Raw genomic sequence first — 56837 nt, forward strand, 5'->3', positions numbered from 1 at the left:
TTCCGCCGCGTTGAGATTGGCAATGGCCTGCTGAAGCTTAACGGTAAACCGCTGCTGATCCGCGGAGTTAACCGGCACGAGCATCACCCGGAAAACGGCCAGGTGATGGACGAAGCGATCATGCGCCGCGATATCGAAATCATGAAGCAGCACAACTTCAACGCCGTGCGCTGCTCGCACTACCCGAACCATCCGCTGTGGTATCGGCTTTGCGACCGCTACGGGCTGTACGTCGTTGACGAAGCCAATATCGAAACGCACGGCATGGTGCCGATGAGCCGCCTTGCAGACGATCCGCGCTGGCTGCCCGCCATGAGCGAACGCGTGACCCGCATGGTGCAGCGCGATCGTAATCATCCCTCGGTTATCATCTGGTCTCTGGGCAATGAGTCGGGCCACGGCGCGAATCACGATGCGCTGTACCGCTGGCTGAAAACCACCGATCCTACGCGTCCGGTGCAGTATGAAGGCGGCGGCGCGAACACGGCGGCGACCGATATTGTCTGTCCGATGTACGCCCGGGTCGATCGGGATCAGCCCTTCCCGGCAGTGCCTAAATGGTCAATCAAGAAATGGATCGGCATGCCGGACGAAACGCGCCCGCTGATCCTCTGTGAATACGCCCACGCGATGGGAAATAGCTTTGGCGGGTTTGCGAAATACTGGGAAGCGTTTCGCAGCCATCCTCGCCTGCAGGGTGGGTTTGTCTGGGACTGGGTCGATCAGGCCCTGACGAAACGGGACGAAAAGGGCAACTTGTTCTGGGCCTACGGCGGAGACTTCGGCGATAAGCCGAACGATCGGCAGTTCTGTCTTAACGGGCTGGTGTTCCCCGATCGCTCGCCGCACCCGGCGCTGTTCGAGGCGCAGCGCGCCCAGCAGTTCTTTACCTTTACGCAGGTCAGCACTTCTCCGCTGGTGATTGAGGTGCAAAGCGGCTACCTGTTCCGCCACACCGATAACGAAGTGCTGAACTGGACGGTTGCCCGGGACGGGGACGTGCTGGCCGCGGGCGAGGTGACGCTCTCGATGGCGCCTGAAGGCACCCAGCGTCTGGAAATTGACCTGCCGGCGCTGAACGCCGGGCCGGGTGAGATCTGGCTGAACGTTGAAGTACGCCAGCCGCGGGCAACGCCGTGGTCTCCGGCTGACCATCGCTGCGCGTGGGAGCAGTGGCCGCTTCCGGCTCCCCTCTTTATTGCTCCGCCAGTCCCGGCGGGCGAGCCGCCGGTGTTAACGCAAAGCGATCGCATTCTGGAGATCGCCCATCGTCAACAGCGCTGGCAGTTCGATCGCGCAACCGGAAACCTGTCCCAATGGTGGCGAAACGGCGTTGAAACGCTGCTTTCACCTCTGACGGACAACGTCAGCCGCGCGCCGCTGGACAACGATATTGGCGTGAGTGAAGCGACGCAGATCGATCCGAACGCCTGGGTTGAACGCTGGAAAGCGGCGGGCATGTATGAACTCACCTCGCGCGTTCTGCACTGTGAGGCACGGCAGCACGCAGGCGACGTGGTGGTCACAACCCAGCACGTGCTTGAGTATCGCGGCAAAGCCCTGTTCATGAGCCGTAAAGTCTGGCGGGTGGACGATCGTGGCGTTCTGCATGGCGATATTCAGATTGACGTTGCGTCTGATATCCCTGAACCCGCGCGCGTTGGCCTGAGCGTTCATCTTGCCGAAACGCCGGAAAACGTTCACTGGCTGGGGCTGGGGCCGCATGAAAACTACCCGGACAGAAAGCTGGCGGCGCAGCAGGGGCGCTGGACATTACCTCTCGAGGCCATGCACACGCCGTATATCTTCCCGACGGAAAATGGTTTGCGCTGCGATACCCGGGAACTTGTGGTGGGAACGCATCAGCTGAACGGCCGGTTCCATTTCTCGGTGAGCCGCTACGGCCAGCAGCAGCTGCGTGAGACAACCCATCATCATCTGCTGCGCGAAGAGCCGGGATGCTGGCTCAATCTCGATGCGTTCCATATGGGCGTGGGCGGCGACGACTCCTGGAGCCCCAGCGTCTCTCCGGAATTCCTCCTGCAGACACGCCAGCTTCGCTATACCTTCAGCTGGCAGCAGAACCCTTGACTGACCATAAAGATGCGGCCACAGAGCGTGGCCGCAGTCTTACGCCAGAATGCCGCTCAGGCCATGCAGGCTCATGTAAATCCCTACTACGGTAATCAGCGCAGCGGAGATCCACGGCGCTTTACGGGAGAATTCGCTAAACCCGGGCCAGCGTTTGGTCGCGTGCTTGAGGCTTAAGGCGGCAATCGCGCCGGAAGCGACCAGCGTTAACGCCAGACCAATACTGAAGCTGAACACCAGCGTCGCGCCGAGGGCGAAATGCTTCAGCTGCAGGCAGAGCAGCAGTACGGTGATGGACGCCGGGCAGGGGATAAGCCCGCCGGTCAGGCCAAACATCACGATCTGTCCGGTGGTGACGTTTTGACCGCTGAAGCGCCGGTTAATATCCTGCGCGTGAGCGCGCTGGTGGGCATCCTGCCACTCTTCTTCAACCAGCGAGTGTTCGTGGTGGTGGTGGTGATGATCATGATGGTGGTCATGGTCATGGTCATGGTCATTGTGGTGGTGATCATGGTCGTGATGATGATGATCGTGCGGCTGGCTCTCTTTCCAGGTTCGCCACGCCATCCACAGGGCGATCGCAACGATCAGCACTCCGGAGATCAGCTGGAACCAGGGTTCGGACGTGTGTGCATCCCAGCCCCGACCAAACCATAATCCCGCCATCGCAACGAGCCAGACCACCGCCGTATGGGAGAGCGTGGCTGCCAGGCCGAGCAGCACCGCCTGTTTCAGCGTGCCGCGGATGGCCACGATAAAGGCGGCCATCATTGTTTTTGAATGGCCCGGTTCCAGGCCATGTAGCGCACCGAGCAGGATAGCGCTGGGAACAAACAGCCAGGCGTTGCCCTGCTGAAGGAGTGAAGCAAAATCGGTCATGGGAAATTCCGGAGTGGAAAGCGTGTGGAGATACTACTCCCCCCCAGTAGTTCAATACTACCCCCCAGTAGAAAAATACTCAGGGGGAGTAGAGCGTGATATGCTTTAAAAGCCAAAAAATAAGGGATACAGAGATGTCACATACCGTTCGAGACAAGAAGATGTTACTGACTCGCCTGAAGAAAATTCAGGGGCAGAGCACCGCGCTGGAGAAAATGCTCAACAGCGATCACGAATGCGCCGAGGTGTTACAGCAGCTGGCGGCGATCCGCGGGGCGGTCAATGGCATGATGATGCAAGTGATCGAAGGGCATTTAACCGATCATGTGGTGAAAGAGCCTGAAGAAGCGCAGCGTGAAGCCGATCTTGGCGTGGTGTTGCGGGTGATGAAATCCTATCTCAAGTAGCGTGCGTGCCGAGGTTATTTTCTGCCCAGAGAATAAATTCCGTTTTTGGCAGCGCTTTGCTGTAGTACCACCCCTGCCCGTACTGCACGCCGTGGCGGTGTAGCCAGGCGAGCTGCCCTGCGGTTTCGACGCCCTCCGCCACCATCGCCAGCTTCAGCGACTTCGCTATTTCAATGATGTGCGGCGTCACGTTTTTATACTCCAGCGCATCCACGAACGATTTATCAATTTTTAGCGTGTCGACGTCCAGATCCTGCAGATAGCTCAGGCTGGAATAGCCCGTGCCAAAATCATCAATATAGACAGGGTGGCCTGAACGGCGAAATGCGGCGATAGCCGGTGCGCTAATTTTGGGATCGGCAAAGCCGCGCTCGGTGAGCTCCAGGGCGATTTGCCGGGGGTGGATCTGCCACTTGTTCAGGAGCTGGCTCAGCAGAGGCGGCAGGATGCCGGAGGTTAAATCGGCAGGGGCGAGGTTAATGGAGATATGCTGATCCGGATAGCGTTGCAGCCAGTGGCCCATATCTTCAAACACCTTTTCGATGACTAACTGTGTCAGCTTCGAGATGAGCCCCGTTTGCTCGGCAAGGGGGACAAAAATATCCGGCGAGAGGCAGCTTCCGTCCGGCTGAGGCCAGCGCGTCAGCGCCTCAGCGCCCACAATTTTTCCGCTACAGAGCGCCACGATGGGCTGATAGTGCACCACAAAATCCCGGCTGTTAATGGCGTCAAGCAGGCGATTGCGCGGCGACTGGATACGCCGCAGGATCCGCAGGACAAACAGTGCGGCGAGCAGGCTTATCAACATGCCGAACGGTAACCAGAAAAGAAGCTGCCGGTGCCAGGTTTCAGCCAGCGGTTTGAGCGTTGCCCATGCGACGACGGTAAATCCAAGCTCAGGTACAGACTTCATGACGTACATTGAACCGTTGTACTGCACGCTTTTCACACCCCGCTCCTGAACCATGTCGCGGATGTGAGAGTCGAGCTTGCTGCTGCTGGCAAATATGCGGTGCGTTGCGCTTCCTACCAGGGCGGCATCAATCGCTATCTCGCCGAAAGGGATCACGTCCACCAGCGAGGCAGGATCGATCATGACAAGGTAGTGGCCTTTTCCCAGCACCGTCATGTAGCGGTTAAACCCAAGATCGTTTTGCGTGGTCAGCCACGCGCTGTAACCGTCTTCGGTAATGCGCATTGGAGGAGGGAAAGGGGACGCATGGCTGGTTTGCTCCAGGGAGGAGCAGAGCGGTCGAAGGTTGTCGATATAAATCACTTCCTGGACATATCGCCACGAGAAAGCGACCCGGCGCATTTCCCGCAATTGCAAGGGGCTACACGGCACTCCCTCAAAGGCCTGCAGGTGATCGAGCGCTTCTTTTGCCTGATCCACAACCCTGTCGGTGCGAACCAGCACGCGGGAGGCATAATTATCCAGCGCATCGGCGAATTTATCTTCCGCCTGGCGATGGGCCAGCCAGATGCTCAGGCAAATGGGGACCAGCACAGAAAAGATAAGTACGCCAGTCACCAGACTGACCAGATGTCGGGTTTTCATGCTGTCGTGTCCTTCCTCGTATGCCCGTTCCTGGGCATTGAGTTCCCTGCCTGAAAAGAAAGATTTTACCGCGAAATGATATAGTTATAGCACGTGGTTGGCATGGTTTTCATTTTATCTCAGGCATACGAGAAATTATCGTCAGAAGAGAGGGGTTGTTTTTTCAATCTTGCCTGGATATTATTTTGTTATGTTATAACAAAACATAAAGGATTTACGATGAAACCCGATATCCACCCAGCCTATCGCACCGTGGTATTCCACGACACCAGCGCTAATGAGTACTTCAAAGTCGGCTCAACCATTAAAACCGACCGCGAAATTGAACTCGACGGTGAAACGTATCCGTACATCACCATCGAGGTTTCTTCAAAATCGCACCCGTTTTATACCGGTAAGCAGAAAACGTTCTCCACGGACGGCAGCGCAGCGCGCTTCCGTAAGCGTTTTGGCGGTTTTCTCAATGCGAAGCGGGGCTAACCATGCAGGTACTTAACTCATTACGCAGTGCAAAGCAGCGTCACCCGGATTGCCAGATAGTCAAACGCAAGGGACGCTTATACGTGATTTGCAAATCTAATCCGCGCTTTAAGGCGGTTCAGGGACGTAAAAAAAGACGCTAAACGCGCGTTTCTCGCCAGCTTTCCAGGGATCTTTTCTGTTTGCCATCGGCAGTAAAATTGTCGGTGGCAAGCCAGCTTTCAAAGGCGCTCGCCAGCGCCGGCCACTCTTTGTCGAGAATCGAAAACCAGTCGGTATCCCGGTTACGGCCTTTTATCACCAGCGCCTGGCGAAAGCGTCCTTCAAACTGAAAGCCCAGACGCAGCGCCGCTTTGCGGGAAGGCTCGTTCAGGCTATTGCACTTCCATTCATAACGCCGGTACCCCAGGGTATCGAATACGTATCGCATCAGCAGATACTGCGCTTCTGTCGACCCTGGCGTGCGGCTTAACAGAGGAGAGAAGTGAACGTGCCCCACTTCCACGACCCCGTTTTTAGGATCGATCCGCATCAGGGATAGCGTCCCGACAGGAGACTGGGTCCGGTTATCCATAACGGTAAAGTGGATGGGATCGGATAACTCACTTACGCTCGCCACCCAGTCGGCAAACTCCTCTGCGGTGGCATCGGGTTCACGCAGCAGCCACGTCCAGCTGCGGGTATCTCCGGCCAGGGAGTAGGCGGAGAACAACGCGTGGGCATGCTCCACGCGCAGCGGCTCAAGCCGACAATAGTGACCCTGAAGGACCACCCGGGACGGGTGCTGACGAGGCTGCCAGTCGATAAGGGCTTCGCCTACAGGCTGTCCAAACGCATTGAATGTATTCATCTTTATTTCCGTGACGTTGAAAAGATTTCCAGATTAGTGAATTGCTGGTTCCTTAAAAAGAACCACCAGGCTATGTTTTTCTGGTACCACAAGGAGGGAAGATGAATATACCGGGTGATGAGCTTTACACTTTGCTACATGCTGCGCTGAATAAGCGTGGGCAGGAGACGCTCCAGCGCGCGCTCTATCTTGCTTTGCGGGGGGCCATACTGGGCGGAAGGCTTCGGTCCGGCAGCCAGCTGCCCGGCTCGCGAACGCTGGCGCAGCAGATCTCGGTTTCCCGAAACACCGTCAATGCGGCGCTGGACCAGCTCACGCTCGAAGGCTATTTGCTGCGTAACCGTCAGGGTACGCGGGTGGGGCAATTCGCTCATCGTACGATTGCCCGGGCATTGCCGGATCCTGACGTCAGGCTGACAAAACGGGTCGCCCTGCTGCCCGCGCCCGTGCCGCGCGACACCCCGGTGATGGCATTTACGCCGGGAACGCCTGCCATTAACTATTTCCCCTTGCCGCTGTGGCGGCGATTGTACGATCGCGTCCTGCGCGAGGACGGGAGTGCCCTGTTAGGCTATGGCGACCCGGCCGGCGAGCCGTCGCTGCGGGCCGCGATTGCCCGGCATCTCGCCCTGTCCCGCGGTATCGACTGCGACGCCAGCCAGATTGTGATAACCGAGGGAGCGCTGGAGGGCGTCAACCTCTGCACGATGCTGTTAAGCGAGCCTGGCGATGTCGCCTGGGTAGAAAACCCCGGCTATAGCGGGGCAAAGAGTGCGTTTGTTAAAACTGGCCTGGCAATGACGGGAATACCGGTAGATGACGAGGGAATGTGCTGGGAAGGGCTGGATGCGCCTGCGCCCTCAATGATTTTTACCTCACCTTCGCATCAGTTCCCTTACGGGAGCGTGCTCAGCGCGCGGCGGCGGCTGGCGCTGCTGGAGCTGGCCCGACAGCATAACGCGTGGATCATTGAAGACGATTACGACAGCGAGTTCCGCTATGCCGGTGAGCCCGTACCGGCGATGCTGGGAATGGTCAACAATGCGCCCGTTGTGTATCTGGGGACGTTCAGTAAAACGCTGTTTCCCTCGCTCAGAATGGGGTTCATGGTGCTACCGCCAGCGCTGGCGAAAGCGGCTCGCCCGGCCATCGGCTCGCTGTTGCGCGGAGGGCATCGTGCGGAGCAGCGTACCCTGGCGCTGTTTATTGAAGAAGGTTATTACGCCCGTCATCTTGCCGCCATGCGTCGGCTCTACCGTAAACGCTACCGCCAGCTGCGTGAGGTGCTGGGCGCAGAGCTTTATTCTCCGCACCGCATTCTGGCAGGCGAAGGGGGAATGCATCTGACGCTGGCGATAGACGATATTGACGACCGAAGGCTGGTGGAGCAGGCGAGGGCGTTTCAGCTGGCACCCGCTGCGCTGAGCGGGTACTACCTGGAGGCGAAGCAGGGGCAAACCGGTCTGGTTTTAGGTTACGGCAATACCTCTGCTTCTCAGTTTGCGCCGGGGATCCGACGTCTGCAGGCGTTAATTACGCAGCAGCAGGGCGGGAAAGGGTAAAAACATCATAGAATGAGAGCTGACCTTTGGTGGAGACCATTTTCTGCAGCTTCTCTTTTTGCCCGGCTTCAACCGCCGGTGAGTGCATGATGTTTTCGATCAGCTCCTCTGGCACGTAACGCGTGTTGTACCATTCGCCGTTATAGCAGACCCGGAAATCGAGCACGTCGATATCTTCGTAACGGTAGCGCGGATTCACGTCGAAAAAGAAAAAGGCGTTAAAGACGACAAACAGTACAACCAGCAGCCAGACGGAGTCCACCAGCGTTTCGGACTTCAGCATCACAATAAGCGTCGCCAGCCAGGCGGCATACATGGCGACAAACAGTCCAGGATGTTTGCGAATAAAGCTAATGCTAAAGCGCGGGCGATTGTCGCGCTTTTCGCGGAGGTTAAGATCGTCGATGGTGGCGGTAAGCAGGCGCTGTATCTCGGTCATTTTTTGCCTTCATAAGAGTTGACAATACAGGGGGTCTGCCAATTTTAGGGGAGCCATCAGGCTGAAAAAAGTAACAGTCTGGCGCTAAAAGACTATAACAGTTGACTCCCCGCAACCTCACAGCGTTTTGATGATTTTTGCCGGATTGCCGCCAACGACGACGTTAGCCGGGACGTCTTTCGTCACGACGGCGCCGGAGGCCACGACCACATTATCACCAATGGTGACGCCAGGGTTAATGACAGCCCTGCCGCCAATCCAGACGTTATTGCCAATATTGACGGGTTTTCCAAACTCCACGCCGCTGTTTCGTTCTTCCGCGTCCAGGGGATGGGTAGCCGTATAAATATGAACACCCGGTGCGAGCATACAGTTATCGCCAATATGAACAGGGCAGACATCCAGCATCACGCAGTCGAAGTTAGCGTAAAAGTTTTTGCCCAGATAAATGTTATATCCGTAGTCGCAGCGGAAGCTCGGCTCAATATAAGCGCCTGCGCTTTGTCCCAGAAGTTCCGCCAGAATGTTCTGGCGTTCTGTTTTTTCATCAGGCGCGGTGTGGTTATAGCGGTAAACCAGATGGCGGGCGTGCAGTCGGTCAGCCCGTAACGCCTCATCGCCGGGGCGGTAATGTTCACCGGCAATCATTTTCTGTTTTTCTAAGCTCATTGGAAACCTCTCTGGATGTTATTACCGAAGGGTAATCGGAACAGGCCAGAAGGGGAACGTTCCCGAAAAGCCGATGTGACTGACGTCACAACATTGCTGTTGATGAACACGTTTTACACGGAGACCTGGCTTACGCACAGGGAGCATAACGGGACAGGTAAATACTCAGAACGAGGCGTAGAACTCTACAGACACCCTTCAAAGATTAACGGACAAATTTCCACACAGAAGTAGGGATTTTGTCATACAGTTTATTCATTGTCAGTTCAGCAAGACGATGGTCAGCGGCTGAATAAAATACCGCCAGCTCATTATCAGAAAGCTCGTATTTATTCTTTTCAATGACGCGCTCAAGCGTGTCAATTGACTGACAACGTCGTAAGCGCATCAAATAATCGATTTTTGTGAGTGGTTTATCAGACATAAATTCACCTTAGTAATTGTAATAATTTTAACAGGAAAGACTCACCGGGTTAGCTCTGCTCACGTTGACGAAACAGCGGAATAGCCGATTTCCCGATTTACGCCATTTTTGCAAATCCTGAGCGTTAATGCCGTAACTGCTGAACAACATAAAGGTGTCGTCCAGGTATTCATCAATTTGCTCAATGAGCTTATTATCTTCATTGTACTTAATTTTATAATTAAGTGCGAAGGTTGCGATATGCTCTATCAGCTCATTCAACTGTAAATTGATGGCAGACGTTGGGTCATTTACCCAGCCATGGTTACTTTCATCAAGATTGGCAAGGCAGTCATGGTACAAGGATTCGCAGAGAAATTTCAACTGCGCGATATCATGCCTTTTTGGCGAGTACTCGTCCATAGCGCATCCCCTTCTGAGTGATTTCTTACTCACCGAACATCATTGTCGGGATGGATACAACTGACTTAGCTACATGAGTGCTGTGTTCCTGATAACCTAACTATAAGCCACTCCTTCCTGGATTTCACCGCGCTATTACGAAAAATTACAAATAAAAACCGCAGGCTGGGAGCGTGTACGCAAATGGTCACCCTGGACTCAACGTTTTTATCCAAATTAACGACGGGGTTTTATCGCTTCCTTACGTTTCATCGGCTTAGCAAAAATGATGAGAAAAGTTCAGATTCAGACTTATCTTTGTAAGAACTTCTTATTAGGAATATTCCTAATAGCTTAAGCGGGGAAATGAAATTAAAAAAATCCTGAATTCACCGATTAAGGTATCAGTTAATTATGATATGTCTATTTGAGATGGCAGAAAATAAATAGAGCCACAATAAGCGTAATTTATGATTTTTTCTGAAAATGAAAAAGGCCGCTAATGCGGCCTTTTTATCATGTGGAACCGGTATCAGTGAGGTTCTACCGAATGACTGTGTTCAACATCTTCATTCTTGCGGCTAAAGCGGCGGCGAACCACCACGAAGAACACCGGTACGAAGAAGATAGCCAGTACGGTCGCGGTAACCATACCGCCCATTACGCCTGTACCTACCGCGTTCTGCGCGCCGGAGCCTGCACCGGAGCTGATAACCAGCGGCAGTACGCCGAGGATGAACGCCAGCGACGTCATCAGGATTGGGCGCAGACGCATACGAACCGCTTCAAGCGTCGCCTCAATAAGACCTTTGCCTTCTTTCTCCATCAGATCTTTGGCGAATTCAACGATAAGTATCGCGTTCTTCGCCGACAAGCCAATGGTTGTCAGCAGGCCTACCTGGAAGTAAACGTCGTTGGTCAGTCCGCGGAACGTTGCCGCAAGCAGCGCACCGATAACACCGAGTGGAACCACCAGCATAACGGAGAACGGAATCGACCAGCTCTCGTACAGTGCCGCCAGACACAGGAAGACCACAATCAGTGAAATGGCGTACAGGGCAGGGGCCTGGTTACCGGACAGACGTTCCTGATAGGACATACCGGTCCAGTCATAGCCGATACCCGCAGGCAGTTTGCTTGCCAGTTCTTCCATCAGGTTCATGGCTTCACCGGTGCTTCGGCCCGGAGCAGCCTGACCCAGGATCTCCATCGATGGCAGACCGTTATAGCGTTCCAGACGCGGCGAACCGTATTCCCAGCGTGAGGTTGAGAACGCCGAGAACGGTACCATCTGACCATTGCTGCCGCGCACGAACCAACTGTTGATATCGTTAGGCAACATACGGTACTGCGCCTCTGACATCACGTACACTTTCTTCACACGACCGCGGTCGATGAAGTCGTTAACGTAGCTACCGCCCCAGGCTGCGCCCAGCGTGGTATTGATGTCACTGATGGATACGCCCAGCGCCTGGGCTTTCTCCTGGTCGATATCGATCTTGTACTGCGGCGTATCTTCCAGGCCGTTTGGACGCACGCCGACCAGCAGGTCAGGGTGTTTAGCGACTTCACCAAACAGCTGGTTACGCGCCTGCGTCAGTTTTTCGTGGCCCAGACCGCCCTGGTCAATCAGCTGGAAGTCGAAACCGGTCGCCGTACCCAGTTCAACAATCGCTGGCAGGTTAAAGGCGAAGACCATCGCATCTTTAATCTGCGAGAAGGTGCCCATTGCACGACCGGTGATGGCTTCAACCTTGTTCTTTTCGCCCGGACGTTCAGACCAGTCTTTCAGAGAAACGAAGGCAATACCGGTGTTCTGACCACGACCCGCAAAGCCAAAGCCGTTAACCGCAAACACGGACTCAACGTTGTCTTTCTCTTTGGTGAGATAGTAGTCCGTCACTTCATCCAGCACTTTCTGGGTACGCTCTTGCGAGGCACCCGCCGGAAGCTGTGCCATCGTCAGGAACACGCCCTGGTCTTCATCTGGCAGGAACGAGCTTGGCAGACGAACGAACAGGAAGGCCATGCCCACCACGATGATGATATAGAGCAGCAGGTAACGACCGGTGCTGCGCAGGATGTTGCCCACGCTGTCGGTGTAGTGATGCGTGCTCTTATCGAACATGCGGTTAAACCAGCCGAAGAAGCCTTTATGCTCGCCGTGACCGCCTTTCTGAATTGGCTTCAGCATGGTGGCACACAGGGCAGGCGTCAGGATCAACGCGACCAGCACCGACAGCGCCATCGCGGAAACGATGGTAATGGAGAACTGACGGTAAATCGCACCGGTAGAGCCTCCGAAGAAGGCCATCGGGATAAATACCGCAGACAGCACCATCGCGATACCGACCAGCGCGCCCTGGATCTGGCCCATTGATTTACGGGTCGCTTCCTTCGGCGGCAAACCTTCTTCCGCCATCACGCGCTCGACGTTCTCGACCACGACGATAGCGTCATCCACCAGCAGGCCGATGGCGAGCACCATCCCGAACATCGTCAGGGTGTTTATCGAGTAGCCGAATATCGACAGGATCGCAAAGGTCCCGAGCAATACCACCGGCACGGCAATCGTTGGGATAAGCGTCGCGCGGAAGTTTTGCAGGAACAGGTACATCACCAGGAATACCAGGATGATCGCCTCAACCAGCGTCTTAACCACTTCATGAATCGAGATTTTGACGAACGGCGTGGTGTCGTACGGGTAAACGATTTTCAGACCTGACGGGAAGAACGGTTCCATCTTCTTCAGCTCTGCGCGGATCGCCGTGGCGGTGTCCAGGGCGTTAGCGCCTGTCGCCAGTTTGATACCCAGACCGGAAGCCGGTTTACCGTTGAACTTCGCGATGATGTCGTAGTTCTCACCGCCCAGCTCAACTTTCGCCACGTCGCGCAGGCGAACCTGCGAACCGTCCTGATTCACCTTCAGCAGAATTTTGCTGAATTCATCGGCAGAGGTCAGACGGGTCTGCGCGATGATCGAGGCGTTAAGCTGCTGGCCTTTCACCGGCGGCGTACCGCCTAACTGACCGGCCGCTACCTGGGCGTTCTGCGCTTTAATCGCGCTGATCACGTCAACCGGCGTCAGCTGGAAGTTGTTCAGCTTGTTCGGATCCATCCAGATACGCATCGCGTACTGGGAACCGAACAGCTGCACGTCACCCACACCGGAAGTACGGCTGATGGCGTCCTTCATGTTGGCGCCCACGTAGTCGGAAATATCCTCCTGCGTCATGGTGCCGTTGGTGTTGATAACGCCGACAACCATCAGGAAGCTACTGGACGATTTCTCGACACTCACACCCTGCTGTTGTACTTCCTGCGGCAGCAAAGGCATTGCCAGCTGCAGTTTGTTCTGCACCTGAACCTGCGCAATGTCAGCATCCGTACCTGACTGGAAGGTCAGGGTGATCTGCACCGTACCGGTGGAGTCACTGTTTGAGGACATGTACATCAGGTTATCGATACCGTTCATGTTCTGTTCGATAACCTGGGTGACGGTGTCCTGCACCGTTTTCGCATCAGCCCCCGGGTAGGTTGCGGAAATTGTCACCGCCGGTGGCGCAATCGTTGGATATTGCGCAACAGGCAGCTTCAGGATCGCAAGTCCCCCGGCCAGCATGATGATTATGGCGATCACCCACGCAAATATGGGGCGATCGATAAAGAAATTAGGCATGTCTTAACGGCTCCTGTTTAAGTTAAGACTTGGTTTGTTCTGACTGGCCAGCGGCCGAAGCTTGTTGTTTATCGTCAGATTTCACTTCCTGTGCTTTAACCTGCGCGCCAGGACGAACTTTTTGCAAACCAGTAACAATCACGCGATCGCCATCTTTCAGACCTTCCGTCACCAGCCATTTATCGCCAATCGCCTGAGTGGCGGTGATATTGCGCGTTTCGACTTTGTCATCAGCCCCAACAACCAGCGCGCTCGCATCGCCGCGTGGCGTACGAGTCACTCCCTGCTGTGGAACCAGAAGTGCGGTTGGATTCGTTCCTTCTTCCAGACGCGCGCGAACGAACATACCTGGCAGCAGATTTTTGTCAGGGTTCGGGAAAATCGCACGTAAGGTGATGGAACCGGTAGTCTGGTCGACCGTCACGTCAGAGAATTCCAGGGTTCCTTCCTGCGGGAACTTGATACCGTCATTGGTAATCAGTTCCACTTTGGCTTTGCCGTTTTCCTGTTTCAGGGTGCCGTTAGCCAGCTCTTGTTTCAGGCGCAGGAAATCGTTGCTGGACTGCGTCACGTCAACGTAGATCGGATCAAGCTGCTGCACGGTTGCCAGCGCATTGGTCTGACCGTTCTGCACCAGCGCCCCTTCCGTGACGGAAGATTTACCAATACGACCGCTGATAGGGGAGGTCACTTTGGTATAGGCCAGGTTAATGCGCGCGGTTTCGACGGCCGCTTTGGCTGCCACCACGGCCGCGTTAGCCTGCTGTGCATCGGCCAGAGCGGTATCGTAATCCTGTTGGCTGATGTACTTGGTGCCGAGCAGCTTTTGGTAGCGGTTCAACGTCAGCTGAGCAATTTTGGCCGCGGCTTGTGCTTTCGCCAGGTCGCCTTTCGCACTTTCATAAGAGGCCTGATAGGTTGCTGGATCAATCTGATACAGAGACTCACCGGCTTTCACATCACCACCTTCGGTGAAGTTACGCTTCAGGATAATGCCGCTGACCTGAGGACGCACTTCCGCAATGCGGTAAGCATTGGTACGGCCTGGTAATTCGGTGGTGATTTGTAGAGGTTCAGATTTGAGCGTCACGACGCCTACTTCTGGCGCCTGCTGAGCTCCTTGTTGAGCTGGTTTGTCGTCACATCCTGTTAGCGCTAAGCTGCCTGAGAGCATCAGAACGACCGCCAGAGGCGTTAACCCTCTGTTTTTGTTCATATGTAAACCTCGAGTGTCCGATTTCAAATTGATCAAGGGTCCTGAGTCTAAAAACCCATTGCTGCGTTTATATTATCGTCATGCTATGGTACATACATTCACAAATGTATGTAAATCTGACTCCTGTAAATTCACCCACCTATGGCACGAAAAACTAAACAACAAGCGCTGGAAACCCGACAACACATTCTGGATGTGGCAATACGTTTGTTCTCGCAGCAGGGTGTTTCATCCACCTCGCTGGCGCAGATTGCTCAGGCTGCCGGTGTGACGCGAGGAGCGATTTACTGGCATTTTAAAGATAAGTCAGATCTGTTCAGTGAAATCTGGGAGCTTTCAGAGTCCAGCATTAGCGATCTCGAGAGTGAGTATCGGGCAAAATTCCCTGACGATCCACTCTCAGTATTGAGAGAAATATTAGTATATATCCTTGAAGCAACGGTAGTTGAAGAACGTCGCAGATTAATGATGGAGATTATTTTTCATAAATGCGAGTTCGTGGGCGAGATGGCGGTGGTGCAGCAGGCGCAACGCAGCCTTAGCCTGGAGAGCTATGATCGTATTGAACAGAATCTGAACCTGTGTATGCAGGCAAAACTATTACCGGCCAATCTCTTGACCCGACGGGCGGCAATCCTGATGCGCAGCTACATTTCCGGTCTGATGGAAAACTGGCTTTTCTCGCCGCAATCCTTTGACCTCAAAGAGGAAGCCCGCAGCTACGTGGCGATTTTACTGGAAATGCTACAGCTCTGCCCCACGCTGCGCAGCGACGCGCCTTCGCTAACGGCCTGATCCCTTTCCAGGATTTATCTCAGAGGATAACGTTCGCGCTATTCTGCTTTCAGCGAGCGTGATATTCTTCACGCCGGACTATTTTCGGTCATCTTCTGACATCATTCACAACTATGCTGCCCATCAATCGCTCGCAACATCCTGTTTTTGCATTGCTCTTTGCGATGCTGTTTTTCTTCGCCACGGCGCCGCTGACCTGGGCCCGCGCCGATAACAGCAACGATATTCCCTCGCGCAGCGATGTTCAGTCGCAGCTCGACACGTTGAATAAACAAAAAGATCTCTCCCCTCAGGAGAAACTCGTCCAGCAGGACCTGACGGAAACGCTGGAAACGCTGGATAAAATTGAACGCATCAAAGCGGAAAACGTCCAGCTTCGCCAGAAGGTGGCGCAGGCGCCTGAAAACATGCGTAAGGCCACCGACGCGCTGAATGCCCTCAGCGATGTGGATAACGACGACGAGACGCGCAAGACGCTCTCGACGCTCTCCTTACGCCAGCTGGAGTCCCGCGTCGCGCAGCTGCTCGACGACCTGCAAACCGCGCAGTCGGATCTCGCAACCTATAACAGCCAGCTTGTCTCGCTGCAGACCCAGCCCGAGCGCGTGCAAAACGCGATGTACGCCGCGTCTCAGCAGCTGCAGCAGATCCGCAACCGTCTGAACGGCACGACGGTGGGTGAAGGCACGCTGCGCCCGACGCAGCAAACCCTGCTGCTGGTTCAGCAGACCTTGCTCAACGCACAGATTGAACAGCAGCGTAAAAGCCTGGAAGGGAATACGGTGCTGCAGGACACGCTTCAGAAACAGCGTGATTACGTCACCGCGAATATTAACCGCCTGGAACACCAGCTTCAGCTGTTGCAGGAGGCGGTAAACAGCAAACGCCTGACCCTGACGGAAAAAACCGCCCAGGAGGCCGTATCGCCTGACGAAACCGCCCGCATTCAGGCGAATCCGCTGGTGAAACAGGAGCTCGAGGCCAACCACCAGCTTAGCCAGCGCCTGATACTGGCGACGGAAAACGGCAACTCGCTGGTTCAGCAAAATATCAAAGTGAAGAACTGGCTGGATCGCGCGCTGCAGGCTGAGCGCAACATCAAAGAGCAGATTGCGGTCCTGAAGGGCAGCCTCCTGCTGTCGCGTATTCTCTACCAGCAGCAGCAGACGCTCCCGTCCGCCGATGAGCTGGAGGACATGACCAACCGCATTGCGGATTTACGTCTGGAACAGTTTGACGTCAACCAGCAGCGCGATGCCCTTTTCCAGAGCGATACCTTTGTCGCCAAAATTGAAGAGGGGCATTCCAGCGACGTGAACCCGGAAGTGCACGACGCGCTGCTCCAGGTCGTCGATATGCGTCGCGAGCTGCTGGACCAGCTCAACAAACAGCTGGGCAACCAGCTGATGATGGCCATTAACCTGCAAATCAACCAGCAGCAGCTGGTGAGCGTCTCGAAAAGTCTGCAGGAGATCCTGACCCAGCAGATTTTCTGGGTGAACAGCAACAAACCGATGGACTGGGACTGGGTCAAATCCTTCCCGGAGACGCTGAAAACGCAGATTAAGAGCATGAAGATCACCGTAAACTGGGAGAAAGCCTGGCCTGCGGTGACGATTGCCCTGCTGGCGGGATTACCGCTGCTGCTGATTGCCGGCCTGATCCGCTGGCGTCTGGGCTGGCTGAAAAAATATCAGGCGAAGCTGGCCTCCGAAGTGGGGCAGCTGCGCAACGATAGCCAGCTCCATACGCCAAAAGCGATTCTCATCGATCTCATCCGCGCCCTGCCGGTGTGTCTGATTATTCTGGCGGTGGGCCTGATTCTGCTCACGATGCAGCTCAACGTCAGCGATCTGCTGTGGGCGTTCAGTAAAAAACTGGCGCTGTTCTGGCTGGTCTTTGGCGTGTGCTGGAAGGTGCTGGAAAAAGACGGCGTGGCGGTGCGTCATTTCAACATGCCTGCGCAGCTGACCAGCCACTGGCGTCGTCAGATTGTGCGCATTAGCCTGGCGCTCCTGCCGCTGCACTTCTGGTCGGTTGTCTCTGAGCTTTCCCCGCTGCACCTGATGGATGACGTGCTGGGCCAGCTGGTTATCCTGCTGAACCTGCTGCTGATTGCGATCCTGATGTGGCCGATGTGCCGCGACAGCTGGCGTGATAAAGAATCCCACAATATTCGCCTGGCCACCGTGACGGTGCTGGCGATCATTCCGCTGGCGCTAATGGTGCTGACGGCAACGGGCTACTTCTATACCACGCTGCGCCTGTCCGGGCGCTGGATTGAAACGGTCTATCTGGTGATCGTCTGGAACCTGCTCTATCAGACCGTGCTGCGCGGCCTGAGCGTGGCGGCTCGCCGCATCGCCTATCGCCGTGCCATCGCGCGTCGTCAGCATCAGGTGAAAGAGGGGGCCGAAGGCGCGGAGCCGCAGGAAGAGCCGACCATCGCCCTGGAGCAGGTTAACCAGCAGACGCTGCGCATCACCATGCTGGTGATGATCGCCCTGTTTGCGGTGATGTTCTGGGCTATCTGGTCCGATCTTATTACCGTTTTCGCCTATCTCGACAGTATTACCCTCTGGCAATACAACGGTACCGAAGCGGGCGCGGCGGTCATGAAAAGCGTGACCATGGGCAGCCTGCTGTTTGCGCTGGTGTCGTCGGTGGTGGCCTGGGCGCTGATTCGCAACCTGCCAGGCCTGCTTGAAGTGCTGCTCCTGTCACGTCTGAATCTTCGCCAGGGGGCGTCCTACGCCATTACCACGATCCTCAACTACGTGATCATTATTGTTGGGGCGATGACGGTCTTTGGCTCGCTTGGCGTCTCGTGGGATAAACTGCAGTGGCTGGCGGCCGCCCTCTCGGTCGGTCTTGGTTTTGGCCTGCAGGAGATCTTCGGTAACTTCGTGTCCGGCCTGATCATCCTGTTCGAACGTCCGGTACGAATCGGCGATACCGTCACCATCGGCACCTTCTCCGGTACGGTCAGCAAGATCCGCATTCGTGCCACCACCATCACCGACTTCGATCGCAAAGAGGTGATCATCCCGAACAAAGCGTTCGTGACCGAGCGTCTGATCAACTGGTCGCTCTCCGATACGGTGACGCGCGTGGTGATCCGCCTGGGCGTAGCCTATGGATCGGATCTGGAGAAGGTGAAAGAGGTGCTGCTCAAGGCGGCGTCAGAACATCCGAAAGTGATGCACGATCCGGCGCCGGCGGTCTTCTTCACCACCTTTGGGCCGAGCACGCTGGATCACGAGCTGCGTTTATACGTGCGCGAGCTGCGTGACCGCAGCTACACGGTGGATGAACTCAACCGTTCTATCGATCGTCTGTGTCGTGAAAACGATATTAATATCGCCTTCAACCAGCTTGAGGTTCACCTGCGTAACGAGAAAGGTGATGAGCATACGGAAGTGAAGCGCGACATCAAGGGTGACGATCCGACTCCGGCGTAATCTATTATTTTCCCTCTGCCCTCAGGGGCGAGGGAACGATTTTCCCCCTCTCCCTCAGGGAGAGGGCCGGGGTGAGGGTAATTTTCCCTCAAAATCCCGCCGCACAATCTCCAGTGCCTTAAGCACCGTTTCGGCGGGGATCTCATGATTCTCCAGCAGCATAATCAAATCGACGGCCAGCTTGACCTCATCGGGTGCATTTTCCAGTGACATGGGTGTGGCTCCTGTTAACGGGTCAAACGTTCTATGACGCGCTCAATCTCATCCCGCGCCTGTCGGCAGCGGACGATACGTCCTTCCAGCGCGCTAATCTCGCGCATCAATAGCTGCTGCTCTTCCAGCGTCTCGCTGTTGTTCAGCCGCGTCTCGCGCTCGCGCTTCATCTCAAACAGCCGGCGCTCAAACTCCTGGTTCTCCAGCCGCTTGCGCTGCCATTTACAGAGCCCCGGCGAGGCGCTGTCCCAGGCGCGCAGCGGCCAGGCGGCGATTTCGCGATGCAGAGCGGTGATCTGCTCTGTCAGATGCTCTGCGAGCCACGCCACCTGTTCCTGCTGTTCACTCTCAACCGCATGGCGAAGCTCGTCGAGGTTGGTCTGCGCTTCCGCCAGGTAATCCTGAATGACGGTGCTGCGGGTACGAAAAAGCTGCCGATCAAAGCGCGGTTTCAGCGTGGCGTGGCCCATCAGCGGTGTAGCCTGCTCCCGCAGAGCACTAAGCTGATTTTGCAGCCTCTCAAGAAGCAGTGCTGTTTTCAAGGCGCTCTCCAGTGGTAAAGTAGCCGTTCAGTTTGATAACGATTCGCATTATGAAGCGTACTATTTTAATCATCATTGGCTGGCTCGCGGTAGTGCTTGGCACGCTGGGCGTGTTTTTACCCTTGCTGCCGACCACCCCGTTTATCCTGCTCGCGGCCTGGTGCTTCGCTCGCTCGTCGCCGCGTTTTCACCACTGGCTGCTCTATCGCTCGTGGTTTGGCGGCTATCTGCGGCACTGGCAAAAACACCGGGCCATGCCGCCCGGCGCGAAGCCGCGCGCGATCGCGGTGATCCTCATTACCTTCGCTATTTCATTATGGCTGGTGAAAATGATGTGGGTACGTATTCTGCTGCTGGCGATCCTCTCCTGCCTGCTTATCTTCATGTGGCGGATCCCCGTGGTTGATGAAAAGCAACAAAAGCACTGAAGCCTCATCATGGCTGTTGCAATTATCACGCGCAGCCAGTAAATTCGACCGTTTTCGAGCACAGGTGCGCCTGGTCAAAGGTTAAACAATTGTTGCCTTGGCCGACTCGTTGCGCGCTGTGAGTAACACTGTTTCATTTAGGCAAAACCGATGACCGCAACTGCACAGCAGCTTGAATATCTGAAAAACAGCATCAAAAGCATCCAGGACTATCCAAAGCCTGGCATTCTTTTCCGTGATGTCACCAGCTTGCTGGAAGACCCGAAAGCGTACGCGCTCAGCATTGAACTGCTGGTCGAGCGTTATAAAAACGCCGGGATCACCAAAGTAGTAGGTACCGAAGCCCGTGGCTTCCTGTTTGGCGCACCGGTTGCGCTGGCAATGGGCGTGGGTTTTGTGCCGGTGCGTAAGCCGCGCAAACTGCCGCGTGAAACCATTGCTGAGAACTATGAGCTGGAGTACGGCACCGATCAGCTGGAGATCCACGTTGATGCGATCAAGCCTGGCGACAAAGTGCTGGTGGTGGACGATCTGCTGGCAACCGGCGGTACCATTGAAGCGACCGTGAAATTGATCCGTCGTCTGGGTGGTGAAGTGACCGACGCGGCATTCATCATCAACCTGTTCGATCTCGGCGGTGAACAGCGCCTGGAAAAACAGGGCATCACCAGCTACAGCCTGGTGCCTTTCCCGGGTCATTAATCCCGGTTTTCACAACCTCGCTCAATGGGTGAGGTTGTGATAGCATTCCCCTCCATAAATTCACCTTCCAGCGTTGCAGAGCCTGCCCATGAGTTATCAGGTGTTAGCCCGTAAATGGCGACCACAAACCTTTGCTGACGTTGTCGGTCAGGAACATGTGCTGACGGCCCTGGCGAACGGCTTGTCGCTAGGTCGCATCCATCACGCCTATCTTTTCTCCGGCACCCGCGGCGTCGGTAAGACCTCTATTGCCCGTTTGCTGGCAAAAGGTCTCAACTGCGAAACCGGGATCACCGCCACGCCGTGCGGCGTATGTGATAACTGCCGGGAGATCGAGCAGGGGCGTTTTGTCGATCTGATCGAGATCGACGCCGCCTCGCGTACCAAAGTGGAAGATACCCGCGATCTGCTCGATAACGTGCAGTACGCCCCGGCGCGTGGCCGCTTCAAGGTCTACCTGATCGATGAAGTGCACATGCTGTCGCGCCACAGTTTCAACGCCCTGCTGAAAACGCTGGAAGAGCCGCCCGCGCACGTGAAGTTCCTGCTGGCGACCACCGATCCGCAAAAGCTGCCGGTCACGATCCTGTCGCGCTGCCTGCAGTTCCATCTGAAGGCGCTGGACGTTGAGCAGATCCGCGCGCAGCTTGAGCACATTCTTGATGAAGAGAAAATTGTCCACGAACCGCGCGCCCTGCAGCTGCTGGCCCGCGCGGCGGACGGCAGCCTGCGTGATGCGCTCAGCCTGACCGACCAGGCGATTGCCAGCGGTGACGGCAAGCTCTCCACCGAGGCGGTCAGCACCATGCTCGGCACGCTGGATGACGATCAGGCGCTGTCGCTTATCGAGGCGATGATTGCCGCCAACGGCGAACGCGTGATGTCGCAGGTGAACGCGGCCGCTGCCCGGGGTATCGAATGGGAAGGACTGCTGGTTGAGATGCTCAGCCTGCTGCACCGCGTGGCGATGCTGCAGCTTTCACCGTCCGCCATCGGAGCGGATATGGCCGCCATTGAACAGCGGATGCGTGAACTTGCCCGCACCGTGCCGCCTGCCGACGTGCAGCTGTACTACCAGACGCTGCTGATTGGCCGCAAAGAGCTACCGTTCGCGCCGGATCCACGAATGGGCGTTGAAATGACGCTGCTGCGCGCGCTGGCGTTCCACCCGCGCATGCCATTGCCGGAGCCGGAAGCGCCGCGGCAGTCTTTCGCGCCGGTCGCCCCTACGGCGGTGATGTCGCCGCAGCAGGTGCCACCGCAGCCGACACCGCCGCCGCAGCAAAACGTGCCGCTGTCGGATGCCACCAGTTCGGTGCTTGCCGCACGCAGCCAGCTGCAGCGTGCGCAGGGAGTAACCAAACCAAAAAAGAGTGAACCGGCAGCGCCAGGAAGAGCGCGGCCGGTGAACAACGCCGCGCTTGAACGACTGGCCTCGGTAACGGAGCGCGTACAGTCGCGTCCGGCACCGTCCGCGCTTGAGCAGAAAGCCCCGGTGAAAGAAGAGGCTTACCGCTGGAAGGCAACCACCATCACCGAAGAGGTGAAGGAAGAGGTCGCCACGCCGAAAGCGCTGAAAAAGGCGCTGGAGCATGAGAAAACGCCGGAGCTTTCCGCGAAGCTTGCTGAAGAGTCCATTGCGCGCGACGCCTGGGCCGCCGAGGTCAGCAAACTCCAGCTGCCGAAGCTGGTCGAGCAGGTCGCGCTGAATGCCTGGAAAGAGCAGGACGGCAATCAGGTGCGTTTGCACCTGCGTCCGGGCCAGCGGCACCTCAATTCCCCTGGCGCGCAAAAGGCGCTGGCCGAGGCGCTCACTGCATTACAGGGTGCGCCGGTTGAATTGACTATCATTGAAGATGATAATCCGGCAGTGAAAACGCCGCTCGAGTGGCGTCAGGCCATTTATGAAGAAAAGCTCGCGCAGGCGCGCGAGGCGATTATTGCGGATAACAACATTCAGACCCTGCGCCGGTTCTTCGACGCCGATCTGGATGAAGAGAGTATTCGCCCCATTTGATCGTGAGTCTGACTTACGGTTGTAATCCTTAAACGTGAAAGAAGAGAGAAGCCTATGTTTGGTGGAAAAGGCGGTCTGGGTGGCCTGATGAAGCAGGCTCAGCAGATGCAGGAAAAAATGCAGAAGATGCAGGAAGAGATCGCTCAGCTGGAAGTCACGGGTGAGTCCGGTGCCGGTCTGGTCAAAGTGACCATCAACGGTGCGCACAACTGCCGTCGCGTGGAAATCGACCCGAGCCTGCTCGAAGACGACAAAGAGATGCTGGAAGATCTGGTTGCAGCCGCGTTTAACGATGCCGCTCGCCGTATCGACGAAACTCAGAAAGAGAAAATGGCCTCTGTTTCCAGCGGTATGCAGCTGCCGCCTGGCTTCAAGATGCCATTCTGATGCAAACCAGTCCGCTGCTCACGCAGTTAATGGAAGCACTGCGCTGCCTGCCGGGCGTTGGCCCGAAGTCGGCGCAGCGCATGGCGTTTACGCTATTGCAGCGCGACCGCAGCGGCGGGATGCGCTTGGCGCAGGCTTTAACCCGCGCCATGTCAGAAATTGGTCACTGTGCGGATTGCCGCACCTTTACCGAGCAGGACGTGTGTAACATCTGTACGAACCCGCGTCGTCAGGAAAACGGTCAGATTTGCGTGGTGGAGAGTCCGGCGGACATCTACGCCATCGAACAAACCGGGCAGTTTTCCGGCCGCTACTTCGTGCTGATGGGGCATCTCTCCCCGCTGGACGGTATTGGCCCGGATGATATCGGTCTTGACCGCCTTGAACAGCGTCTTGAGTCCGAAACCATCAAAGAGGTGATCCTCGCCACCAACCCAACGGTGGAAGGGGAGGCAACCGCCAACTACATCGCCGAACTGTGCTCGCAGTACGGCGTTGACGCCAGCCGCATCGCCCACGGCGTGCCGGTGGGCGGCGAGCTGGAAATGGTCGACGGCACCACGCTGTCGCACTCTCTGGCAGGGCGTCACAAGATTATTTTCTGACCAAACGGAGGCTGCGCGCGCGGCCTCCGCTTGAAAATTTCCCCCCTTATCCCCATCTCTCACTCAACGTTTTAAAACCCCATTAAATGGCATTGTTGAGGTCGACATAGATGAAAGGACAAGAAACCCGTGGTTTCCAGTCAGAAGTAAAACAGCTTCTGCACCTGATGATCCATTCCCTGTATTCCAACAAAGAAATTTTCCTGCGTGAGCTGATTTCCAACGCCTCGGACGCGGCGGACAAGCTGCGCTTCCGCGCGCTGTCCAACCCGGACCTGTATGAAGGCGACGGCGAGCTGCGCGTGCGCGTCTCGTTCAATAAAGAGAACCGCACCCTGACCATCGCCGATAACGGCATCGGGATGAACCGCGACGAGGTGATCGACCACCTCGGCACCATCGCCAAATCCGGCACCAAAGCGTTCCTTGAGTCCATGGGCTCTGACCAGGCGAAAGACAGCCAGCTGATCGGCCAGTTCGGCGTCGGTTTTTACTCGGCGTTTATCGTGGCCGACAAAGTTACCGTCCGTACCCGTGCGGCAGGCGACAGCGCCGAGAACGGCGTCCTGTGGGAATCCAAAGGGGAAGGCGAATACACCGTTGATGACATCACCAAGGCGGATCGCGGGACCGAAATCACCCTGCACCTGCGTGAAGGGGAAGACGATTTCCTGAACGACTGGCGCGTGCGCTCCATCATCAGCAAATATTCCGATCACATCGCCCTGCCGGTAGAGATTGAAAAACAGGAAGAGAAAGACGGTGAAACCGTGGTTTCCTGGGAGAAGATCAACAAGGCGCAGGCGCTGTGGACGCGCAATAAGTCTGAAATTAAAGACGACGAATACAACGAGTTCTACAAGCACATCGCCCACGACTTTACCGACCCGCTGACCTGGAGCCACAACCGCGTGGAAGGTAAGCAGGAGTACACCAGCCTGCTGTACATCCCGGCACAGGCGCCGTGGGACATGTGGAACCGCGATCACAAGCACGGCCTGAAGCTGTACGTGCAGCGCGTATTCATCATGGACGACGCCGAGCAGTTCATGCCGAACTACCTGCGCTTTGTGCGCGGTCTGATCGATTCCAACGATCTGCCGCTGAACGTCTCCCGTGAGATCCTTCAGGACAGCACCGTCACCCGTAACCTGCGCAACGCCCTGACCAAACGTGCGCTGCAGATGCTGGAAAAACTGGCGAAAGACGATGCGGAAAAATATCAGACCTTCTGGAAACAGTTTGGCCTGGTGCTGAAAGAAGGCCCGGCAGAAGACACCGCGAACGTTGAAACCATCGCCAAACTGCTGCGCTTCGCCTCTACGCACACCGACTCCTCCGCGCAGACCGTGTCGCTGGAAGAGTACGTCTCCCGCATGAAAGAAGGGCAGGAGAAGATTTACTACATCACCGCCGACAGCTACGCGGCGGCGAAGAGCAGCCCGCACCTGGAGCTGCTGCGTAAGAAAGGCATCGAAGTGCTGCTGCTTTCTGACCGCATCGACGAGTGGATGATGAACTACCTGACCGAGTTCGACGGTAAATCCTTCCAGTCTGTCGCCAAAGCGGATGAGTCCATCGACAAGCTGGCGGATGAAGTTGATGAAAGCGCGAAAGAAGCCGAGAAGGCGCTGGAGCCGTTCGTTGAGCGTGTGAAAACCCTGCTGGGTGAGCGCGTGAAAGAGGTGCGCTTCACGCACCGTCTGACCGACACCCCGGCCATTGTCACCACCGATGCGGACGAAATGAGCACCCAGATGGCGAAACTGTTCGCTGCGGCGGGCCAGGCGATGCCGGAAGTGAAATATATCTTTGAGCTTAATCCGGATCATCCTCTGGTTAAACGTGCGGCGGATACCCAGGACGATGCCCGCTTTGCCGAGTGGGTTGAGCTGCTGCTGGATCAGTCCCTGCTGGCCGAGCGCGGCACGCTGGAAGATCCTAACCTGTTCATTAAACGTGTGAATGCGCTGCTGCTGGCGTAATTGAGCACGCCTCCCCTGGTCTTCTCCCTCTCACGTGGGAGAGGGCCGGGGTGAGGGCACCAGACCGCACTAACCCAAATAATCTCCCCCCGTTAACCGTTTCAGCCTTCCCGCCTTCCTTGAGCGATGCCCGTTCTGGTGGTATTGTTTAGCGCTTTTGAAAAATTGAAACGACTTTTGAGGGGATTTTCGCAATGCGTATTATTCTGCTTGGCGCTCCGGGCGCGGGTAAAGGAACTCAGGCTCAGTTCATCATGGAGAAATACGGTCTTCCGCAAATCTCCACCGGTGACATGCTGCGCGCCGCTGTTAAATCTGGCTCCGAGCTGGGTAAACAAGCGAAAGACATCATGGACGCAGGCAAGCTGGTGACCGACGAGCTGGTTATTGCTCTGGTCAAAGAGCGCATTGCGCAGGAAGACTGCCGTAACGGTTTCCTGCTGGACGGCTTCCCACGCACCATTCCTCAGGCTGACGCCATGAAAGAAGCGGGCATCAACGTGGACTACGTTCTGGAGTTCGACGTACCGGACGAGCTGATCGTTGACCGTATCGTTGGCCGTCGCGTACACGCTGCTTCTGGCCGCGTTTACCACATCAAATTCAACCCACCTAAGGTTGAAGGCAAAGACGACGTGACCGGCGAAGAGCTGACCACCCGTAAAGACGATCAGGAAGAGACCGTGCGTAAACGCCTGGTGGAATATCATCAGATGACCGCGCCGCTGATCGGCTACTACACCAAAGAAGCGCAGGCGGGTAACACCAAATACGCCAAAGTTGACGGCACCAAAGCCGTAGCTGACGTACGTGCAGAGCTGGAAAAAATCCTCGGCTAATCGCGCGCCTCTCACCCGGGCTCCCGGGTGAGAAATATTCTCATCTTACCTATTACAGCAATGGGTTTCGTTTAAACGCATTTCCGCTACAATTGACAACCTATCAAATGGTTAAGAGGCGTGAATGAGTCAGGCGAAAACCGGCATCCTGCTTGCCAATCTGGGCACTCCAGAAGCACCTACATCAGACGCGGTAAAACGCTACCTGCGACAATTTTTAAGCGACACGCGCGTCGTGGATTTCCCGAGACTGCTGTGGTGGCCGCTGCTGCGTGGCGTCATTCTGCCGATTCGTTCTCCGCGCGTCGCCAAACTCTATCAGTCCGTCTGGATGGAAGAGGGCTCGCCGCTGATGGTTTACAGCCGTCGTCAGGAAAAAGCGCTGGCCGCCCGACTGCCGGATATGCCCGTCGCGCTCGGCATGAGCTACGGAAAACCGTCCCTGCAAAGCGCGGTGGAATCACTGCTGGCGCAGGGCGTGGACCATATCGTTGTGCTGGCGCTCTACCCGCAGTACTCCTGCTCGACGGTGGCCGCCGTCTGGGACGAGCTGGCCCGCATTCTGGCGACCCGCCGCCGCATTCCGGGCGTGACCTTTATTCGCGACTACGCGGATAACGATCTCTACATCCAGGCGCTTGCCAACAGCGCGCGCGCGTCGTTTGAAAAGCACGGCGAGCCGGATCTGCTGCTCCTTTCCTATCACGGTATCCCACAGCGTTTCGCCAATGAAGGGGATGATTATCCGCAGCGCTGCCGCGATACTACGCGCGAGCTGGTTTCCGCCCTTGGCCTGCCGCCGGAGAAGGTGATGATGACCTTCCAGTCGCGCTTCGGTCGCGAGCCGTGGCTGACGCCGTACACCGATGAAACCCTCAAAATGCTGGGCGAGAAGGGCGTGAAGCACATTCAGGTGATGTCGCCGGGCTTCTCGGCAGACTGTCTGGAAACGCTGGAGGAGATCGCGGTGCAAAACCGGGAATTTTTCCTTGAGGCTGGCGGTGAAAAGTACGAGTACATTCCGGCGCTTAACGACTCGCCTGAGCATATTGACATGATGGTCTCGCTGGTAACGAACAGCCGCTGATCGCACTCCGGGCCGGGTTTGTGCTACCATTCCCGGCCCATATTCTTCGTACAGTTCAGACCATGAAATTTCCCGGTAAACGCAAATCCAAACACTACTTCCCCGTCGATGCCCGCGATCCGCTCCTGCAGCAAATCCAGCCTGAAAACGAAACCAGCGCGGCATGGGTCGTCGGTATCGATCAGACGCTGGTGGACATTGAAGCGAAAGTGGATGATGCGTTTGTCGCCCGTTACGGTCTGAGCGCCGGTCACTCGCTGGTGATTGAGGACGACGTTGCCGAAGCGCTGTATCAGGAGCTGGTGCGCGAAAACCTGATTACCCATCAGTTCGCCGGTGGCACCATCGGCAATACCATGCATAACTACTCCGTGCTGGCCGACGATCGCTCGGTGCTGCTCGGCGTAATGTGCAGCAATATCGAAATCGGTGGCTATGCCTACCGCTATCTCTGCAACACCTCCAGCCGTACCGATCTGAACTACCTTCAGGGCGTCGACGGGCCTATTGGCCGCTGCTTTACGCTAATTAGCGATTCCGGCGAGCGTACTTTTGCCATCAGCCCGGGCCATATGAACAAGCTGCGCGCCGAGAGTATTCCGGAAGAGGTGATCGCGGGCGCCTCGGCGCTGGTGCTGACCTCCTACCTGGTGCGCTGTAAGCCGGGCGAGCCGATGCCGGAAGCGACCATGAAAGCGATCGAGTACGCGAAGAAATACAACGTGCCGGTCGTTCTGACGCTGGGCACAAAATTCGTTATCGCCGATAACCCGGAGTGGTGGCAGGCGTTCCTGAAAGAGCACGTCTCGATTCTGGCGATGAACGAAGAAGAGGCCGAAGCGCTGACCGGCGAAAGCGATCCGCTGCTGGCGTCTGACAAAGCGCTGGACTGGGTGGATCTGGTGCTCTGTACCGCCGGCCCGGTGGGGCTGTACATGGCGGGCTTCACGGAAGAAGAGAGCAAGCGCAAAACCCAGCACCCGCTGCTGCCCGGTGCGATTGCCGAGTTCAACCAGTACGAGTTCAGCCGCGGCATGCGCTACAAAGATTGCGTGAATCCGCTGCGTATCTACTCTCATATCGCGCCGTATATGGGCGGGCCGGAGAAGATCATGAACACCAACGGTGCGGGCGACGGCGCGCTGGCCGCACTGCTGCACGACATCACCGCGAACGCCTACCATAAAACCAACGTGCCGAACTCCAGCAAGCACAAGTTCAGCTGGCTGACCTATTCCTCGCTGGCGCAGGTGTGTAAATATGCCAACCGCGTGAGCTATCAGGTACTGAACCAGCACTCCCCGCGCTTAACGCGTGGGCTGCCGGAACGGGAAGACAGCCTCGAAGAGGCTTACTGGGACAGGTAAAAGAAAACCCCTCACCCTAACCCTCTCCCCATAGGGGAGAGGGGATAGCACGAAGCCGTCTTTTCTCCCTCGCCCCTATGGGGAGAGGGCCGGGGTGAGGGGACCAGGCCGCACCAAACTTACCCCGTCACCCCTTCTTCAACCGGCGGATTCTCCAGCAGCGTCAGCATCGTATTCGCAATCTCGCGCTCGCCCATCACCACCTTATTCGCACCGCGTTCGGTAATGTACTCGACCTCGTCGTCATAGTGCGCCCGGGCGATAATCTCAATCGTTGGGCACTTCTCGCGCGCGGAGGCCACAATCTCGCCCGCTTCATAGCCGTTCGGGATGGTCAGCAGCAGCCAGCGCGCACAGTCCAGGTGCGCCAGATTCATGATCTCTTCGTTTGCCGCATTGCCCAGTACCGCACGAATGCCGCGCTCGCGCAGCTCGTCGACGCGGGTGCGTGAGGTCTCAATCACCACCAGCGGAATGCCCTGCGCCATCAGCTTCTCACCGAGCAGGCTGCCCACGCGGCCAAAGCCGACCAGCAGGGCGTGATTGCAAATATCCACCGGGATCTGCTTCTCTTCTTCGATGGCCTCTTCGAGCGTCTGTTCTTCCAGCGTTTCGGTTTTATCGAGGTATTTTTCCAGCAGGGCAAACAGCACCGGGTTCAGCATAATCGACAGGATCGCCCCCGCCAGCACCAGGTTTTGCCCCGCCTGCGGCAGCAGGTTCAGGGCCATGCCCAGACCGGCCAGAATAAAGGCGAACTCACCGATCTGCGCCAGGCTGGCGGCGATGGTCAACGCCGTGCGCGGGGAGTGGCCGAACATTCTCACCAGGAAGAAGGCGGCAAGCGACTTACCAAAGATGATGATCGCCAGCGTGCCCAGCACGGCCAGCGGCTGGTGAATCAGGACCATCGGGTCAAACAGCATCCCGACGGAGACGAAGAACAGCACGGCGAAGGCATCGCGCAGCGGCAGAGTGTCATGCGCCGCGCGGTGGCTCAGCTCGGACTCGTTCAGCACCATCCCGGCGAAGAACGCGCCCAGGGCAAAGGAGACATCAAACAGCTCTACGGCACCAAAAGCGATACCCAGCGCCAGCGCCAGCACGGAGAGGGTGAACAGCTCGCGGGAGCCGGTTGCCGCGCTGCGGGACATGATCCACGGCACCAGACGGCGTCCCACCAGCATCATGATGGCGATAAACGCCACCACCTTACCGATGGTGATGCCCATATCCAGCGCCAGCGAGGCAAAACCTACGTTGTCTTTTTCCATCATCCCGGCGACGGCAGGCAGCAGTACCAGCGTCAGGACCATGACCAGGTCTTCAACAATCAGCCAGCCTATCGCGATTTGCCCGCGCTGGCTGTCTATCAGCTGTCTCTCTTCAAGCGCGCGCAGCAGCACCACGGTACTGGCGGTTGAGAGACACAGCCCAAATACGATACCGGTCATTAACGACCAGCCCAGCACCGCCGAAAGCGCCATCCCCAGCAGCGTCGCCACCCCAATCTGGGCGATCGCTCCCGGTATGGCGATCGACTTTACCGCCATCAGATCCTTCAGGGAGAAGTGCAGGCCGACGCCAAACATCAGCAGAATCACGCCCAATTCCGCCAGCTCAGGGGCCAGCTTGGTATCCGCCACGAAGCCTGGCGTAAAGGGTCCCGCCAGTACACCCGCTAACAGATAGCCGACAAGAGGAGAAATACGCAGCTTATTGGCAATCATGCCGAGGATAAATGCGAGCACAAGTCCACCAACAATGGTGGTGATAAGCGGTGTGGCGTGGTGCATTCCGTCTCCTTTCGTTGTGGGTGTTCCTTTTTGGCGAAAACCAAAAAACCGAGTAATAGTTTATGACAATTTTTACCCTTATGTTTATGAATTATTGTTGAAGTTTGAATAAAACAGCAATATGCACGTAAAAAAGCGCATTTTGATAAATTCAGCGAGGGTAAGAAGAAGAAACCCTTATGGCATCAGGGTATCAGGTAGCCAAAGTAAAACTTTGGCTACCCGTAATTTACGCTTTATGACGGTTATCAGGCAGGAATATGGTCAACATCCCAAGAAGTGGCAGGAAAGCGCAGATTTTATAAACCAGGAAGATGCTGGTGTGATCCGCCACCATCCCCAACACCGCCGCGCCAAGCCCGCCCATGCCGAAGGCGAAACCGAAAAAGAGCCCGGAAACCATACCGATACGGCCAGGCAGCAGCTCCTGGGCATAGACCAGAATGGCGGAAAACGCGGATGCGAGAATAAAACCAATGATCACGGTTAAAATCCCCGTCCATTCAAGGCTGGCGTACGGCAAAATAAGGGTAAACGGCGCCACGCCGAGGATAGAGCCCCAAATGACATATTTACGCCCAATCTTATCCCCCACAGGCCCGCCAATGACCGTACCGGCCGCGACGGCGAACAGGAAGGCAAACAGGTGGAACTGCGCATTCTGTACCGATAATCCGAATTTTTGCATCAGATAAAAGGTGTAATAGCTGCTGATGCTCGCCATATAGAAGTATTTCGAGAAGATCAGTACCAGCAGCACGGAAACCGCCAGGATAACCTTGTTGCGCGGAAGGGGATTGATAACCTTCGCTTTAGGTTTCCCTTTATTCACGCGATGCTGAGCGGCATACCAGCGGCTGATCTGCGCCAGCACGATAATGGCTAGCAGTGCGGCCAGCACAAACCAGGCCACGTTGCCTTTACCGTAAGGGGCAATAATCACCGCGGCCAGCAGCGGGCCGAGAGAGCTACCAAAGTTACCGCCCACCTGGAAGAGAGACTGCGCCAGACCGTGACGGCCCCCTGAAGCCATACGCGCCACGCGCGAGGACTCCGGATGGAAGACGGACGATCCGGTGCCCACCAGCGCGGCGGCAACCAACACCGCTTCAAAACTCCCCGCCATGGCCAGCAGCACCAGCCCGCTTAAGGTAAAGCACATGCCGATCGGCAGCGACCACGGCATCGGGTATTTATCCGTCCAGTAGCCCACCACCGGCTGCAGCAGTGAGGAAGCCAGCTGGAAGGTCAGGGTGATCATCCCGATCTGCACGAACGTTAACGAAAACTCGGACTGCAGCAGCGGATAAATGGCCAGAATCAACGACTGGATCATGTCGTTGAGCAGGTGCGAGAGACTGATTGCGCCTAAGACTTTAAAGGAGGTGCGCGACGCCGGCGCGCCCGGAACGGGCTGGGTTGATTCACTGATTGCCATAGAGAGAAGTACCACGTTTTTCGTTATTAGAGATGCAGGGTGTAATTATTATCCGACTAACATACCCGTCCGGGACATTTGAAGAAAGTCGCAATTCTGAAAACTTATTTGTCTATTCTTGTTAGTCACTGTAATTTTTGCCTTTGTCTATTGGTCAGGGAGAGAGAAGATGAAGTTTATGAAGCGGGGCGTCGCGCTGGCGCTCATCGCCGCATGGGGCCTGGTAAGCCTGCCCGCGCAGGCGTATGAAAAAGACAAAACCTATAAAATCACCATTCTGCATACCAACGATCACCACGGTCATTTCTGGCGCAGCGAATACGGCGAATATGGCCTGTCGGCACAAAAAACGCTGGTGGACGGCATTCGTAAAGAGGTGGCTGCCCAGGGCGGCAGCGTGCTGCTGCTGTCGGGTGGTGATATCAATACCGGCGTGCCGGAATCCGATTTACAGGACGCGGAACCTGATTTTCGCGGCATGAACCTGATTGGCTACGACGCGATGGCCGTGGGTAACCACGAGTTCGATAATCCGCTGACCGTGCTGCGTCAGCAGGAAAAATGGGCCAAATTTCCCTTCCTCTCCGCCAATATTTACCAGAAAAGCACCGGCGAACGCCTGTTTAAGCCGTGGGCGCTGTTTAAGCGCCAGGAACTGAAGATTGCGGTCATCGGCTTAACCACTGACGACACGGCGAAAATTGGCAACCCCGAGTTCTTTACCGATATCGAATTCCGCAAACCGGCAGACGAAGCGAAGCTGGTGATTCAGGAGCTGCAGCAAAACGAGAAGCCGGACGTGATTATCGCCACCACGCACATGGGGCACTACGACAACGGCGAGCACGGCTCTAACGCGCCCGGCGACGTGGAAATGGCGCGCAGCCTGCCCGCGGGCTCTCTGGCAATGATTGTGGGCGGTCACTCACAGGATCCGGTGTGTATGGCATCCGAGAACAAAAAGCAGGTGGACTACGTGCCGGGCACGCCGTGCGCGCCGGACCGTCAGAACGGTATCTGGATAGTTCAGGCGCACGAGTGGGGCAAATACGTGGGCCGGGCGGATTTCGAGTTCCGTAACGGCGAGATGAAGCTGGTTCACTATCAGCTCATCCCGGTCAACCTGAAGAAGAAAGTCACCTACCCGGACGGGAAAAGCGAGCGTGTACTCTACACGCCGGAGATCGCTGAAAACCAGCAGATGCTCTCCCTGCTGACGCCGTTCCAGAACAAAGGCAAGGCGCAGCTGGACGTGAAAATCGGCACGCTGAACGGTCGTCTGGAGGGGGACCGCAGTAAAGTTCGCTTCGTGCAGACCAACATGGGCCACCTGGTGCTGGCGGCGCAAATGGCGCGCACCGGCGCTGACTTCGGCGTGATGAGCGGCGGCGGTATTCGTGATTCCATCGAGGGCGGAAACATTACCTATAAAGACGTCCTGAAGGTGCAGCCGTTCGGCAACGTGGTGGTTTATGCCGATATGAGCGGGAAAGAGGTGATTGACTACCTGACCGCCGTGGCGCAGATGAAGCCGGATTCCGGGGCCTATCCGCAGTTTGCCAACGTCAGCTTTGTGGCGAAAGACGGCAAGCTTAACGACCTGAAGATCAAAGGCGAACCGGTTGATCCGGCCAAAACGTACCGTCTGGCGACGTTAAGCTTTAACGCCACCGGCGGCGACGGCTATCCGCATATTGATAACAAACCGGGATACGTGAATACCGGCTTTATCGATGCGGAAGTGCTGAAGCAGTTTATCGAGCAGAATTCGCCGATTGACGTGAATGCCTACGAGCCGAAAGGTGAGGTGAGCTGGCAGTAGTGGTGTGCGGCCTGATGCCCTCACCCCAACCCTCTCCCACCGGGAGAGGGCGCTAACACAAAAAACGGTAACGCCTGTTACCGTTTTGCTTTTACCTCGCAGCCGCCACCGGGCAATTTTCTCAATCCCGGCGCGCAATATCCGCAAACTTCGCGTCCAGCATTTTCGCCAGGTCGCCCGCCGCCAGCTCGATATCCAGCCCGCGTTTGCCGCCGGATATAAAGATGGTTTCAAACTCCTGCGAAGGGGCATCAATCAGCGTCGGCAGGCGTTTTTTCTGCCCGAGCGGACTGATCCCGCCCACCAGATAGCCCGTGGTGCGTTGCGCCACCATCGGATCCGCCATATCCACCTTCTTCGCCCCCAGGGCTTTGGCGACTTTCTTCAGATCAAGCTGTCCCGCCACAGGGGTAACCGCGACGGCGAGGTGTTTCATATCGCCATTCACCGCCACCAGCAGCGTTTTATAAACCTGGTCAGCATTCAGCCCCAGCTTGCGCACCACTTCATCACCAAAGTTAGTCTCATTCGGATCGTGATCGTAAGTGTGGATCCGGAAAGAAATGTTGTTTTTTTCGAGTAATTTAACGGCGGGAGTCATAGCTATCCTTCTTACGACAGACAAATCATGCCATCAGCATACGCCTGACGTTTGTCTAAAAAATAGCACCATCTTGCGCAATAGTATTGGCAGTGATGGTCACTTTGAGCGACAATCGGCTCAACCGAAGGTCTCCTTCGGCATAATAAAAACGATGAAATTCCTCTTTGACGGGCCAATAGAAATATTGGCCATTTTTTTATTTCAACAGTGACGGCAAATTCCCTTCTCCGTACAAATGTAACGCCCCAACCGCCACCACGTAATGCCCCGCGGGCAAAGCATGCAGCGTCTGCCGCCAGGCTTTGTTGCGCGCATTCATCAGCACATCATACAGCGATTCGCTGAACGTCGACGGTAACGCCAGCTTACCGTCCTCAGGCGGCGCGTCCAGCCACCAGCCAATCATGGTCTGCAGCAGGCGCGCGTTGGTGTGCCAGTGGGTCAACGTATCATCCAGCAGCATCAGGCCGTCGTCGGGAAGCTGGCGCAGAAGCGCAATCTGGCTGTCCGTCCCTTCCAGCTCGATGACGGGCAGGCTGCGCGCCCTTGCCGCGTTCAGCAGCTGGTAATCAATGCCGTAGTCACCGCGCAGTCCCAGACGCTGCGCCTGCGTAGCCTGCAGCACCATCGCAATTTGCCAGAGCGGCAGGGTGTCAATCATGGAGAGCGACACGCCGGTTTCATCCGCGACGCGCGTCAGTTCGGCAAGCCGGGGATCATCCAGACGTTCCGCCAGAGTGAGATCGCTTTCCAGCCCGGCAAACGGCGACTCCTGACCCGAAATGTCCGCCTCAACGACCAGCGCGTCGGCGCGTTTCAGCAGTTTAATCAGCCCGGGTGGCAAGGGAGACATATCCTGCGTACCCATATGAATGCTGCCGACCAGGTGCAGGTGCTGCCCGCCGGGGAGAGAGATATCCAGACCGGGCCAGGCATAACGGCGAGGAAAGAGGGCGCGAAACGATGCTTTTATACGATTAAACAGACCCATACGCGCTCCATGAATGGAAAGGTTCATGCTAGCGCGTACGGGTACAAGGTTCAATCCTTCGGTTTAAAGCGCAGCAGCCGGTTGGCGTTGCTCACCACGGTAATGGAGGAGAGCGCCATCGCCGCACCCGCGACCACCGGGTTAAGCAGCGTGCCGGTCAGCGGCCACAGAATACCGGCCGCGATTGGGATACCGAGGGTGTTATAGACGAACGCTCCCAGTAAGTTCTGCTTCATGTTGCGCAGCGTGGCTTTTGAAATGGCCAGCGCGTCGGCAACGCCCATCAGGCTATGGCGCATCAGCGTAATGGCAGCGGTTTCGATGGCGACATCGCTCCCGCCGCCCATGGCAATCCCGACGTCCGCCTGGGCCAGCGCCGGGGCATCGTTGATGCCGTCGCCAACCATCGCCACCTGACGGCCCTGACTTTGCAGTTTCTTGATGGCGTCCGCTTTACCGTCCGGCAGTACGCCTGCAATGACCTCATCAATTCCGGCTTCTTTCGCGATGGCGTTGGCCGTTGTCGGATTGTCCCCGGTCAGCATCACCAGACGATAGCCGGCACGGTGCAGACGCTGCAGGGCGTCCACGCTGTCCTGGCGAAGCGGATCGCGCACGGCCAGCAGCGCGGCGGCTTTGCCATCCACCGCCAGCAGAACCGGCGTAGCGCCCTGAGACGCCTGCGCTTTCAGCTCGCTTTCCAGCGCGGCGGTATCAATACCGTTTTCATTAAGCAATGCCTGGTTGCCCAGCAGCAGCGCGTGGCCTTCTGCTTCACCGCTGACGCCGAGCCCGCGCAGGGTGCGGAAATTGCTGACCTGCGGCAGGGCAGAAGCATTTGCTTTATCGAGAATGGCGCGCGCCAGCGGATGGCTTGAGCCTTGCTCCAGCGCGGCGGCGAGGCGCAGCGCCTCCTCTTGCGCAATGCCTGCGGTAGTGACGGCCACCACCTGCGGTTTGCCTTCGGTCAGCGTGCCGGTTTTATCAAACACCAGCGTGTCGAGGGTGCTGGCCCGCTGCAGCGCGTCGGCATCCCGCACCAGTACGCCAAATTCGGCCGCGCGGCCTACGCCGGAGATAATCGACATCGGCGTCGCCAGGCCAAGGGCGCAAGGACAGGCGATGATCAGCACCGTGGTGGCGATCACCAGGGTGTAAACAATCTGCGGTGCGGGGCCGAAGAAATACCAGATCGCCGCGCTCAGCAGGGCAATGCCGACCACCACCGGCACAAAAATGGCCGAGATTCTGTCAGCAAGCTGGCCAATTTCCGGCTTGCTGCTCTGCGCCTGGCGCACCATGCGGATGATACGCGACAGCGTCGTGTGGCTGCCGACGGCGCTGGCGGTAAACAGCACGCTGCCGTCCTGCACCACCGTACCCGCATGAACGGCGTCGCCGTCTGATTTCTGTTGGGGAATGGGCTCGCCGGTCAGCATAGCTTCATCCAGCCAGGCTTCGCCCTGGGTTATCTTGCCGTCAACGGGAACGCGATCGCCCGTCGTCAGGCGCAGCGTCATGCCGGGCTGAACTTCCGCCAGCGGGACGCTTTTCTCCCCCTCATCCGTGACCACGCGCGCCGTCGGCGGGGTTAAATCAAGCAACCTTTCCAGCGCTTTCGAGGAGCGCTGACGGGCGCGGGCTTCCAGCATGTGGCCCAGGTTAATCAGGCCGATAATCATCGCGCTGGCTTCATAGTAGAGATGGCGCGCCTCCATCGGGAACCACTGCGGCCAGACGTTCACGCTCATCGAATAGAGCCACGCCGCGCCGGTACCGAGCGCCACCAGCGTATCCATCGTCGCGGTGCGGTTTTTCAGGCTCTTCCAGGCGCTGGTATAGAAATGCCCGCCTGCAAACACCATCACCGCAAGGGTAATCAGACCAATCACCAGCCACAGCGTGCGGTTGTCGTCGGTGACCATCATGTTGTCACCCATCATGCCCCACACCATCACTGGAATACCCACCAGCAGGGCGACAATCGCCTGCCAGCGGAAGCGTTTCATGGTGGCGATAGCCGTTTCCTGCTGGCGCTCGCGGCGCTCGGCATCATCTTCGATGGCCTCTGCGCCGTAGCCCGCTTTCTCAACGGCCTGCACTAATTCTGCGGCGGAAGCGCTGCCCATTACCAGCGCAGTGCGCTCCGCGAGGTTTACCCGTGCCTGCGCGACGCCCGGTACGGCCTGCAAGGCGTTTTGTACCCGGGAGACGCAGCTGGCGCAGCTCATGCCGTTGATCAGCAGCTGTTGGCTGTCGTCAATATCATCAGCTGCCGGAAGCTCAGGAGTGGCCGCTGTCAGTGCTTCCGACGGGGATGATGACTCTGCCAGCGGTTTAGCCTTTGGGTGGCTTAACTCCGCCCCGTAACCGGCCTGCTTGATGGTATCAATCAGCGCATCCGCGCTGGCGCTGCCGGTCACGGCGGCATGATCGATAGTCACGTCAGCGCTTTCAACGTCAGGGCGCTGTTCCAGGCTTTCTTTAACGCGTTTGACGCAGTGGCCGCAGGAGAGGCCGTCCAGCGTCAGGTCGATAGTGTGAGACATAGTAAAACTCCCGTATAATGATCTGGTCAATTGTTGACCGATACAGTGCTTTTCACTGACTGTTATAAAGGTTAAACCTTCCATCAAGGGGAAGGTCAAGGGGGAAATGTGAATATCAGTGACGTGGCAAAAAAAACCGGCTTAACCAGCAAGGCAATCCGCTTTTATGAAGAGAAGGGGCTGGTAACGCCACCGCTGCGCAGTGAAAACGGCTACCGCAGCTACACGCAGCTGCATCTGGATGAACTGACGCTGCTGCGCCAGGCAAGACAGGTGGGGTTTAATCTGGAAGAGTGCGGCGAGCTGGTGAACCTGTTTAACGATCCGAAGCGTCACAGCGCCGACGTGAAAAAACGCACGCTGGAAAAAGTGGCCGAGATCGAACGCCACATCATCGAGCTGCAGGCGATGCGCGAACAGCTGCTGCAGCTCGCGGAATCCTGTCCGGGGGATGACAGCGCCGACTGCCCGATTATCGATAATCTTGCCGGCTGCTGTCATCGTAAGGCCTCTGTCTAACAGGCCTTCACCCGCAGGGTAATGCCTTCCACCGCAATGACCTCAACCCGCGTGCCGGCGCTGAGGTCGTCGTCGGCGACTACCGGCCACGAGCTGTCGCCCACGCGCATGTGCCCGCGTCCGTTTACCAGCGCGGTGTCGAGCGTAAAACGCTTGCCGACAATCTGCTGTCCGCGCTGGTTGAGGTGCGCGTCCAGCGGCTTTTGCTCGGTAACCCGCCGGTTTAGCCAGCGCCACCACAGCCACGCGGCTACCAGCGTGAGCACGGCAAATAGCGCACCCTGCCACGCCCAGTCCAGGGGAAGGATCCAGACCAGAAGGCCCGTAATGACGGCGGCAACACCGCTCCAGAGCAGGTAGCCGTTGCCGCCCAGCATCTCCGCCGCCAGCAATAAGCCACCGAGGCTTAGCCAGAAGGCATGAGGATGTGCAGCGATCAGCTCAATCATTTTTTACGCTCGTTTCCGCTGTCTTTAATCAGTTCGGCAATACCGGCGATAGAGCCCATCAGGCTGCTGGCCTCCAGCGGCATCATCACCACTTTGCTGTTGTTCGCCGAGCCGATCTGTTTCAGCGCGTCGGTATATTTTTGCGCGACAAAGTAGTTCACGGCCTGGATATCACCGGCGGCAATCGCCTCGGACACCATCTGGGTGGCGCGGGCTTCCGCCTCGGCCGAACGTTCACGCGCTTCCGCCTGTAAGAAAGCGGACTGACGATCGCCTTCCGCTTTCAGGATCTGCGACTGTTTTTCCCCTTCCGCTTTGAGGATCTCCGCCTGACGCACCCCTTCGGCTTCCAGAATGTAGGCACGCTTGGTTCGCTCGGCCTTCATCTGGGCGTTCATGGAGGCGATCAGCTCAGCCGGCGGACGCACGTCGCGGATCTCAATACGGGTGACTTTGATCCCCCACGGGTTCGTTGCCTCATCGACAATGTGCAGCAGGCGGGTGTTGATGCTGTCGCGCTGGGAAAGCATTTCGTCCAGCTCCATCGAGCCGAGCACGGTACGGATGTTGGTCATCGTCAGGTTGACGATCGCCAGCTCCAGGTTGCTGACCTCATAGGCCGCTTTCGGCGCATCAATCACCTGAATAAAGCAGACGGCGTCAATGGTGACGTTGGCGTTATCCTTGGAGATGATCTCCTGAGAAGGAATGTCCAGTACCTGCTCCATCATGTTGATCTTGCGACCAATCCGGTCCATGAACGGAACAATCAGGCTTAAGCCTGGCTGGAGGGTATTGGTATATCGACCGAAACGCTCGACGGTCCACTGATAGCCCTGAGGGACAATTTTGACGCCTGCGCCCACAATAACCAGCGCAACGAAAATAAGGACAGGAACAACGATAAGCATAAAAACCTCCTGTTTTGCATGCTGTGATGAGTGAAAGTGTGTGTTTATTGCTCGTAAGTATAGGTAAAGTCAGAGATGAATCCATCACCCGCTTCGGCAATGGCTTTGGATAATCCCTGGTAGTACTTCTCCAGCCCCAGCGCTTCGATACGCTGGATCTGTTCGCGAATGGGGGCGCAGAACAGAACGGCATTCCCCGCTTCAACGCGCTTGTTATTAGGGGGAAGGTCGCCCGCGATGGCCTTGAACCACGTTCTGATACCCTGCTTTAAATTATGCGGCGCTTTAGTCAGGTTATCCATGCCCGTCAGAACCTGCAGGGTGGGAAACTCATCGGCCAGCACGGCGGTTTTCATGCGCACAAAGAACTGGCTGAACAATTCAAACGATCCCAGATCGGTGACGCGCGGTTTGGTCGTTTTACCGTTTTTATTGCCGATTTTCCCTGCGGTTGACGCTGCGGCCGGAACCGCATTCACCTTTTCCAGCTCCAGCCCGAATAACAAATTACAGTGCGCACGGCGCTCTTTCAGCGGGTAGGACATCAGCACGTCAATGAATTGGGTGGCCTTTACATCTGCAAGATCGTGGTTGATAAGCCACTGGGTACGAGAAAATTCAGCCGGAGAGACGAACCAGTCGGGTACCTCATTGAAACGTTTGGATTTTCCCTTGCCGTCAAATTCCAGGAAGTGTGTCCCGTTGTCGAAGGCGAAATAGCAATTTTTGAAACTGCCGATCGTGGTGTTCACGATAAGCGCCTTCTTAACAAAATCCACCACCTCTGCACCGATGACAAAACGCGTGAGTTCCGACGATTTGATGACTTCCATTAATGTTTCGACATCAGGAACACCAGGCTTCAGGGAAGGAAACTCATAAAAGATATGTGCCATGCTGCTTACTTCCTGTAGTGATGGTGGAGACAAATAACAAACAAAAAGTTTAACACTTGCTTTAGCGTGAGGCTATTCGCTCTGTGCGCACGAAAGGATTATGCTACAGGCGGTTATTACACGAAGCGGTTAACGGAAGCGTAATGAACGATAAAAAAGAACTATTACATCTCAGGGATATCGGATTTCGTGTTGGAGAAAACATTATTCTTCAGCACGTCGGGTTTAGCCTGTCGCCGGGCGAGTTTAAATTAATCACGGGCCCCTCAGGCTGCGGTAAAAGCACGCTGCTGAAAATTGTGGCCTCACTCCTCAGCCCGACGGAGGGCACCATTCTGTTTGAAGGACAGGATATCTCAACCCTGTCCCCGGAAAACTATCGCCAGCAGGTCTCCTACTGCGTGCAAACCCCCGCGCTGTTTGGCGATACGGTTTATGACAACCTGATTTTCCCGTGGCAAATCCGCAATAAAACGCCGGAGCCGGAAAAGTTTATCAGCGATCTGGCCCGCTTTGGCCTGGCGCAGGAGACGTTAACCAAATCCATCACCGCGCTGTCGGGCGGAGAAAAGCAGCGCGTCTCGCTGATCCGCAACCTGCAGTTTTTACCGAAGGTGCTTTTGCTGGACGAAATTACCAGCGCGCTCGATGACGTCAACAAGCGCAACGTTAACGAGATTATTCATCGCTACGTCCGGGAGCAGAATATTGCCGTGCTGTGGGTGACGCACGACGCTAATGAAATAACCCATGCTGATGACGTGATTACGCTTCAGCCGCACGGCGGGAAAATGCAGGAGGCTAACCGTGGGTGAGCATAACATTACCAATGAATCACTGGCGTTTTCGATGGTGCTGGTGCTGATTGCGATTGTAGTCAGCTATCGGGAAAAGCTGGGGCTGGAAAAAGATATTGTGTGGAGTATCTGCCGCGCGGTGGTTCAGCTCATCATCGTCGGCTATGTGCTGAAGTATATTTTCAACGTCAACCACGCGGTGCTGACGCTGCTGATGGTGCTCTTTATCTGTTTCAACGCGGCGTGGAATGCAAAAAAACGCAGTAAATACATTGATAAGGCGTTTATCTCGTCGTTTATCGCCATTACCACCGGGACGGCGCTCACGCTGGCGGTGCTGGTGCTCTCCGGCTCGATTGCCTTTACGCCGATGCAGGTTATCCCTATCTCCGGGATGATTGCGGGGAACGCCATGGTGGCCGTTGGGCTCTGTTATAACAATCTCGGCCAGCGCTTCAGCAGTGAACAGCAGCAGCTACAGGAGAAATTAAGCCTGGGAGCGACGCCTAAAGTGGCCTCGGCGCGGCTGATTCGTGAGAGCATTCGCTCATCGCTGATCCCCACGGTCGATTCAGCCAAAACGGTGGGGCTGGTGAGCCTGCCTGGCATGATGTCGGGGCTGATTTTTGCCGGTATCGATCCGGTCAAAGCGATTAAGTATCAGATCATGGTGACGTTTATGCTGCTCTCCACGGCAAGCCTGTCAACCATCATTGCCTGCTACCTGACCTATCGGAAGTTCTACAACACGCGCCACCAGCTGGTGGTGACGCAATTAAAGAAAACGGGTTAAGCCTGTTTTCCAGGCCCGGTAAGCGTTAGCGCCACCGGGCATTTTTTTGTTAGTAGAGCAACGCGTACAGCTGACGACGATACTTCGACGCCAGCGCGTCTCCGGTGCCCAGCGCGGCCAGAATTTCCTGGAACATCTTGCGCGCCTGACCGTCTGCGGCTGCCAGGTCTTTTTGCAGGTGGCTGAACAGCAGCTCCAGCGCCTCTTCGTTACGCCCCACCTGGTGCAGCTGCAGCGCCAGCTGGCTTGCCAGCGCGGCGTCGGCCGGGTTGTCGGCAACCTGCTGCTGCAGCTGCTGAATTTCCGGGGTGTCCGCCGCCTGTTTCAGCAGCTCAATCTGCGCGACCAGACCCTGATAGCGGGTGTCCTGATCCTGCAGCGGAACCGTCTTGAGTACGGCTTCCGCGTCTTCTGAACGGTGCAGGGCGATCTGCGTTTCCGCCAGCAGCAGGCCAATCTGGCTGTTCTGATTCGACAGCTGCCACGCCTCTTTGAGCAGCGGCAGCGCCTCGTCGTATTTACCTTCCTGCATCAGCGCCATGCCTTCCTGCGCTTTCAGCTCTTCTTCACGCGGCAGCACTTTATCCAGCAGGGCGCGGATAGCCTCTTCCGGCTGCGGCCCCTGGAAACCGTCAACGGGCTGGCCGTTCTGGAACAGATAGACGGTTGGGATGGCGCGCAGACCAAACTGAGACGCCACCATCGGCTCGGCGTCGCAGTCCAGCTTAGCGAGAATGAACTGACCGTTGTACTGCGCGGCAAGGCTTTCCAGCACCGGCGTCAGCTGCAGGCAGTGTTGGCTGCGTTCAGACCAGAAGTAGAACAGGACCGGTTTGGTCATCGACTGTTCAAGGGTCTGTTGCAGGTTAGCTTCTGTAATATTGACGATATTCTGTACGGACATGCGGCTTTCTCTTTTGTCGGTTTGTTCTTTACATGGGGATGAGCGTCGTCGCTTCAACTCAACCGTGCAAAATTTTGTCCATCATCCGGCCCGGCAGCAGGCGTTTTAACCAGCCTACGGCATGGGTGACCAGCGTCACCGGATAGCGCATTTTAGGATGTTCGCTCTCAAAAGCATGGCGCACTTTGGCCACCACCGCCTCTGGCCCGAGGGTAAAACGTGCGGCAATGCCGGGGTTCTCGACCGGCTTATCCGCCTGGGTCTGGTTCACGTTTTCGGTAAAGCGGGTGCGGATCGGGCCGGGCTCAATCAGGCTGACCTTGATGCCGCTGTGGCGCAGCTCCATGCGCAGGGCGTCGGACCAGGCCTCCAGCGCATATTTGCTGGCGGCGTAGGCGCCGCGGCCCGGGGTGGAAATCAGCCCCATCACTGACGATGTCATCACGATGCGCCCTTCACCGTGCGGCAGCATCGCGGGGAGCAGGCGCATGGTGAGCTGATGCACGCCGAAGAAGTTGGTCGAAAACTGTTTCTCCAGCGTTTCGCGGGAGAGTGTATCCAGCGGGCCATACACGCCGTAGCCGGCATTGTTAAAGAGCCCGTAGAGACGATTGTCGGTCAGCGCGATCACCTCATCGGCGGCGCGTTCAACGCTCTCCGGCGAGTCCATATCCAGCAGCACGCCGGTAAAGCCCAGCCCGTTCATGCGTTCGACATCGTCGGGTTTGCGACACGCCGCCAGCACCCGAAACCCCTGGCGCTTCAGTTCGAGCGCGCTTTCCAGGCCGATTCCACTGGAACATCCTGTAATTAAGACCGATTTTTGCATAACTTTACCTGTCAGGATCTCCGCTTAATCAGGAGTCATGTTTAACTAAAGGAGCCAGCCGCGTTGCCATCCAGTCGGCAATAAACGGCTGAGCATCGCGATTGGGGTGGATCCCGTCGTCTTGCATCCACTGGGGTTTGAGATAGACCTCTTCCATGAAAAATGGCAGCAGCGGAATATCAAACTCTTTGGCAAGCTTAGGGTAGATCGCGCTAAAGGCTTCATTATACCGACGACCGTAGTTGGCGGGCAGGCGAATTTGCATCAGCAGCGGCTGGGCGTTTGCCGCTTTGATATCCTGCAAAATGGTGCGCAGCGTATGCTCGGTTTGCTGAGGCTGAAAACCGCGCAATCCATCGTTACCGCCAAGCTCCACCAGCACCCAGCGCGGCTGATGCTGTTTGAGCAGTGCAGGCAGGCGCGACAGGCCCTGCTGCGAGGTATCGCCGCTGATGCTGGCGTTAATTACCGACGTCTTGCTCTGCCATTTGTCATTGAGCAGCGCGGGCCAGGCCGCGCTGGCCGCCATGCGATAGCCTGCGCTCAGGCTGTCGCCGAGAACCAGTAACGTGTCCGCTGCCGCCGCGCGGAAGGTCATCAGAATCAAAAACAGGAAGGGCAAATGCCAGCGGAAAACAGTGTTGAAGTTCATCATCTTAAGAAGTCCGTCGGTCAGGGGGAACACGAGCTTTCCATCCTTACTGGAGTTGAACTCGTTGTCAAACGCGCTGAAACCATCGCGCTGATTGGCGAATCCGGCTCCGGCAAGTCCACGCTGCTGGCGATTTTGGCCGGTCTGGACGACGGCAGCAGCGGCGAGGTCCACCTTGTCGGGCAACCGCTGCATCAGCTTGATGAAGAGGCGCGGGCCGCGCTGCGCGCGCGTCACGTTGGTTTTGTCTTCCAGTCCTTTATGCTGATCCCAACCCTGAACGCGCTGGAAAACGTCGAACTCCCGGCGCTGTTGCGCGGTGAAAACAGCCGTGAAAGCCGGGCGCACGCGAAGGCGCTGCTGGAGCAGCTCGGTCTGGGCAAGCGTCTCGACCACCTTCCCGCACAGCTTTCCGGCGGTGAGCAGCAGCGCGTGGCGCTGGCGCGGGCGTTTAACGGTCGTCCCGAAGTCCTGTTTGCCGATGAGCCCACAGGTAACCTTGACCGTAAAACCGGTGACCGGATTGCCGACCTGCTGTTTTCGCTCAACCGCGAGCACGGCACCACGCTGATCCTCGTCACCCACGATCCGCAGCTCGCCGCCCGCTGCGACCGTCGCCTGCGGCTGGTGAACGGTATTCTTCAGGAGGAGGCATGATTACCCGCTGGTTCTGGCGCGAGTGGCGCTCGCCCTCGTTGCTTATCGTCTGGCTGGCGCTAAGCCTGGCGGTGGCCTGCGTGCTGGCGCTCGGCAGCGTCAGCGACCGCATGGAAAAAGGGCTTAGCCAGCAGAGCCGGGAGTTTATGGCGGGTGACCGGGCGCTGCAAAGCTCCCGCCCGGTGCCGTCGGGCTGGATTGCAGAGGCGCGTAAACAAGGGCTGAAGGTGGGGGAGCAGATAAGCTTCCAGACCATGACCTTTGCGGGCGACACGCCGCAGCTCGCCAGCGTTAAAGCCGTCGATGATATCTACCCGATGTACGGCGAACTGCAGACCAACCCGCCAGGGCTGAAGCCAAAGCCCGGTACGGTGCTGCTGGCATCACGTCTGATGGCGCTTCTGAACCTGAAACCCGGCGATAGCATCGACGTCGGCGACGCCACCCTCAACATTGCCGGGGAAGTGGTGCAGGAGCCCGATTCCGGCTTTAACCCCTTCCAGCTCGCGCCGCGCCTGCTGATGAACACCGCGGATGTCGCGGCAACCCATGCGGTACAGCCGGGCAGTCGCGTCACCTGGCGCTATAAGTTTGGCGGCACGCCTGCCCAGCTTGACGCGTATGAAAAATGGCTTCTGCCGCAGCTCAAGCCGGAGCACCGCTGGTACGGGCTGGAGCAGGACGAAGGGGCGCTCGGTAAATCTCTTGAACGTTCTCAGCAGTTCCTGCTGCTTTCGGCACTGTTGACCCTGCTGCTGGCGGTGGCGGCAGTTGCCGTGGCGATGGGGCACTACTGCCGCAGCCGTTACGACCTGGTGGCGATCCTCAAAACCCTGGGGGCGGGCAGGGCGCAGCTGCGCAAGCTGATTGTCGGCCAGTGGCTGATGCTGCTGGTCCTCTCCGCGATTACTGGCGGAATAATCGGGCTGCTGTTTGAAAAACTGCTGATGGTGATGCTGAAGCCGGTGCTCCCGGCCGCCTTGCCGCCGGCCAGCCTCTGGCCGTGGCTGTGGGCAATTGGTGCGATGACGGTGATTTCGCTGCTGGTGGGGCTACGCCCGTACCGCCTGCTGCTCGCGACGCAGCCGCTGCGCGTGCTTCGCAACGATGTGGTGGCGAACGTCTGGCCGCTGAAGTTCTACCTTCCGGTGATTATTGCCGTGGCGGTGGGGCTGCTGGCGTGGCTGATGGGGGGCAGCACGCTGCTGTGGGCGGTTCTGGCCGGCGCGGTTGTGCTGGCGCTGCTGTGCGGCGTGCTGGGCTGGATACTGCTCAACGTCCTGAAGCGGCTCACGGTGAAATCGCTGCCCGTGCGCTTGGCGGTCAACCGCCTGCTGCATCAGCCGTGGTCAACGCTCAGCCAGCTGTCGGCGTTTTCGCTGTCGTTTATGCTGCTGGCGCTGCTGTTAGTGTTGCGCGGCGATCTGCTCGATCGCTGGCAGCAGCAGCTTCCCCCGGAAAGCCCGAACTATTTCCTGATCAACATTGCCCCTGAGCAGGTCACGCCGCTGAAGGGCTTCCTGTCGGAGCATCACATTATCCCTGAGTCGTTCTATCCCATCGTGCGCGCGCGTCTGACGCAGATCAACGGCCAGCCAGCGGACGGAAACAAGGACGAGTCGCTGAACCGCGAGCTGAACCTGACCTGGCAGGAGAAACGCCCTGACCACAACCCGCTAACCGCGGGCACCTGGCCGCCGAAAGCGGGTGAGGTGTCGATGGAAGAGGGGCTGGCGACGCGGCTGAACGTGAAGCTCGGGGACAGCGTGACCTTTACCGGCGATACCCAGGATTTTACCGCGAAAGTCACCAGCCTGCGTAAAGTGGACTGGGAAAGCCTGCGGCCAAACTTCTTCTTTATCTTCCCGCCGGGCGCGCTGGACGGTCAGCCGCAGAGCTGGCTGACCAGCTTCCGCTGGGAAAACGGCAACGGCATGCTGACCCAGCTCAACCGGGAGTTTCCGACGGTCAGCCTGCTGGATATTGGCGCGATCCTGAAGCAGGTAGGGCAGGTTCTGGAGCAGGTGAGCCGCGCGCTGGAGGTGATGGTGGTGCTGGTGACGATCTGCGGCGTGCTGTTGCTGCTGGCCCAGGTGCAGGTGGGCATGCGCCAGCGCCATCAGGAGCTGGTGGTCTACCGCACGCTGGGGGCCGGAAAGCGGCTGCTGCGGATGACGCTCTGGAGCGAGTTTGCGCTGCTGGGGCTGGTGGCGGGTCTGGTAGCGGCCATTGGCGCGGAAACGGCGCTGGCGGTGCTGCAGACAAAGGTCTTCGACTTCCCGTGGGAGCCTGACTGGCGCCTCTGGCTGATCCTGCCTCTCAGCGGCGCGGTACTGCTTTCTCTTTGCGGAGGCTGGCTCGGCACGCGGCTGTTAAAGGGGAAAGCCCTGTTCCGTCAGTTTGCGAGTTGATTTAGTACGGTGATAGTTGCGCGCCGGGTTTTAATGCCGGTGCGCAGCGTTTAAATAGCACAAAGTGATAATACCCACTCATTTAGTAGCACAAAACATTAAAAACCCGACCACACGGCCCGATTATTTCCAGTTAATATTCACCCGCTAAATATTTAGCAGCGTGTCTATTAAGGAAAAATAATGACTATAAAAAAATCAGCGCTGGCGGCAACGATCGGCGCGGCAGTGGCATTGACTACCTTCGCTTCTCAGGCGGAAATCACCGTTCTTAAGCAGGATCCTCAGGCGGGTAACCCGCTGAGCCGCCTGAACTTTACCGTTGGCGGCAGTATTCGTCCTCAGTTCCAGAACATGACCGGCGACGACGGTAAAAACAGCTACAAGCGTAACGGCTTTGACGGCGGCACCCGTTTCCGTTTCGCGGCTGATTACTACCTGTTTGATGACATTAGCTGGGTAAGCTACTACGAGTTGGGCGTGAACTTCCCTGCAATGTTCAACTGGGACAACCACTACAGCGAAAGCGATCACGACACGACGCGTCGTATGCTCTACACCGGCCTGAAGAGCGACACCTGGGGTACGCTGACCTTCGGTCAACAGAACAGCGTTTACTATGATGTGGTGGGCGCGAAAACCGATATCTGGGACTACGACATGATCGGTCAGGCACCAGGTAACGGGATCAAAGGCGATTACGACGGTTCTTACCGTTCACGTAATATGCTGAAATATAAGAAAACCGTGGGCGATGCCGACATTTATGCATCCTACCTGTTTGAAGACAGCGAATACCTGCCGGGCAACGGCCTGCGCTACAAGCGTAAAGGCGGCGGCTCGCTGGGTCTGGATTACCACCTGACCACCGACCTGACCTGGGGCGCCGCGTGGAACTACACCCGTGCGGACATGCGTAACCCGGATAACGGCGACAGCAAAACCTACGACCAGAACATCCTCGGTACCGCGCTGAGCTGGACCCCGGACAACTGGACCTTCTCCGCAGGCGGCGGCTGGTACCAGAACTTCATGACCACCAAAAAAGTGTCGGTTAACGACTACTTTGCGGGTGATGCATGGGGTATTGAATACTTTGCGGGCTACAAGTTCCCGGTCGGCCAGTACGCGGTTAAATCCATCCAGCCTTACTTCATGGGCGACCGTATTGAGTACGTGAACGGCCGTAACTACCAGCGCATCGACAACGGCGTGGGTATCAGCTTCCAGCTGGATTACGGTTTCCGCGTGGATTACGAACACGTGTTCACCTCCAGCACCGACAACCTGGGTGACATGAACCTGGTGCGTCTGCGTTACGACTTCTAAGTCGTCTTGTTGGGTGCGGCCTGATACCCTCACCCTGGCCCTCTCCCACGGGGAGAGGGAATAAACATTAAAAACGGCAACCCAGGTTGCCGTTTTGCTTTTACCTCGCCACCCGGCTTTGTTTTAGCGATTAAGCCACTCAGCGACCTCTTCGTACGTCCCGCGATACACAATCTTCTCCGCTTTTTTCTCCAGCTGATAGCCGTACATCGGGTCGTAATAGTCCTTCAGCAGCGGCGCAAGCCAGCTAAAGTGCGCCTCTGTGCTGCCGGAGCGTTGCTGTTCCAGCAGCGCGGAATCTAACAGCGCGGTGAATTCTGCATACCGCTGCAGCCCCAGACGGCGGCGAATGGCGAACAGGCCGTGGTGCAGATACTCGCTGTATTCTTTCCAGCCCGCTTCCTCGCCGTATGCGGCAGAAAAGTCCGCCCACATGTGGTCGAAATACTCTTCGCGCAGGCGCTCAAGGCGGACGTCAAACGGGTCTTCGACGACAACGATAGGGGCTTCAGCCATGCGGTCGCGCAGGCACTCCGGCAGGTGGTTGGAGCCAATCATCCGGCCCTCGTCTTCCAGCACCCAGCGCGCGGCGTCTTTTTTCAGGAGCTCAACCGCAAGGTGGTTTTCAAAGCTGGCCTGGGAAAGCTGCGGCGTGAGCGTGCGGCCAAACGACGAACCTCGGTGGTGCGCCAGCCCTTCCAGATCGATACCCTGCGCGTGCTGCTTCACCAGCAGGGTTTTACCGTTTCCGGTACAGCCGCCAATCAGCACCATCGGCTTTTGCGACTGCTCGATGGTCACCTGAATCGCCGTCTGACGCAGGGCTTTGTAGCCGCCGCGGATCAGCGGGTAGTCAACGCCCGCCTCTTTCAGCCAGGCCTGCGAGATATGCGAGCGCTGGCCGCCGCGCGCGCAGCAGAGATAGCCCTCAGGATGGGCAAGGCTGGCTTCCCGCCAGGCGTTGATGCGTGCCTCACGCGTCTCGCCGCTTACCAGCTGATGGCCGAGCGCCAGCGCGGCCTCGGGACCCTGGCGTTTATAGCAGGTGCCGACGGCGGCGCGCTCGTCGTCGTTCATTAAGGGCAGGTTGATCGCCGCAGGCATCGCGCCCTGGGCAAATTCGATCGGCGCGCGAACGTCGATTAAAGGGGTATCAGACGCGAGGATCGCGCGATAGTCCGTTCCATCGTTCATGGTTGTTCCAGAAGAAAACTCAGCAGCAATGGGCGGGGATTGTACGCCGGGGAAGGGGAAGATCAACTCCCCGGCGCAGATGTCTTACTTGAGCTTTGACTGTGCCCAGACGATACCGCTCGCATATTCCGGCGGCAGGAGCGGGATCATCGCTTCCAGGGTGGCGCTCAGACGGCCCGTGTCGCTGTCGTTCAGGTTCAGGTGACCGACCTTACGACCCGCGCGGACCTCTTTGTCATACCAGTGCAGATGCACGAGCGGCAGCTTCAGCCAGTCGTAGTTCAGATCGGTGCCGATCAGGTTGATCATCACCGACGGGCTGTTCACCACCGGCTGCGGCAGCGGCAGGTCGGTGATTGCACGCAGGTGCAGCTCGAACTGGCTGATGGACGCGCCGTTTTGCGTCCAGTGGCCGCTGTTGTGCACGCGCGGCGCAAGTTCGTTGATCAGCAGACCGGACGGGGTGATAAAGCACTCCATCGCCATGACGCCGACATAACCGAGTTCGTGCATGATGGCAGAGAGCATATCTTCCGCCTGCGCCTGCTGGTCAGCATTGGCGTGCGGGAAGGCGACGCTGGTGCGCAGAATGCCGTCCTGATGCAGGTTATGCGTCAGCGGATAAAAGACGGTATGCCCGTCGTGCCCGCGCGCGCCAACCAGCGACACTTCACCGCTGAAGTTGATGCCCTGCTCAACGATGCACTCGCCGTAGCAGTCGTCCGGCAGTTCTGCCGTTTCATCTGCACGCAGGCGCCACTGGCCGCGGCCGTCGTAACCGCCCACGCGGCGCTTCACGATTGCCAGCTCGCCCAGCATCGCGAAAACGTCATTCCACTCGCTTTTATCGGACAGGAGCTGCCACGGCGCGGTCGGCAGACCGAGCTTGTCGAACAGCTGCTTTTGCGTCAGACGGTCGGCGATGATCGGGAACAGGTCGCGGTTAACGAAGGCGTTATGACGCGCCAGCTCGCGGGTCAGGGCCGTTTCCGGCCAGCGTTCGATCTCGGCGGTGATCACGCTCTGGTGGAACGGTACGGCTTCCGGTTCGGCGTCCAGCCCGACGGGCCAGACGGCAATACCCAGCGGCTCACCGGCCTGACGCAGCATGCGGCCTAGCTGGCCGTTACCGAGGACGCAAACCTGCTTCATGCCGCACCCCGCGGGTCCGGATTGTCCAGCACCTCGTCGGTCTGGGCTTTACGCCACTCCGCCAGACGCTGGTGTAATGCTTTATCGTGCGTCGCAAGAATTTGCGCCGCCAGCAGGGCTGCGTTCGCCGCACCCGCTTTACCAATCGCCAGCGTGCCGACAGGAATACCGCGCGGCATCTGGACGATGGAGTAGAGGCTATCCACACCGCTTAACGCGGCGCTTTGGACCGGAACGCCCAGTACCGGCACCAGGGTTTTAGCGGCAATCATGCCTGGCAGATGTGCTGCGCCGCCCGCGCCGGCAACGATCACCTCATAACCGTTCTCTTCGGCGCTTTCGGCGAAGCTGAACAGTTTGTCCGGTGTACGGTGCGCGGAGACCACTTCAACGTGGTGCGGAACATTCAGGATTTCAAACATTTCGGCGGCGAACTGCATGGTAGCCCAGTCGCTTTTGGACCCCATCACGATGGCGACACGCGCCGGATTATTGCGGGAAGACATGCGTCTTAAAACTCCTGTGGTGCGAAACACACTGCTTTCGAGGGCACAGAGAATAGCATGTTATACGGGCAAGGAAAACGGTTGCGCGGTTAAAAGGCGAGCAGTTATGGCGAGAAAGCGATAACAAAAAAGACCGCACGATGGCGGTCTTTTATGTGATGTTACTGAAGATCCCCTGCGGACAGGTTCTCGTTGTCGAACGCGCGGCTGACATCGATATGATTCACCATGCTGGTGTCGGCATTCGAGCCCGATTTTGGCACGGAGAAGCGATTCTCCGCGGCCTGTGCGCCAGTGGACACCACGACTGCCAGCAGCAGGGTACTTACGATGCTGATGTTTTTCATTCTCTGTTCCTTCCTCATCGTATTGTCGCTGTCGCACGTCTTCGCTGGCGGCACGGCAATCAGGGTTTTTATTTAGTCAGTTCTGCGGTCATGTACACGCGGTTGTTGACCTTCGCGCTCGTGATTTTATAAGAGGCATTCTGCTCGGCGGCCTGCGCGGCAATTTTCGCTTCTGCGCGGTCAAGGGTAGAGGCGGTTGCGCTCACGCTTTGAGCGAAAGAACCGAAAGAAACCAGGGAAAGAGCGGCAACTGCAACGAAAGTTTTGATAGATTTCATGGTCGTATTCCTTAAGTATTTTATCTGGGATAGGGCGTATTGCCCTGATGTGATAAATAATAGGCCGACCACGGGCTGATTAAAATCGAAACAATTTGCCGATATTGTTCAAAAAAATAGAATGATGGTGCGAGGGGTTAAAACGGAAAGGCGATCAGCTCCACGCCCTCTGGCGTGACTTTGACCATGGAGCCTTCGGTGTGCCAGGCACCTAATACCACGCGATGGGCCGGTTCGCCGTTGGCGATAAGGGAATGGACGTCAGGACGATGGGTATGACCGTGGATCAACCACTGAACGCCATGCTTTTCCATCACGCTCACCACGGCCTGCGGGTTCACGTCCATGATGGTCATTGATTTGCTGCTGTTGGCGGCTTTACTGCCCGCGCGCATTCTGGCAGCTATGCGGTTACGGATAAACAGCGGCAGCGCAAGGAACACCTTTTGGATCCACGGGGTGTGGACTTTGGCGCGAAACGCCAGGTAGCCGGTATCGTCGGTGCAGAGCGTGTCGCCGTGCATGATCAGAACCCTGCGGCCATAGAGGTCGAGCACCTGCTCTTCCGGCAGCAGCGTCATGCCGCTTTCGCGGGCGTAGCGCTTGCCGATCAGGAAATCACGGTTGCCGTGAATGAAGTAGCAGGGGACGCCGGAATCCACGAGCGCGTGAATGGCGGCGGCCATTTCACGGTGCAGCGGGTTAGGGTCGTCGTCGCCAATCCAGGCTTCAAAGAGGTCGCCCAGGATGTACAGCGCATCGGCGCTTTTCGCTTCACCGCGTAAAAAACGCAGAAAACCGGCGGTTATCGCCGGTTCTTCTGTTTGCAGATGCAGATCCGCAATAAAGAGTGTCGCCACGAATTACTCGCTGACGGTCACGCTTGTAATCACAACGTCTTCTTTAGGAACGTCCTGGTGCATACCGCTGCGGCCAGTAGCGACGGCTTTGATCTTGTCAACCACGTCCATCCCTTCAACCACTTCTGCGAATACGCAGTAGCCCCAACCCTGCAGGCTTTCGCCGGAGAAGTTCAGGAAGTCGTTGTCCGCCACGTTGATGAAGAACTGCGCGGTGGCAGAGTGTGGCGCCTGAGTACGGGCCATTGCCAGCGTACCGCGGGTGTTTTTCAGACCGTTGTTCGCTTCGTTTTTAATCGCTTCTTTGGTCTCTTTCTGGTTCATGCCAGGTTCGAAACCGCCGCCCTGGATCATAAAACCGTTGATCACGCGGTGGAAAATGGTGTTGTTGTAGAAACCTTCGCGGCAGTAGTCCAGGAAGTTTTTAACTGTTTCAGGCGCTTTGTCATCAAAGGTTTTGATTACGATATCGCCATGATTAGTGTGGAAAGTAACCATTTTTGCATCCTGTTCCGTTATTGTGGTACGTCGACCCGCGTTCGGGTCATCTATAGGGGCTTGTTATAGCATAACCACAGGATGCGATCACCTTGCATTGTGTGCTGCTTCAGGTTTGAATTACGGGTAGAATAGCCGGTTTTCAACCACACACGTGTTTACATGGAATCTTCGATGTTAAAAATCTTTAATACAATGACGCGCCAGAAAGAGGAATTTAAACCTATCCATGCCGGGGAAGTCGGCATGTACGTGTGTGGTATTACGGTTTACGATCTCTGTCACATTGGCCATGGCCGTACCTTTGTCGCTTTTGACGTGGTGTCACGCTACCTGCGTTTTCTGGGCTACACCCTGAAATACGTGCGTAATATCACCGACATCGACGACAAAATCATCAAGCGCGCTAATGAAAACGGCGAAAGCTTTGTTGCGCTGGTCGATCGCATGATTGTCGAAATGCACAAAGATTTCGACGCCCTGAATATTCAGCGCCCGGACAGCGAGCCGCGCGCGACCCACCATATTCACGAAATCATCGAGATCACCGAAAAGCTGATCGCACGCGGTCATGCCTACGTTGCGGACAACGGTGACGTGATGTTCTCGGTGCCGACGGACCCAACCTACGGTTCGCTTTCCCGTCAGGATCTGGACCAGCTTCAGGCCGGCGCGCGCGTTGACGTGGTTGACGTGAAGCGTAACCCGATGGACTTCGTGCTGTGGAAAATGTCCAAAGAGGGCGAGCCAAGCTGGCCATCACCGTGGGGCGAAGGCCGTCCGGGCTGGCACATCGAATGTTCCGCGATGAACTGCAAGCAGCTGGGCAAGCACTTCGATATCCACGGCGGCGGTTCAGACCTGATGTTCCCGCACCACGAAAACGAAATCGCGCAGTCCACCTGCGCCCACGGCGGCGAGTACGTGAACTACTGGATGCACTCCGGCATGGTAATGGTTGACCGCGAGAAGATGTCTAAATCGCTGGGTAACTTCTTCACCGTGCGCGACGTGCTGAAGTATTACGACGCGGAAACCGTGCGCTACTTCCTGATGTCCGGCCACTATCGCAGCCAGCTGAACTACAGCGAAGAGAACCTGAAACAGGCGCGCTCTGCGCTGGAGCGTCTGTATACCGCGCTGCGCGGTACCGACAGGTCTGTTCCTGCTGCAGGCGGCGAAGCGTTCGAAGCCCGCTTTGTTGAGGTGATGAACGACGACTTCAACACCCCGGAAGCCTACTCCGTGCTGTTCGACATGGCGCGCGAAGTGAACCGCCTGAAGTCAGAAGATATGGCCGCGGCGAATGCGCTGGCGTCCCATCTGCGTAAGCTCTCCTCCGTGCTCGGCCTGCTGGAGCAGGATCCGGACGCGTTCCTGCAGAGCGGTGCGCAGGCGGACGACGGTGAAGTGGCGGAAATTGAAGCGTTGATCAAAGCGCGTCTGGAAGCGCGTCAGGCAAAAGACTGGGCGGCGGCAGATGCGGCGCGTAACCGTCTGACCGAGATGGGCATCATTCTGGAAGATGGCCCGCAGGGCACCACCTGGCGCCGTAAGTAATTTTCCCCTCACCCTAACCCTCTCCCAAAGGGAGAGGGAATTATTAGGTTTTCTCCCTCTCCCCGTGGGAGAGGGCCGGGGTGAGGGCATCAGCGCCCACGTTTTCTCCACCACAGCAACCCCATCAGCACGACTCCCGGCAGCCACACCCACAGCAGCTCCGACACGATCACCTGATGCCCGTACGGCGTGGTATAGCGCGACAGCGCAAACGGCGCGACCTTAATCACCTGCCACGGCGCAAAGAAGCGTTCATCTGACCACGGCCACAGCCAGCCGACGCCTTTCCCTCCCGTGGTAATCGAATCCAGCAGGCTGTGCGACAGCAATGACACGGTTAAAAACAGCCAGCACCGCGTCAGGCTGGCCCGGAACCACCGTCGTCCAGTCAGCACGCAGAGTATCGGCACCACAAAGGCGAACAGCAGGGAGTGGGTAAAGCCGCGATGGCCGAAAACATTGCCGTACGCGACGCCGAACTTGAACGCCAGCACGTCGGCATCCGGCAGCATGGCGAGGACAATCCCGGCAAACAGCAGGCGGGGAGGAATCACTTTGGTTCCCAGGCCTAAGCCCAGACAAAGCGGAACAGCAGCGTGTGTAATAACGGTAGGCATTGCGATTATCCATGGCAAATCATGGAAATATAGCAGCAATCCCGCGCCGGCAGACCCGCGTCAAATTCTTATTTTTACGCCGACTCGCGCGCGATAAGCTGTCCGGAAAGCGTAATGCGCTGGGTTTGCAGCGTCGGCTCCTTCAGCGTGCGAATAATCAGCCCGGCAGCCTGACGCCCCGTCTCTTCGCTGGCGGACGACACGTAGGTAAAGGACGGCGAGGTAAGGTTAACGTGGAGCATATCTTCGAAACCGACCAGCGCGACCTGCTGCGTCAGAAACACATCTTTACCCACCGTTCGTCCAACCTGATGAATACCGGAGATGGAGCCGATCATGGCATCCGGCGAGTGGCAGAGCAGGGCGGTGATGGTATTGTTTTTTTCCAGCAGCTGGCGGGTGGCGAAACCCGCTG

General features: G+C 57.1%; 54 protein-coding genes, 1 pseudogene and 1 other annotated feature (2 of these 56 cut by a window edge). Of the genes and pseudogenes, 24 read left to right on the forward strand and 31 right to left on the reverse strand.

Annotation, left to right across the window (positions count from 1 at the left end):
• Positions 1 to 2091 carry the 3' portion of a beta-galactosidase gene (locus NI40_RS04790; RefSeq protein ID WP_039263954.1) on the forward strand. It extends 999 nt beyond the left edge of the window, so only the last 2091 of its 3090 coding nucleotides appear in the window; the start codon falls outside the window, past its left edge; its stop codon occupies positions 2089 to 2091.
• Between the two features lie 39 nt (positions 2092 to 2130).
• Here NI40_RS04790 and NI40_RS04795 read toward each other — a convergent pair whose 3' ends face one another.
• On the reverse strand, positions 2131 to 2970 hold the full coding sequence (locus tag NI40_RS04795; RefSeq protein WP_039263956.1) for a nickel/cobalt efflux protein RcnA: 840 nt from the start codon (positions 2968 to 2970) through the stop codon (positions 2131 to 2133).
• A 134-nt stretch (positions 2971 to 3104) separates the two neighbouring features.
• Here NI40_RS04795 and NI40_RS04800 point away from each other — a divergent pair, with 134 nt between their 5' ends.
• The gene (locus NI40_RS04800; protein WP_023310594.1) at positions 3105 to 3377 is read left to right on the forward strand and encodes a metal-sensing transcriptional repressor; all 273 of its coding nucleotides are present in this window, start codon (positions 3105 to 3107) and stop codon (positions 3375 to 3377) included.
• Here the strand turns inward: NI40_RS04800 and NI40_RS04805 are convergent.
• Positions 3370 to 4935, reverse strand: coding sequence for an EAL domain-containing protein (locus NI40_RS04805; RefSeq protein ID WP_033144787.1), 1566 nt, complete (start codon positions 4933 to 4935; stop codon positions 3370 to 3372). The two genes, NI40_RS04800 and NI40_RS04805, sit on opposite strands and share 8 nt — an antisense overlap.
• 219 nt (positions 4936 to 5154) lie before the next feature.
• Here NI40_RS04805 and NI40_RS04810 point away from each other — a divergent pair, with 219 nt between their 5' ends.
• The gene (locus NI40_RS04810) at positions 5155 to 5415 is read left to right on the forward strand and encodes a type B 50S ribosomal protein L31 (RefSeq protein ID WP_010428154.1); all 261 of its coding nucleotides are present in this window, start codon (positions 5155 to 5157) and stop codon (positions 5413 to 5415) included.
• A gap of 2 nt (positions 5416 to 5417) precedes the next feature.
• Positions 5418 to 5558 (forward strand): type B 50S ribosomal protein L36, encoded by a 141-nt coding sequence (ykgO, locus tag NI40_RS22475; RefSeq protein ID WP_003859006.1) that lies wholly within the window; start codon positions 5418 to 5420, stop codon positions 5556 to 5558.
• Here the strand turns inward: ykgO and NI40_RS04815 are convergent.
• On the reverse strand, positions 5555 to 6265 hold the full coding sequence (locus tag NI40_RS04815; RefSeq protein WP_039263958.1) for a GNAT family N-acetyltransferase: 711 nt from the start codon (positions 6263 to 6265) through the stop codon (positions 5555 to 5557). The two genes, ykgO and NI40_RS04815, sit on opposite strands and share 4 nt — an antisense overlap.
• A 101-nt stretch (positions 6266 to 6366) precedes the next feature.
• On the opposite strand from NI40_RS04815, the gene pdxR reads away from it, so the two are divergent.
• Complete coding sequence (pdxR, locus tag NI40_RS04820) at positions 6367 to 7827, forward strand: MocR-like pyridoxine biosynthesis transcription factor PdxR (RefSeq protein WP_039263959.1); 1461 nt, start codon at positions 6367 to 6369, stop codon at positions 7825 to 7827.
• Here the strand turns inward: pdxR and NI40_RS04825 are convergent.
• From NI40_RS04825 to acrA, 6 genes are all read right to left on the reverse strand, one after another.
• Positions 7799 to 8266: a YlaC family protein gene (locus NI40_RS04825; RefSeq protein WP_023310598.1), complete on the reverse strand. Its 468-nt coding sequence runs from the start codon at positions 8264 to 8266 to the stop codon at positions 7799 to 7801. The genes pdxR and NI40_RS04825 overlap by 29 nt on opposite strands.
• 117 nt (positions 8267 to 8383) lie before the next feature.
• Positions 8384 to 8935 (reverse strand): maltose O-acetyltransferase, encoded by a 552-nt coding sequence (gene maa, locus NI40_RS04830; protein WP_039263961.1) that lies wholly within the window; start codon positions 8933 to 8935, stop codon positions 8384 to 8386.
• Between the two features lie 205 nt (positions 8936 to 9140).
• A complete protein-coding gene (locus NI40_RS04835; protein WP_008499287.1) occupies positions 9141 to 9359 on the reverse strand; it encodes an HHA domain-containing protein in 219 nt (72 codons plus the stop codon).
• A 27-nt stretch (positions 9360 to 9386) separates the two neighbouring features.
• On the reverse strand, positions 9387 to 9761 hold the full coding sequence (gene tomB, locus NI40_RS04840; RefSeq protein ID WP_008499288.1) for an Hha toxicity modulator TomB: 375 nt from the start codon (positions 9759 to 9761) through the stop codon (positions 9387 to 9389).
• A gap of 511 nt (positions 9762 to 10272) precedes the next feature.
• Complete coding sequence (gene acrB, locus NI40_RS04845; protein WP_029741964.1) at positions 10273 to 13419, reverse strand: multidrug efflux RND transporter permease subunit AcrB; 3147 nt, start codon at positions 13417 to 13419, stop codon at positions 10273 to 10275.
• 22 nt (positions 13420 to 13441) lie between these two features.
• Entirely contained in the window at positions 13442 to 14635 is a 1194-nt protein-coding gene (gene acrA, locus NI40_RS04850) for a multidrug efflux RND transporter periplasmic adaptor subunit AcrA (protein WP_029741963.1), read from the reverse strand.
• A gap of 141 nt (positions 14636 to 14776) precedes the next feature.
• Here acrA and acrR point away from each other — a divergent pair, with 141 nt between their 5' ends.
• Both acrR and mscK read left to right on the forward strand, forming a co-directional pair.
• Positions 14777 to 15430, forward strand: coding sequence for a multidrug efflux transporter transcriptional repressor AcrR (acrR, locus tag NI40_RS04855; RefSeq protein WP_033144791.1), 654 nt, complete (start codon positions 14777 to 14779; stop codon positions 15428 to 15430).
• A 113-nt stretch (positions 15431 to 15543) separates the two neighbouring features.
• Positions 15544 to 18891 (forward strand): mechanosensitive channel MscK, encoded by a 3348-nt coding sequence (mscK, locus tag NI40_RS04860; protein ID WP_039263962.1) that lies wholly within the window; start codon positions 15544 to 15546, stop codon positions 18889 to 18891.
• Between the two features lie 44 nt (positions 18892 to 18935).
• On the opposite strand, the pseudogene rsmS reads toward mscK, so the two are convergent.
• Both rsmS and priC read right to left on the reverse strand, forming a co-directional pair.
• Positions 18936 to 19104, reverse strand: a pseudogene (gene rsmS, locus NI40_RS22480) (pleiotropic regulatory protein RsmS); the annotation flags it as partial.
• Between the two features lie 14 nt (positions 19105 to 19118).
• Positions 19119 to 19646: a primosomal replication protein N'' gene (gene priC / locus NI40_RS04865; protein WP_039263963.1), complete on the reverse strand. Its 528-nt coding sequence runs from the start codon at positions 19644 to 19646 to the stop codon at positions 19119 to 19121.
• 50 nt (positions 19647 to 19696) lie between these two features.
• Here priC and NI40_RS04870 point away from each other — a divergent pair, with 50 nt between their 5' ends.
• From NI40_RS04870 to NI40_RS04910, 9 genes are all read left to right on the forward strand, one after another.
• Positions 19697 to 20074, forward strand: coding sequence for a DUF454 family protein (locus NI40_RS04870; RefSeq protein ID WP_029741960.1), 378 nt, complete (start codon positions 19697 to 19699; stop codon positions 20072 to 20074).
• A gap of 150 nt (positions 20075 to 20224) precedes the next feature.
• Complete coding sequence (gene apt / locus NI40_RS04875; protein WP_039263965.1) at positions 20225 to 20776, forward strand: adenine phosphoribosyltransferase; 552 nt, start codon at positions 20225 to 20227, stop codon at positions 20774 to 20776.
• 88 nt (positions 20777 to 20864) lie between these two features.
• Entirely contained in the window at positions 20865 to 22793 is a 1929-nt protein-coding gene (dnaX, locus tag NI40_RS04880; protein WP_039263966.1) for a DNA polymerase III subunit gamma/tau, read from the forward strand.
• Positions 22123 to 22187 (forward strand) — a sequence feature (DnaX frameshifting element). (Overlaps the previous gene by 65 nt.)
• Before the next feature lie 54 nt (positions 22794 to 22847).
• Entirely contained in the window at positions 22848 to 23180 is a 333-nt protein-coding gene (locus NI40_RS04885) for a YbaB/EbfC family nucleoid-associated protein (RefSeq protein WP_003858972.1), read from the forward strand.
• Positions 23180 to 23785 (forward strand): recombination mediator RecR, encoded by a 606-nt coding sequence (gene recR / locus NI40_RS04890; RefSeq protein ID WP_008499298.1) that lies wholly within the window; start codon positions 23180 to 23182, stop codon positions 23783 to 23785. Before NI40_RS04885 ends, recR begins: the two co-directional genes overlap by 1 nt.
• Positions 23786 to 23895: 110 nt before the next feature.
• A complete protein-coding gene (gene htpG / locus NI40_RS04895; RefSeq protein ID WP_039263967.1) occupies positions 23896 to 25770 on the forward strand; it encodes a molecular chaperone HtpG in 1875 nt (624 codons plus the stop codon).
• Positions 25771 to 25964: 194 nt separating this feature from the next.
• Positions 25965 to 26609 carry an adenylate kinase gene (adk, locus tag NI40_RS04900; RefSeq protein ID WP_039263968.1) on the forward strand — a complete coding sequence of 215 codons (645 nt, stop codon included), beginning with the start codon at positions 25965 to 25967 and terminating at the stop codon, positions 26607 to 26609.
• A 124-nt stretch (positions 26610 to 26733) separates the two neighbouring features.
• Positions 26734 to 27696, forward strand: coding sequence for a ferrochelatase (gene hemH / locus NI40_RS04905; protein WP_033144798.1), 963 nt, complete (start codon positions 26734 to 26736; stop codon positions 27694 to 27696).
• 62 nt (positions 27697 to 27758) lie between these two features.
• On the forward strand, positions 27759 to 29063 hold the full coding sequence (locus tag NI40_RS04910) for an inosine/guanosine kinase (RefSeq protein WP_029741032.1): 1305 nt from the start codon (positions 27759 to 27761) through the stop codon (positions 29061 to 29063).
• 119 nt (positions 29064 to 29182) lie between these two features.
• Here NI40_RS04910 and ybaL read toward each other — a convergent pair whose 3' ends face one another.
• Both ybaL and NI40_RS04920 read right to left on the reverse strand, forming a co-directional pair.
• The gene (gene ybaL / locus NI40_RS04915) at positions 29183 to 30859 is read right to left on the reverse strand and encodes a YbaL family putative K(+) efflux transporter (protein WP_039263969.1); all 1677 of its coding nucleotides are present in this window, start codon (positions 30857 to 30859) and stop codon (positions 29183 to 29185) included.
• Positions 30860 to 31088: 229 nt separating this feature from the next.
• Positions 31089 to 32297, reverse strand: coding sequence for an MFS transporter (locus tag NI40_RS04920; RefSeq protein WP_039263970.1), 1209 nt, complete (start codon positions 32295 to 32297; stop codon positions 31089 to 31091).
• A 169-nt stretch (positions 32298 to 32466) separates the two neighbouring features.
• Between NI40_RS04920 and ushA the strand changes: the two genes are divergently transcribed.
• The gene (gene ushA / locus NI40_RS04925) at positions 32467 to 34119 is read left to right on the forward strand and encodes a bifunctional UDP-sugar hydrolase/5'-nucleotidase UshA (RefSeq protein WP_039263972.1); all 1653 of its coding nucleotides are present in this window, start codon (positions 32467 to 32469) and stop codon (positions 34117 to 34119) included.
• Between the two features lie 121 nt (positions 34120 to 34240).
• Here ushA and ybaK read toward each other — a convergent pair whose 3' ends face one another.
• The 3 genes from ybaK to copA form a co-directional block, all read right to left on the reverse strand.
• Positions 34241 to 34720 (reverse strand): Cys-tRNA(Pro)/Cys-tRNA(Cys) deacylase YbaK, encoded by a 480-nt coding sequence (ybaK, locus tag NI40_RS04930; protein ID WP_023310615.1) that lies wholly within the window; start codon positions 34718 to 34720, stop codon positions 34241 to 34243.
• Between the two features lie 199 nt (positions 34721 to 34919).
• A complete protein-coding gene (locus tag NI40_RS04935) occupies positions 34920 to 35714 on the reverse strand; it encodes a TraB/GumN family protein (RefSeq protein WP_039263973.1) in 795 nt (264 codons plus the stop codon).
• Between the two features lie 50 nt (positions 35715 to 35764).
• Complete coding sequence (copA, locus tag NI40_RS04940) at positions 35765 to 38263, reverse strand: copper-exporting P-type ATPase CopA (protein WP_039263975.1); 2499 nt, start codon at positions 38261 to 38263, stop codon at positions 35765 to 35767.
• A gap of 108 nt (positions 38264 to 38371) precedes the next feature.
• Between copA and cueR the strand changes: the two genes are divergently transcribed.
• The gene (gene cueR / locus NI40_RS04945) at positions 38372 to 38782 is read left to right on the forward strand and encodes a Cu(I)-responsive transcriptional regulator (protein WP_039263976.1); all 411 of its coding nucleotides are present in this window, start codon (positions 38372 to 38374) and stop codon (positions 38780 to 38782) included.
• Here the strand turns inward: cueR and NI40_RS04950 are convergent.
• The 3 genes from NI40_RS04950 to NI40_RS04960 are packed head-to-tail and all read right to left on the reverse strand — an operon-like array spanning position 38779 to position 41038.
• A complete protein-coding gene (locus tag NI40_RS04950) occupies positions 38779 to 39231 on the reverse strand; it encodes an NfeD family protein (RefSeq protein WP_039263977.1) in 453 nt (150 codons plus the stop codon). The genes cueR and NI40_RS04950 overlap by 4 nt on opposite strands.
• Positions 39228 to 40142 carry an SPFH domain-containing protein gene (locus NI40_RS04955; protein WP_023310620.1) on the reverse strand — a complete coding sequence of 305 codons (915 nt, stop codon included), beginning with the start codon at positions 40140 to 40142 and terminating at the stop codon, positions 39228 to 39230. Before NI40_RS04955 ends, NI40_RS04950 begins: the two co-directional genes overlap by 4 nt.
• Before the next feature lie 44 nt (positions 40143 to 40186).
• Positions 40187 to 41038: a hypothetical protein gene (locus NI40_RS04960; RefSeq protein ID WP_039263979.1), complete on the reverse strand. Its 852-nt coding sequence runs from the start codon at positions 41036 to 41038 to the stop codon at positions 40187 to 40189.
• A 143-nt stretch (positions 41039 to 41181) separates the two neighbouring features.
• Here NI40_RS04960 and fetA point away from each other — a divergent pair, with 143 nt between their 5' ends.
• Positions 41182 to 41853, forward strand: coding sequence for an iron efflux ABC transporter ATP-binding subunit FetA (fetA, locus tag NI40_RS04965; protein ID WP_033144809.1), 672 nt, complete (start codon positions 41182 to 41184; stop codon positions 41851 to 41853).
• Positions 41846 to 42628 (forward strand): iron efflux ABC transporter permease subunit FetB, encoded by a 783-nt coding sequence (gene fetB, locus NI40_RS04970; RefSeq protein WP_039263980.1) that lies wholly within the window; start codon positions 41846 to 41848, stop codon positions 42626 to 42628. The genes fetA and fetB overlap by 8 nt, the downstream gene beginning before the upstream one ends.
• A 49-nt stretch (positions 42629 to 42677) precedes the next feature.
• Here the strand turns inward: fetB and NI40_RS04975 are convergent, their stop codons facing one another.
• Genes NI40_RS04975 through tesA form a run of 3 tightly spaced genes read right to left on the reverse strand, consistent with a single transcriptional unit; the run spans position 42678 to position 45013 of the window.
• On the reverse strand, positions 42678 to 43532 hold the full coding sequence (locus NI40_RS04975) for a co-chaperone YbbN (protein WP_023310624.1): 855 nt from the start codon (positions 43530 to 43532) through the stop codon (positions 42678 to 42680).
• A 58-nt stretch (positions 43533 to 43590) separates the two neighbouring features.
• Positions 43591 to 44361, reverse strand: coding sequence for an SDR family oxidoreductase (locus tag NI40_RS04980; protein WP_014882827.1), 771 nt, complete (start codon positions 44359 to 44361; stop codon positions 43591 to 43593).
• 28 nt (positions 44362 to 44389) lie between these two features.
• On the reverse strand, positions 44390 to 45013 hold the full coding sequence (gene tesA / locus NI40_RS04985) for a multifunctional acyl-CoA thioesterase I/protease I/lysophospholipase L1 (protein WP_039263981.1): 624 nt from the start codon (positions 45011 to 45013) through the stop codon (positions 44390 to 44392).
• Here tesA and ybbA point away from each other — a divergent pair.
• From ybbA to NI40_RS05000, 3 genes are all read left to right on the forward strand, one after another.
• Complete coding sequence (gene ybbA / locus NI40_RS04990) at positions 44984 to 45670, forward strand: putative ABC transporter ATP-binding protein YbbA (protein ID WP_023617272.1); 687 nt, start codon at positions 44984 to 44986, stop codon at positions 45668 to 45670. The two genes, tesA and ybbA, sit on opposite strands and share 30 nt — an antisense overlap.
• Complete coding sequence (ybbP, locus tag NI40_RS04995) at positions 45667 to 48081, forward strand: putative ABC transporter permease subunit YbbP (RefSeq protein WP_039263982.1); 2415 nt, start codon at positions 45667 to 45669, stop codon at positions 48079 to 48081. Before ybbA ends, ybbP begins: the two co-directional genes overlap by 4 nt.
• A 183-nt stretch (positions 48082 to 48264) precedes the next feature.
• Positions 48265 to 49410 (forward strand): porin, encoded by a 1146-nt coding sequence (locus tag NI40_RS05000; RefSeq protein WP_039263983.1) that lies wholly within the window; start codon positions 48265 to 48267, stop codon positions 49408 to 49410.
• A 123-nt stretch (positions 49411 to 49533) separates the two neighbouring features.
• On the opposite strand, the gene mnmH is transcribed toward NI40_RS05000, so the two are convergent.
• The 7 genes from mnmH to ppiB form a co-directional block, all read right to left on the reverse strand.
• Complete coding sequence (mnmH, locus tag NI40_RS05005) at positions 49534 to 50604, reverse strand: tRNA 2-selenouridine(34) synthase MnmH (protein ID WP_039263984.1); 1071 nt, start codon at positions 50602 to 50604, stop codon at positions 49534 to 49536.
• Positions 50605 to 50688: 84 nt separating this feature from the next.
• Positions 50689 to 51756 (reverse strand): 5-(carboxyamino)imidazole ribonucleotide synthase, encoded by a 1068-nt coding sequence (gene purK, locus NI40_RS05010; protein WP_039263985.1) that lies wholly within the window; start codon positions 51754 to 51756, stop codon positions 50689 to 50691.
• On the reverse strand, positions 51753 to 52262 hold the full coding sequence (gene purE / locus NI40_RS05015) for a 5-(carboxyamino)imidazole ribonucleotide mutase (RefSeq protein WP_039263986.1): 510 nt from the start codon (positions 52260 to 52262) through the stop codon (positions 51753 to 51755). The genes purK and purE overlap by 4 nt, the downstream gene beginning before the upstream one ends.
• Positions 52263 to 52423: 161 nt before the next feature.
• Positions 52424 to 52609: a hypothetical protein gene (locus NI40_RS05020; RefSeq protein WP_029741050.1), complete on the reverse strand. Its 186-nt coding sequence runs from the start codon at positions 52607 to 52609 to the stop codon at positions 52424 to 52426.
• A 68-nt stretch (positions 52610 to 52677) separates the two neighbouring features.
• A complete protein-coding gene (locus NI40_RS05025; protein WP_023310633.1) occupies positions 52678 to 52887 on the reverse strand; it encodes a YdgH/BhsA/McbA-like domain containing protein in 210 nt (69 codons plus the stop codon).
• A 137-nt stretch (positions 52888 to 53024) separates the two neighbouring features.
• The gene (lpxH, locus tag NI40_RS05030) at positions 53025 to 53747 is read right to left on the reverse strand and encodes a UDP-2,3-diacylglucosamine diphosphatase (protein ID WP_039263987.1); all 723 of its coding nucleotides are present in this window, start codon (positions 53745 to 53747) and stop codon (positions 53025 to 53027) included.
• A 3-nt stretch (positions 53748 to 53750) separates the two neighbouring features.
• Entirely contained in the window at positions 53751 to 54245 is a 495-nt protein-coding gene (gene ppiB / locus NI40_RS05035; RefSeq protein ID WP_023310635.1) for a peptidylprolyl isomerase B, read from the reverse strand.
• 174 nt (positions 54246 to 54419) lie between these two features.
• Between ppiB and cysS the strand changes: the two genes are divergently transcribed.
• Positions 54420 to 55805, forward strand: coding sequence for a cysteine--tRNA ligase (gene cysS / locus NI40_RS05040; RefSeq protein WP_029741052.1), 1386 nt, complete (start codon positions 54420 to 54422; stop codon positions 55803 to 55805).
• 89 nt (positions 55806 to 55894) lie between these two features.
• On the opposite strand, the gene NI40_RS05045 is transcribed toward cysS, so the two are convergent.
• Both NI40_RS05045 and malI read right to left on the reverse strand, forming a co-directional pair.
• The gene (locus NI40_RS05045; RefSeq protein ID WP_039263988.1) at positions 55895 to 56422 is read right to left on the reverse strand and encodes a metal-dependent hydrolase; all 528 of its coding nucleotides are present in this window, start codon (positions 56420 to 56422) and stop codon (positions 55895 to 55897) included.
• 74 nt (positions 56423 to 56496) lie between these two features.
• On the reverse strand, positions 56497 to 56837 hold the end of the coding sequence (gene malI, locus NI40_RS05050; protein ID WP_023310638.1) for a Mal regulon transcriptional regulator MalI. It continues 676 nt past the right edge of the window; only the last 341 of its 1017 coding nucleotides appear in the window; its start codon lies beyond the right edge, outside the window — the gene reads right to left on this strand; the stop codon is at positions 56497 to 56499.

Source organism: Enterobacter sp. E20 (assembly GCF_000801755.2).
GTDB lineage: Bacteria > Pseudomonadota > Gammaproteobacteria > Enterobacterales > Enterobacteriaceae > Enterobacter > Enterobacter asburiae_B.

What these genes read in the sequence shown, in the direction of transcription:
- NI40_RS04795 (WP_039263956.1), bottom strand. Translation starts at nt 2,970, where the DNA reads ATGACCGATTTTGCTTCACTCCTTCAGCAGGGCAACGCCTGGCTGTTT.
- NI40_RS04800 (WP_023310594.1), top strand. Translation starts at nt 3,105, where the DNA reads ATGTCACATACCGTTCGAGACAAGAAGATGTTACTGACTCGCCTGAAG.
- NI40_RS04805 (WP_033144787.1), bottom strand. Translation starts at nt 4,935, where the DNA reads ATGAAAACCCGACATCTGGTCAGTCTGGTGACTGGCGTACTTATCTTT.
- NI40_RS04810 (WP_010428154.1), top strand. Translation starts at nt 5,155, where the DNA reads ATGAAACCCGATATCCACCCAGCCTATCGCACCGTGGTATTCCACGAC.
- ykgO (WP_003859006.1), top strand. Translation starts at nt 5,418, where the DNA reads ATGCAGGTACTTAACTCATTACGCAGTGCAAAGCAGCGTCACCCGGAT.
- NI40_RS04815 (WP_039263958.1), bottom strand. Translation starts at nt 6,265, where the DNA reads ATGAATACATTCAATGCGTTTGGACAGCCTGTAGGCGAAGCCCTTATC.
- pdxR (WP_039263959.1), top strand. Translation starts at nt 6,367, where the DNA reads ATGAATATACCGGGTGATGAGCTTTACACTTTGCTACATGCTGCGCTG.
- NI40_RS04825 (WP_023310598.1), bottom strand. Translation starts at nt 8,266, where the DNA reads ATGACCGAGATACAGCGCCTGCTTACCGCCACCATCGACGATCTTAAC.
- maa (WP_039263961.1), bottom strand. Translation starts at nt 8,935, where the DNA reads ATGAGCTTAGAAAAACAGAAAATGATTGCCGGTGAACATTACCGCCCC.
- NI40_RS04835 (WP_008499287.1), bottom strand. Translation starts at nt 9,359, where the DNA reads ATGTCTGATAAACCACTCACAAAAATCGATTATTTGATGCGCTTACGA.
- tomB (WP_008499288.1), bottom strand. Translation starts at nt 9,761, where the DNA reads ATGGACGAGTACTCGCCAAAAAGGCATGATATCGCGCAGTTGAAATTT.
- acrB (WP_029741964.1), bottom strand. Translation starts at nt 13,419, where the DNA reads ATGCCTAATTTCTTTATCGATCGCCCCATATTTGCGTGGGTGATCGCC.
- acrA (WP_029741963.1), bottom strand. Translation starts at nt 14,635, where the DNA reads ATGAACAAAAACAGAGGGTTAACGCCTCTGGCGGTCGTTCTGATGCTC.
- acrR (WP_033144791.1), top strand. Translation starts at nt 14,777, where the DNA reads ATGGCACGAAAAACTAAACAACAAGCGCTGGAAACCCGACAACACATT.
- mscK (WP_039263962.1), top strand. Translation starts at nt 15,544, where the DNA reads ATGCTGCCCATCAATCGCTCGCAACATCCTGTTTTTGCATTGCTCTTT.
- NI40_RS04870 (WP_029741960.1), top strand. Translation starts at nt 19,697, where the DNA reads ATGAAGCGTACTATTTTAATCATCATTGGCTGGCTCGCGGTAGTGCTT.
- apt (WP_039263965.1), top strand. Translation starts at nt 20,225, where the DNA reads ATGACCGCAACTGCACAGCAGCTTGAATATCTGAAAAACAGCATCAAA.
- dnaX (WP_039263966.1), top strand. Translation starts at nt 20,865, where the DNA reads ATGAGTTATCAGGTGTTAGCCCGTAAATGGCGACCACAAACCTTTGCT.
- NI40_RS04885 (WP_003858972.1), top strand. Translation starts at nt 22,848, where the DNA reads ATGTTTGGTGGAAAAGGCGGTCTGGGTGGCCTGATGAAGCAGGCTCAG.
- recR (WP_008499298.1), top strand. Translation starts at nt 23,180, where the DNA reads ATGCAAACCAGTCCGCTGCTCACGCAGTTAATGGAAGCACTGCGCTGC.
- htpG (WP_039263967.1), top strand. Translation starts at nt 23,896, where the DNA reads ATGAAAGGACAAGAAACCCGTGGTTTCCAGTCAGAAGTAAAACAGCTT.
- adk (WP_039263968.1), top strand. Translation starts at nt 25,965, where the DNA reads ATGCGTATTATTCTGCTTGGCGCTCCGGGCGCGGGTAAAGGAACTCAG.
- hemH (WP_033144798.1), top strand. Translation starts at nt 26,734, where the DNA reads ATGAGTCAGGCGAAAACCGGCATCCTGCTTGCCAATCTGGGCACTCCA.
- NI40_RS04910 (WP_029741032.1), top strand. Translation starts at nt 27,759, where the DNA reads ATGAAATTTCCCGGTAAACGCAAATCCAAACACTACTTCCCCGTCGAT.
- ybaL (WP_039263969.1), bottom strand. Translation starts at nt 30,859, where the DNA reads ATGCACCACGCCACACCGCTTATCACCACCATTGTTGGTGGACTTGTG.
- NI40_RS04920 (WP_039263970.1), bottom strand. Translation starts at nt 32,297, where the DNA reads ATGGCAATCAGTGAATCAACCCAGCCCGTTCCGGGCGCGCCGGCGTCG.
- ushA (WP_039263972.1), top strand. Translation starts at nt 32,467, where the DNA reads ATGAAGTTTATGAAGCGGGGCGTCGCGCTGGCGCTCATCGCCGCATGG.
- ybaK (WP_023310615.1), bottom strand. Translation starts at nt 34,720, where the DNA reads ATGACTCCCGCCGTTAAATTACTCGAAAAAAACAACATTTCTTTCCGG.
- NI40_RS04935 (WP_039263973.1), bottom strand. Translation starts at nt 35,714, where the DNA reads ATGGGTCTGTTTAATCGTATAAAAGCATCGTTTCGCGCCCTCTTTCCT.
- copA (WP_039263975.1), bottom strand. Translation starts at nt 38,263, where the DNA reads ATGTCTCACACTATCGACCTGACGCTGGACGGCCTCTCCTGCGGCCAC.
- NI40_RS04950 (WP_039263977.1), bottom strand. Translation starts at nt 39,231, where the DNA reads ATGATTGAGCTGATCGCTGCACATCCTCATGCCTTCTGGCTAAGCCTC.
- NI40_RS04955 (WP_023310620.1), bottom strand. Translation starts at nt 40,142, where the DNA reads ATGCTTATCGTTGTTCCTGTCCTTATTTTCGTTGCGCTGGTTATTGTG.
- NI40_RS04960 (WP_039263979.1), bottom strand. Translation starts at nt 41,038, where the DNA reads ATGGCACATATCTTTTATGAGTTTCCTTCCCTGAAGCCTGGTGTTCCT.
- fetA (WP_033144809.1), top strand. Translation starts at nt 41,182, where the DNA reads ATGAACGATAAAAAAGAACTATTACATCTCAGGGATATCGGATTTCGT.
- NI40_RS04975 (WP_023310624.1), bottom strand. Translation starts at nt 43,532, where the DNA reads ATGTCCGTACAGAATATCGTCAATATTACAGAAGCTAACCTGCAACAG.
- NI40_RS04980 (WP_014882827.1), bottom strand. Translation starts at nt 44,361, where the DNA reads ATGCAAAAATCGGTCTTAATTACAGGATGTTCCAGTGGAATCGGCCTG.
- ybbA (WP_023617272.1), top strand. Translation starts at nt 44,984, where the DNA reads ATGCCAGCGGAAAACAGTGTTGAAGTTCATCATCTTAAGAAGTCCGTC.
- tesA (WP_039263981.1), bottom strand. Translation starts at nt 45,013, where the DNA reads ATGAACTTCAACACTGTTTTCCGCTGGCATTTGCCCTTCCTGTTTTTG.
- ybbP (WP_039263982.1), top strand. Translation starts at nt 45,667, where the DNA reads ATGATTACCCGCTGGTTCTGGCGCGAGTGGCGCTCGCCCTCGTTGCTT.
- NI40_RS05000 (WP_039263983.1), top strand. Translation starts at nt 48,265, where the DNA reads ATGACTATAAAAAAATCAGCGCTGGCGGCAACGATCGGCGCGGCAGTG.
- mnmH (WP_039263984.1), bottom strand. Translation starts at nt 50,604, where the DNA reads ATGAACGATGGAACGGACTATCGCGCGATCCTCGCGTCTGATACCCCT.
- purK (WP_039263985.1), bottom strand. Translation starts at nt 51,756, where the DNA reads ATGAAGCAGGTTTGCGTCCTCGGTAACGGCCAGCTAGGCCGCATGCTG.
- purE (WP_039263986.1), bottom strand. Translation starts at nt 52,262, where the DNA reads ATGTCTTCCCGCAATAATCCGGCGCGTGTCGCCATCGTGATGGGGTCC.
- NI40_RS05020 (WP_029741050.1), bottom strand. Translation starts at nt 52,609, where the DNA reads ATGAAAAACATCAGCATCGTAAGTACCCTGCTGCTGGCAGTCGTGGTG.
- NI40_RS05025 (WP_023310633.1), bottom strand. Translation starts at nt 52,887, where the DNA reads ATGAAATCTATCAAAACTTTCGTTGCAGTTGCCGCTCTTTCCCTGGTT.
- ppiB (WP_023310635.1), bottom strand. Translation starts at nt 54,245, where the DNA reads ATGGTTACTTTCCACACTAATCATGGCGATATCGTAATCAAAACCTTT.
- cysS (WP_029741052.1), top strand. Translation starts at nt 54,420, where the DNA reads ATGTTAAAAATCTTTAATACAATGACGCGCCAGAAAGAGGAATTTAAA.
- NI40_RS05045 (WP_039263988.1), bottom strand. Translation starts at nt 56,422, where the DNA reads ATGCCTACCGTTATTACACACGCTGCTGTTCCGCTTTGTCTGGGCTTA.